Source organism: Aquifex pyrophilus (assembly GCF_054656935.1).
Window position 1 is genome coordinate 56,717 of record NZ_BAAHXJ010000004.1, and the last position, 53,516, is coordinate 110,232.

63 protein-coding genes (2 of these 63 running past the window's edge) are annotated in these 53,516 nt (G+C 44.6%); 31 read left to right on the plus strand and 32 right to left on the minus strand.

The features are described 5' to 3' along the window. Window positions 1–14, plus strand: the final stretch of a protein-coding gene (locus tag ACYQZ0_RS03040; RefSeq protein ID WP_459775064.1) for a family 8 glycosyl hydrolase. The gene continues 973 nt to the left of window position 1, outside the view; 14 of the gene's 987 nt are visible here — the last part of the coding sequence; its start codon lies off the left edge, out of view; its stop codon occupies window positions 12–14. Here ACYQZ0_RS03040 and ACYQZ0_RS03045 read toward each other — a convergent pair. The 3 genes from ACYQZ0_RS03045 to rpmB are packed head-to-tail and all read right to left on the minus strand — an operon-like array spanning window position 11 to window position 2,010. After that, complete coding sequence (locus ACYQZ0_RS03045) at window positions 11–604, minus strand: tRNA threonylcarbamoyladenosine biosynthesis protein TsaB (RefSeq protein WP_459775066.1); 594 nt, start codon at window positions 602–604, stop codon at window positions 11–13. The two genes, ACYQZ0_RS03040 and ACYQZ0_RS03045, sit on opposite strands and share 4 nt — an antisense overlap. Before the next feature lies 1 nt (window position 605). Then, complete coding sequence (gene aroC, locus ACYQZ0_RS03050; RefSeq protein ID WP_459775068.1) at window positions 606–1,799, minus strand: chorismate synthase; 1,194 nt, start codon at window positions 1,797–1,799, stop codon at window positions 606–608. Window positions 1,800–1,803: 4 nt separating this feature from the next. Beyond that, complete coding sequence (rpmB, locus tag ACYQZ0_RS03055) at window positions 1,804–2,010, minus strand: 50S ribosomal protein L28 (protein WP_459775070.1); 207 nt, start codon at window positions 2,008–2,010, stop codon at window positions 1,804–1,806. 44 nt (window positions 2,011–2,054) lie between these two features. Here rpmB and coaE point away from each other — a divergent pair, with 44 nt between their 5' ends. Further along, window positions 2,055–2,645, plus strand: a complete 591-nt coding sequence (coaE, locus tag ACYQZ0_RS03060; RefSeq protein ID WP_459775072.1) for a dephospho-CoA kinase — start codon at window positions 2,055–2,057, stop codon at window positions 2,643–2,645. On the opposite strand, the gene ACYQZ0_RS03065 is transcribed toward coaE, so the two are convergent. The 8 genes from ACYQZ0_RS03065 to ACYQZ0_RS03100 form a co-directional block, all read right to left on the minus strand. Beyond that, entirely contained in the window at window positions 2,629–3,204 is a 576-nt protein-coding gene (locus tag ACYQZ0_RS03065) for a YdcF family protein (RefSeq protein ID WP_459775074.1), read from the minus strand. The genes coaE and ACYQZ0_RS03065 overlap by 17 nt on opposite strands. 146 nt (window positions 3,205–3,350) lie before the next feature. Further along, entirely contained in the window at window positions 3,351–3,752 is a 402-nt protein-coding gene (locus ACYQZ0_RS03070; RefSeq protein ID WP_459775076.1) for an ExbD/TolR family protein, read from the minus strand. 3 nt (window positions 3,753–3,755) lie between these two features. Continuing rightward, entirely contained in the window at window positions 3,756–4,370 is a 615-nt protein-coding gene (locus tag ACYQZ0_RS03075; protein ID WP_459775078.1) for a MotA/TolQ/ExbB proton channel family protein, read from the minus strand. Between the two features lie 3 nt (window positions 4,371–4,373). Continuing rightward, window positions 4,374–6,941, minus strand: a complete 2,568-nt coding sequence (locus ACYQZ0_RS03080; RefSeq protein ID WP_459775079.1) for a tetratricopeptide repeat protein — start codon at window positions 6,939–6,941, stop codon at window positions 4,374–4,376. Continuing rightward, window positions 6,916–7,554 (minus strand): phosphoserine phosphatase PspA, encoded by a 639-nt coding sequence (pspA, locus tag ACYQZ0_RS03085; RefSeq protein ID WP_459775080.1) that lies wholly within the window; start codon window positions 7,552–7,554, stop codon window positions 6,916–6,918. Before pspA ends, ACYQZ0_RS03080 begins: the two co-directional genes overlap by 26 nt. An 8-nt stretch (window positions 7,555–7,562) precedes the next feature. Continuing rightward, window positions 7,563–8,444, minus strand: coding sequence for a zinc metalloprotease HtpX (locus tag ACYQZ0_RS03090; protein WP_459775081.1), 882 nt, complete (start codon window positions 8,442–8,444; stop codon window positions 7,563–7,565). A 28-nt stretch (window positions 8,445–8,472) separates the two neighbouring features. Then, window positions 8,473–9,378 carry a GTPase Era gene (gene era, locus ACYQZ0_RS03095; RefSeq protein ID WP_459775083.1) on the minus strand — a complete coding sequence of 302 codons (906 nt, stop codon included), beginning with the start codon at window positions 9,376–9,378 and terminating at the stop codon, window positions 8,473–8,475. Between the two features lie 51 nt (window positions 9,379–9,429). Beyond that, complete coding sequence (locus ACYQZ0_RS03100) at window positions 9,430–10,206, minus strand: IclR family transcriptional regulator (protein ID WP_459775084.1); 777 nt, start codon at window positions 10,204–10,206, stop codon at window positions 9,430–9,432. Between the two features lie 32 nt (window positions 10,207–10,238). Here ACYQZ0_RS03100 and ACYQZ0_RS03105 point away from each other — a divergent pair, with 32 nt between their 5' ends. Then, a complete protein-coding gene (locus ACYQZ0_RS03105) occupies window positions 10,239–11,525 on the plus strand; it encodes a serine hydroxymethyltransferase (RefSeq protein WP_459775085.1) in 1,287 nt (428 codons plus the stop codon). Then, entirely contained in the window at window positions 11,491–12,726 is a 1,236-nt protein-coding gene (locus ACYQZ0_RS03110) for an EAL and HDOD domain-containing protein (RefSeq protein WP_459775086.1), read from the plus strand. Before ACYQZ0_RS03105 ends, ACYQZ0_RS03110 begins: the two co-directional genes overlap by 35 nt. On the opposite strand, the gene ACYQZ0_RS03115 is transcribed toward ACYQZ0_RS03110, so the two are convergent. After that, entirely contained in the window at window positions 12,716–13,048 is a 333-nt protein-coding gene (locus tag ACYQZ0_RS03115; protein WP_459775087.1) for a rhodanese-like domain-containing protein, read from the minus strand. The two genes, ACYQZ0_RS03110 and ACYQZ0_RS03115, sit on opposite strands and share 11 nt — an antisense overlap. Before the next feature lies 1 nt (window position 13,049). After that, complete coding sequence (gene panD, locus ACYQZ0_RS03120; protein ID WP_459775088.1) at window positions 13,050–13,424, minus strand: aspartate 1-decarboxylase; 375 nt, start codon at window positions 13,422–13,424, stop codon at window positions 13,050–13,052. 66 nt (window positions 13,425–13,490) lie between these two features. On the opposite strand from panD, the gene ACYQZ0_RS03125 reads away from it, so the two are divergent. After that, window positions 13,491–14,390 carry a TIGR00269 family protein gene (locus tag ACYQZ0_RS03125; protein ID WP_459775090.1) on the plus strand — a complete coding sequence of 300 codons (900 nt, stop codon included), beginning with the start codon at window positions 13,491–13,493 and terminating at the stop codon, window positions 14,388–14,390. Here ACYQZ0_RS03125 and ACYQZ0_RS03130 read toward each other — a convergent pair. The 3 genes from ACYQZ0_RS03130 to ACYQZ0_RS03140 are packed head-to-tail and all read right to left on the minus strand — an operon-like array spanning window position 14,380 to window position 17,807. Next, a complete protein-coding gene (locus tag ACYQZ0_RS03130) occupies window positions 14,380–15,606 on the minus strand; it encodes a TolC family protein (RefSeq protein WP_459775091.1) in 1,227 nt (408 codons plus the stop codon). The genes ACYQZ0_RS03125 and ACYQZ0_RS03130 overlap by 11 nt on opposite strands. Window positions 15,607–15,608: 2 nt before the next feature. Further along, the gene (locus tag ACYQZ0_RS03135; protein WP_459775092.1) at window positions 15,609–16,637 is read right to left on the minus strand and encodes an efflux RND transporter periplasmic adaptor subunit; all 1,029 of its coding nucleotides are present in this window, start codon (window positions 16,635–16,637) and stop codon (window positions 15,609–15,611) included. Then, window positions 16,638–17,807, minus strand: a complete 1,170-nt coding sequence (locus tag ACYQZ0_RS03140; protein WP_459775093.1) for an NAD(P)/FAD-dependent oxidoreductase — start codon at window positions 17,805–17,807, stop codon at window positions 16,638–16,640. Window positions 17,808–17,875: 68 nt separating this feature from the next. On the opposite strand from ACYQZ0_RS03140, the gene ACYQZ0_RS03145 reads away from it, so the two are divergent. Continuing rightward, window positions 17,876–20,881 (plus strand): efflux RND transporter permease subunit, encoded by a 3,006-nt coding sequence (locus tag ACYQZ0_RS03145; RefSeq protein ID WP_459775094.1) that lies wholly within the window; start codon window positions 17,876–17,878, stop codon window positions 20,879–20,881. Between the two features lie 4 nt (window positions 20,882–20,885). Here ACYQZ0_RS03145 and rpsB read toward each other — a convergent pair whose 3' ends face one another. Further along, window positions 20,886–21,710, minus strand: coding sequence for a 30S ribosomal protein S2 (gene rpsB / locus ACYQZ0_RS03150; protein ID WP_459775095.1), 825 nt, complete (start codon window positions 21,708–21,710; stop codon window positions 20,886–20,888). A 92-nt stretch (window positions 21,711–21,802) separates the two neighbouring features. Then, window positions 21,803–22,765: an Hsp33 family molecular chaperone HslO gene (hslO, locus tag ACYQZ0_RS03155; protein ID WP_459775096.1), complete on the minus strand. Its 963-nt coding sequence runs from the start codon at window positions 22,763–22,765 to the stop codon at window positions 21,803–21,805. Between the two features lie 88 nt (window positions 22,766–22,853). Here hslO and ACYQZ0_RS03160 point away from each other — a divergent pair, with 88 nt between their 5' ends. Further along, window positions 22,854–23,525 carry a coiled-coil domain-containing protein gene (locus ACYQZ0_RS03160; protein ID WP_459775097.1) on the plus strand — a complete coding sequence of 224 codons (672 nt, stop codon included), beginning with the start codon at window positions 22,854–22,856 and terminating at the stop codon, window positions 23,523–23,525. Continuing rightward, window positions 23,506–24,783, plus strand: coding sequence for a FliI/YscN family ATPase (locus ACYQZ0_RS03165; RefSeq protein WP_459775099.1), 1,278 nt, complete (start codon window positions 23,506–23,508; stop codon window positions 24,781–24,783). The genes ACYQZ0_RS03160 and ACYQZ0_RS03165 overlap by 20 nt, the downstream gene beginning before the upstream one ends. Here the strand turns inward: ACYQZ0_RS03165 and ACYQZ0_RS03170 are convergent. Both ACYQZ0_RS03170 and ACYQZ0_RS03175 read right to left on the minus strand, forming a co-directional pair. Further along, window positions 24,772–25,083, minus strand: a complete 312-nt coding sequence (locus tag ACYQZ0_RS03170; RefSeq protein WP_459775101.1) for a hypothetical protein — start codon at window positions 25,081–25,083, stop codon at window positions 24,772–24,774. The two genes, ACYQZ0_RS03165 and ACYQZ0_RS03170, sit on opposite strands and share 12 nt — an antisense overlap. 48 nt (window positions 25,084–25,131) lie before the next feature. Then, window positions 25,132–25,317 carry a hypothetical protein gene (locus ACYQZ0_RS03175; protein WP_459775102.1) on the minus strand — a complete coding sequence of 62 codons (186 nt, stop codon included), beginning with the start codon at window positions 25,315–25,317 and terminating at the stop codon, window positions 25,132–25,134. Between the two features lie 95 nt (window positions 25,318–25,412). Here ACYQZ0_RS03175 and ACYQZ0_RS03180 point away from each other — a divergent pair, with 95 nt between their 5' ends. Continuing rightward, a complete protein-coding gene (locus tag ACYQZ0_RS03180) occupies window positions 25,413–26,018 on the plus strand; it encodes an Nmad2 family putative nucleotide modification protein (RefSeq protein WP_487247135.1) in 606 nt (201 codons plus the stop codon). Window position 26,019: 1 nt separating this feature from the next. On the opposite strand, the gene acpS is transcribed toward ACYQZ0_RS03180, so the two are convergent. Genes acpS through coaBC form a run of 3 tightly spaced genes read right to left on the minus strand, consistent with a single transcriptional unit; the run spans window position 26,020 to window position 28,410 of the window. Then, window positions 26,020–26,379, minus strand: coding sequence for a holo-ACP synthase (acpS, locus tag ACYQZ0_RS03185; protein WP_459775104.1), 360 nt, complete (start codon window positions 26,377–26,379; stop codon window positions 26,020–26,022). Continuing rightward, window positions 26,376–27,242: an SDH family Clp fold serine proteinase gene (locus tag ACYQZ0_RS03190; protein ID WP_459775106.1), complete on the minus strand. Its 867-nt coding sequence runs from the start codon at window positions 27,240–27,242 to the stop codon at window positions 26,376–26,378. The genes acpS and ACYQZ0_RS03190 overlap by 4 nt, the downstream gene beginning before the upstream one ends. A 1-nt stretch (window position 27,243) precedes the next feature. After that, the gene (gene coaBC / locus ACYQZ0_RS03195; RefSeq protein ID WP_459775108.1) at window positions 27,244–28,410 is read right to left on the minus strand and encodes a bifunctional phosphopantothenoylcysteine decarboxylase/phosphopantothenate--cysteine ligase CoaBC; all 1,167 of its coding nucleotides are present in this window, start codon (window positions 28,408–28,410) and stop codon (window positions 27,244–27,246) included. Between the two features lie 53 nt (window positions 28,411–28,463). Here coaBC and ACYQZ0_RS03200 point away from each other — a divergent pair, with 53 nt between their 5' ends. Genes ACYQZ0_RS03200 through der form a run of 8 tightly spaced genes read left to right on the plus strand, consistent with a single transcriptional unit; the run spans window position 28,464 to window position 35,404 of the window. Continuing rightward, complete coding sequence (locus tag ACYQZ0_RS03200; protein ID WP_459775109.1) at window positions 28,464–29,339, plus strand: hypothetical protein; 876 nt, start codon at window positions 28,464–28,466, stop codon at window positions 29,337–29,339. Next, window positions 29,252–29,458, plus strand: a complete 207-nt coding sequence (locus tag ACYQZ0_RS03205) for a hypothetical protein (protein ID WP_459775110.1) — start codon at window positions 29,252–29,254, stop codon at window positions 29,456–29,458. Before ACYQZ0_RS03200 ends, ACYQZ0_RS03205 begins: the two co-directional genes overlap by 88 nt. Beyond that, the gene (locus ACYQZ0_RS03210; RefSeq protein WP_459775111.1) at window positions 29,458–30,570 is read left to right on the plus strand and encodes an HD domain-containing protein; all 1,113 of its coding nucleotides are present in this window, start codon (window positions 29,458–29,460) and stop codon (window positions 30,568–30,570) included. Before ACYQZ0_RS03205 ends, ACYQZ0_RS03210 begins: the two co-directional genes overlap by 1 nt. After that, window positions 30,534–32,390 (plus strand): transglutaminase TgpA family protein, encoded by a 1,857-nt coding sequence (locus ACYQZ0_RS03215; RefSeq protein WP_459775113.1) that lies wholly within the window; start codon window positions 30,534–30,536, stop codon window positions 32,388–32,390. Before ACYQZ0_RS03210 ends, ACYQZ0_RS03215 begins: the two co-directional genes overlap by 37 nt. A gap of 48 nt (window positions 32,391–32,438) precedes the next feature. After that, window positions 32,439–32,744 carry an ArsR/SmtB family transcription factor gene (locus tag ACYQZ0_RS03220; RefSeq protein ID WP_459775114.1) on the plus strand — a complete coding sequence of 102 codons (306 nt, stop codon included), beginning with the start codon at window positions 32,439–32,441 and terminating at the stop codon, window positions 32,742–32,744. Next, window positions 32,734–33,060, plus strand: coding sequence for a thioredoxin (gene trxA, locus ACYQZ0_RS03225; RefSeq protein ID WP_459775116.1), 327 nt, complete (start codon window positions 32,734–32,736; stop codon window positions 33,058–33,060). The genes ACYQZ0_RS03220 and trxA overlap by 11 nt, the downstream gene beginning before the upstream one ends. Window positions 33,061–33,065: 5 nt before the next feature. Beyond that, window positions 33,066–34,103 (plus strand): flagellar brake protein, encoded by a 1,038-nt coding sequence (locus ACYQZ0_RS03230; protein ID WP_459775118.1) that lies wholly within the window; start codon window positions 33,066–33,068, stop codon window positions 34,101–34,103. Further along, window positions 34,103–35,404 carry a ribosome biogenesis GTPase Der gene (der, locus tag ACYQZ0_RS03235; protein WP_459775120.1) on the plus strand — a complete coding sequence of 434 codons (1,302 nt, stop codon included), beginning with the start codon at window positions 34,103–34,105 and terminating at the stop codon, window positions 35,402–35,404. Before ACYQZ0_RS03230 ends, der begins: the two co-directional genes overlap by 1 nt. Here der and pgsA read toward each other — a convergent pair. Then, window positions 35,401–35,895, minus strand: a complete 495-nt coding sequence (gene pgsA / locus ACYQZ0_RS03240) for a CDP-diacylglycerol--glycerol-3-phosphate 3-phosphatidyltransferase (protein ID WP_459775122.1) — start codon at window positions 35,893–35,895, stop codon at window positions 35,401–35,403. The genes der and pgsA overlap by 4 nt on opposite strands. 2 nt (window positions 35,896–35,897) lie before the next feature. Beyond that, complete coding sequence (locus ACYQZ0_RS03245) at window positions 35,898–36,434, minus strand: NTPase (RefSeq protein WP_459775124.1); 537 nt, start codon at window positions 36,432–36,434, stop codon at window positions 35,898–35,900. A 32-nt stretch (window positions 36,435–36,466) separates the two neighbouring features. Here ACYQZ0_RS03245 and tpiA point away from each other — a divergent pair, with 32 nt between their 5' ends. Continuing rightward, window positions 36,467–37,210: a triose-phosphate isomerase gene (tpiA, locus tag ACYQZ0_RS03250; RefSeq protein WP_459775126.1), complete on the plus strand. Its 744-nt coding sequence runs from the start codon at window positions 36,467–36,469 to the stop codon at window positions 37,208–37,210. Here tpiA and ACYQZ0_RS03255 read toward each other — a convergent pair. The 3 genes from ACYQZ0_RS03255 to ACYQZ0_RS03265 are packed head-to-tail and all read right to left on the minus strand — an operon-like array spanning window position 37,169 to window position 39,572. Beyond that, window positions 37,169–38,236 (minus strand): LptF/LptG family permease, encoded by a 1,068-nt coding sequence (locus ACYQZ0_RS03255; RefSeq protein WP_459775128.1) that lies wholly within the window; start codon window positions 38,234–38,236, stop codon window positions 37,169–37,171. The two genes, tpiA and ACYQZ0_RS03255, sit on opposite strands and share 42 nt — an antisense overlap. Continuing rightward, complete coding sequence (locus ACYQZ0_RS03260; RefSeq protein ID WP_459775130.1) at window positions 38,236–38,820, minus strand: SCO family protein; 585 nt, start codon at window positions 38,818–38,820, stop codon at window positions 38,236–38,238. The genes ACYQZ0_RS03255 and ACYQZ0_RS03260 overlap by 1 nt, the downstream gene beginning before the upstream one ends. Further along, complete coding sequence (locus tag ACYQZ0_RS03265; RefSeq protein ID WP_459775131.1) at window positions 38,817–39,572, minus strand: oxygen-binding di-iron domain-containing protein; 756 nt, start codon at window positions 39,570–39,572, stop codon at window positions 38,817–38,819. The genes ACYQZ0_RS03260 and ACYQZ0_RS03265 overlap by 4 nt, the downstream gene beginning before the upstream one ends. Window positions 39,573–39,611: 39 nt before the next feature. On the opposite strand from ACYQZ0_RS03265, the gene trpS reads away from it, so the two are divergent. The 13 genes from trpS to erpA all read left to right on the plus strand — a co-directional run bounded on the left by trpS (window position 39,612) and on the right by erpA (window position 49,277). Then, window positions 39,612–40,799, plus strand: coding sequence for a tryptophan--tRNA ligase (trpS, locus tag ACYQZ0_RS03270; RefSeq protein ID WP_459775132.1), 1,188 nt, complete (start codon window positions 39,612–39,614; stop codon window positions 40,797–40,799). A 1-nt stretch (window position 40,800) separates the two neighbouring features. Further along, entirely contained in the window at window positions 40,801–41,826 is a 1,026-nt protein-coding gene (locus ACYQZ0_RS03275; protein ID WP_459775134.1) for a hypothetical protein, read from the plus strand. Window positions 41,827–41,832: 6 nt separating this feature from the next. After that, window positions 41,833–42,504 (plus strand): PilZ domain-containing protein, encoded by a 672-nt coding sequence (locus ACYQZ0_RS03280; protein WP_459775136.1) that lies wholly within the window; start codon window positions 41,833–41,835, stop codon window positions 42,502–42,504. After that, window positions 42,501–43,685 carry an FtsX-like permease family protein gene (locus tag ACYQZ0_RS03285; RefSeq protein WP_459775138.1) on the plus strand — a complete coding sequence of 395 codons (1,185 nt, stop codon included), beginning with the start codon at window positions 42,501–42,503 and terminating at the stop codon, window positions 43,683–43,685. The genes ACYQZ0_RS03280 and ACYQZ0_RS03285 overlap by 4 nt, the downstream gene beginning before the upstream one ends. Window positions 43,686–43,716: 31 nt before the next feature. Then, window positions 43,717–44,151, plus strand: a complete 435-nt coding sequence (gene atpF, locus ACYQZ0_RS03290) for a F0F1 ATP synthase subunit B (protein WP_459775140.1) — start codon at window positions 43,717–43,719, stop codon at window positions 44,149–44,151. Further along, window positions 44,151–44,708, plus strand: a complete 558-nt coding sequence (locus ACYQZ0_RS03295; protein ID WP_459775142.1) for a F0F1 ATP synthase subunit B — start codon at window positions 44,151–44,153, stop codon at window positions 44,706–44,708. Before atpF ends, ACYQZ0_RS03295 begins: the two co-directional genes overlap by 1 nt. Next, window positions 44,701–45,246: an ATP synthase F1 subunit delta gene (atpH, locus tag ACYQZ0_RS03300; protein ID WP_459775144.1), complete on the plus strand. Its 546-nt coding sequence runs from the start codon at window positions 44,701–44,703 to the stop codon at window positions 45,244–45,246. Before ACYQZ0_RS03295 ends, atpH begins: the two co-directional genes overlap by 8 nt. Before the next feature lie 6 nt (window positions 45,247–45,252). After that, entirely contained in the window at window positions 45,253–45,675 is a 423-nt protein-coding gene (gene ndk, locus ACYQZ0_RS03305; RefSeq protein WP_459775223.1) for a nucleoside-diphosphate kinase, read from the plus strand. Next, window positions 45,672–46,805, plus strand: coding sequence for a pyridoxal-phosphate-dependent aminotransferase family protein (locus tag ACYQZ0_RS03310; protein ID WP_459775146.1), 1,134 nt, complete (start codon window positions 45,672–45,674; stop codon window positions 46,803–46,805). The genes ndk and ACYQZ0_RS03310 overlap by 4 nt, the downstream gene beginning before the upstream one ends. A gap of 65 nt (window positions 46,806–46,870) precedes the next feature. Continuing rightward, entirely contained in the window at window positions 46,871–47,554 is a 684-nt protein-coding gene (locus ACYQZ0_RS03315; RefSeq protein WP_459775224.1) for a ChaN family lipoprotein, read from the plus strand. Then, on the plus strand, window positions 47,555–47,899 hold the full coding sequence (locus tag ACYQZ0_RS03320) for a 6-pyruvoyl trahydropterin synthase family protein (protein ID WP_459775148.1): 345 nt from the start codon (window positions 47,555–47,557) through the stop codon (window positions 47,897–47,899). Continuing rightward, complete coding sequence (gene pdxA / locus ACYQZ0_RS03325; protein WP_459775150.1) at window positions 47,899–48,876, plus strand: 4-hydroxythreonine-4-phosphate dehydrogenase PdxA; 978 nt, start codon at window positions 47,899–47,901, stop codon at window positions 48,874–48,876. The genes ACYQZ0_RS03320 and pdxA overlap by 1 nt, the downstream gene beginning before the upstream one ends. A gap of 50 nt (window positions 48,877–48,926) precedes the next feature. Beyond that, on the plus strand, window positions 48,927–49,277 hold the full coding sequence (erpA, locus tag ACYQZ0_RS03330) for an iron-sulfur cluster insertion protein ErpA (RefSeq protein WP_459775152.1): 351 nt from the start codon (window positions 48,927–48,929) through the stop codon (window positions 49,275–49,277). Between the two features lie 28 nt (window positions 49,278–49,305). On the opposite strand, the gene ACYQZ0_RS03335 is transcribed toward erpA, so the two are convergent. The 4 genes in view from ACYQZ0_RS03335 to ACYQZ0_RS03350 are tightly spaced (each overlapping or abutting the next) and all read right to left on the minus strand, a layout consistent with a single transcriptional unit that may run on beyond the window. Beyond that, window positions 49,306–50,238 (minus strand): MJ1477/TM1410 family putative glycoside hydrolase, encoded by a 933-nt coding sequence (locus ACYQZ0_RS03335; RefSeq protein ID WP_459775153.1) that lies wholly within the window; start codon window positions 50,236–50,238, stop codon window positions 49,306–49,308. Further along, window positions 50,235–51,476 (minus strand): UDP-N-acetylmuramoyl-L-alanine--D-glutamate ligase, encoded by a 1,242-nt coding sequence (gene murD, locus ACYQZ0_RS03340; RefSeq protein ID WP_459775155.1) that lies wholly within the window; start codon window positions 51,474–51,476, stop codon window positions 50,235–50,237. The genes ACYQZ0_RS03335 and murD overlap by 4 nt, the downstream gene beginning before the upstream one ends. Further along, complete coding sequence (locus ACYQZ0_RS03345) at window positions 51,473–52,630, minus strand: cation diffusion facilitator family transporter (protein ID WP_459775157.1); 1,158 nt, start codon at window positions 52,628–52,630, stop codon at window positions 51,473–51,475. The genes murD and ACYQZ0_RS03345 overlap by 4 nt, the downstream gene beginning before the upstream one ends. Then, a protein-coding gene (locus ACYQZ0_RS03350; protein WP_459775159.1) for a class I SAM-dependent rRNA methyltransferase crosses the window boundary here: on the minus strand, window positions 52,627–53,516 show its 3' portion. 286 nt of this gene lie beyond the right edge of the window; 890 of the gene's 1,176 nt are visible here — the last part of the coding sequence; its start codon lies beyond the right edge, outside the window — the gene reads right to left on this strand; its stop codon occupies window positions 52,627–52,629. The genes ACYQZ0_RS03345 and ACYQZ0_RS03350 overlap by 4 nt, the downstream gene beginning before the upstream one ends.

The following is a 53,516-nucleotide window of genomic DNA, read 5'->3' on the forward strand; positions in this document are numbered from 1 at the left end:
ACCTAAGAAATTAACCAACGGGTGGCTTAACGTATATAGGTTCTATGCTAAATACATTTTCCCCTTCGGGATTTTTCTCAAGAAACCTGTAGGCGTATATTCCTCCATATGCGGAAAAGGGAAAGAAGGGATAAAAAAACTGCTTATCCCCGAGTTTAACTTCTTTGAAGATTTCCAGGGATATACCGGTTCCCTTAAGACTTTCCCCTTTGTATATCTTTATTTCACTTTTTTTATTCTCTTCAACAATCTGGTAAAAAACGTTATTGCTTACCTTCAGATAGGGAATTTTGGGGTATTCAACGTGTGTGAACGCCGAAAGAAGCTCAAGATTCCTAAAGGAGACTATAGGTTTTTTAAGCGTATAAGCCCACGTTTTTACAAAGGTGACTCCTATTCTCAAAGAGGTAAGATATCCGACTCCGACGGAAACCGCAAAGGCGTCAAAATCCTCGGGTCTTATACATAAATCGTTCAAAACTTTCGGCATGTTTTCAAGGGTTTTCTTATCGCTATCTATGTAGTGGAGAAACTTAACCTTTCCCTCTTCGATTATTGAGAGGTTAAGAAAGGAGTAAGAAGTGTCTATTGATAGTATTCTCATCTTAGAAGCTCTTTACGTGTTTCATATAGGATTTATACCTTTCCTTTATCTCCTCAAGGAAGTCACCGCCGAACTTCTCAAGGAAAGCGTCCGCGATAATTATAGCGAGCATTGCCTCACCCACCACCGAAGCCGCGGGGACCGCCACAACGTCCGTTCTCTCCTTTCCCGCCTTTAGCTCCTCCTTCGTATTTATATCAACGCTTCTGAGGGGGTTCTTAAGCGTAGGTATGGGCTTCATGGCAACCCTTACAACGAGGGGCATCCCGTTCGTCATTCCCCCTTCCGTTCCACCGAGCCTGTTTGTGAACCTGAAAAATCCCCTCTCTTTACTCCATCCTATCTCGTCGTGAACCTCTGAGCCGAATTTCCTTGCGGCCTCAAAGCCTATTCCTATCTCAACGCCCTTTATAGCCTGTATGCTCATCATCGCCTGGGCTATCCTTCCGTCTATACGTTTATCCCACTGGATATGGGAACCGAGTCCCGGCGGAACACCCACCGCGAAAACCTCAAAAACGCCCCCGAGGCTCTCTCCCTTTTCCTTCGCCTCGTCTATGAGAGCTTTAAACTCCTCATCCTTTTCGGGAAAGGGAATGCGAAGCTCCGATTTTTCTGCCTTTTCGTGAAACTCAAGGAGCTTTTCGGGCTCCGCAAAGTAAGATTTATCCTTCAGCTCCTCAACTTCCTTTTTCCCTATGCTTACAACAAAGCTACCCACTTTTATACCGAACTCGGAAAGGAGTTTTTTGCATACCGCACCGACCGCAACCCTTGCCGCTGTCTCCCTAGCGGATGAACGCTCAAGTATGTTCCTCAGGTCCCTTTGGTTATACTTTATTCCTCCCGCCAAATCCGCGTGCCCGGGCCTCGGCCTCGTAAATGGAACTACGGAATCCGGAGGTTCTCCCTCAACTGCCATCTTCTCTTTCCAGTTCTCCCAGTCCCTGTTTTTTATGAAGAGCGTTATGGGAGAGCCCAATGTTTTTCCGAACCTTACCCCCGAGAGTATCTCAACGCTGTCCTTTTCTATCTTCATCCTTCCACCGCGTCCGTATCCCCTCTGTCTTCTTCTCAAATCAAGGTTAATGTCTTCTTCCGAAAGGGGAAGGTTTGCTGGGATGCCTTCAAGAATGGCGGTGAGCCCCTTCCCGTGGGACTCCCCGGCGGTAAGGAATCTAATAAACCGTGTCATAAAATCACTCTTTCGGAATTCTTGGAGCCTTAATAACCTTTCCCGCCTTTAGGCACTTCGTGCATACGTAAATCCTCTTAACGGTTCCGTCGGGAAGTCTTACCCTCATCTTGTGAACGTTAGGTTTAAATATTCTTCTGTTCCTTTCCCCTGAAAAGGTTACGCTTCTTCCAACAACCGCCCTCTTTCCGCATATTTCACATGCCGCCATTACATTACCTCCTCTGAGAGGGAAATATTATACTAAATCCTGTCGTGAAGAAGGTCGGTCTTACGGGAAACATTGGATGCGGAAAATCAACTGTCGCGGATATGTTCCGCTCCCTCGGGGCTTACGTGATGGACGCGGACAAGGTAATACACTCCTTCTACAGGAAGGGACACCCCGTTTACGAGAAGGTCGTCTCCCTATTCGGAAGGGAAATACTTGACGAAAAAGGGAATATAGACAGGAAAAAATTAGCGGATATTGTTTTCAAGGATAAGGAAAAACTAAAAAAGCTTGAAGAGATTACCCATAAAGCCCTTTACGAGGAAATAGAAAAGGTCTTAAAGAATCTTTCCGAAGATACCATTTTCATACTTGAGGCCTCACTTCTCGTTGAGAAGGGTAGTTATAAGAACTACGATAAACTCATAGTCGTTTACGCTCCCTACGAGGTATGTAAGGAAAGGGCTTTGAGAAGAGGAATGAGCGAGGAGGACTTTGAGAGAAGGTGGAAAAACCAGATGCCCATAGAGGAGAAGGTGAAGTTTGCGGACTACGTTATAGATAACTCGGGAAGCCTTGAAGAAACTTTTAAACAAGTCAAAGAGGTTTTTGAGAAGCTCAAATCCGACCCGTGAGCTTGTAAAAGAGGAGACCTATATACTCCCTTATCGCTATTGCGGAGTCGTAAAAAACGCTGTATTTGGGGAAAAAGCTGTATACGTTATACCTCCCCTCATACTTAAAGTCCGTTGGATAGGGAACAATCTCAAAGCCCGCTTTTTCAAAAAGTTTGACTGACCGAATCATGTGAAAGGCTGATGTTACGAGAATAACCTTTTTACAACCGAGTTTTTTACAGATTTCTTTAACGTATCTTGCATTCTCTCCGGTGTCCCTGCTTCTCAGCTCCCCTATTACCTTATTCTCTTCAACGCCGAAGCTTTTTAAGAGTTCCTTCATAATTTTCGCTTCCGGAATTGTGCTTATAGATGCACCTCCCGAGAGTATAATGGGAAGCCCCGTTTTCTTATGAAGAAGAAATCCCGTTATGAGCCTTTTGTAAGAAGAAGCCTTCAATCTTCCGCTGTTGTAAACACCTCCCCCAAGGACGACTATTGCATCCCCCTCTATACTTTTGGGGGTTTTGTAAGCGGTCTCAAGGGGGTAAAAGAGGGCATCTTTAACCGGTTCCATGGATATAAGATAAAGGGAAAGGGCGGAGAGAAAGGATAAAACCTTGATAAGTTTTCTCCCCGATAGAAGAGATATTAATAAAAAAGAGATTATATATATACCGGGCGGAAGTATGAAGTAAGAGATAAATTTCTTCAGAAAAAAGCTCATCTTATCTTTCTTACAGCTATTATAACATCTTCAATGCCGTTTTTCCGGGCCAAATCCATAACGTTTACAACGAACTTATGCTTGGTTTCCTGGTCAGCCTCTACTATTATGTATTCAGGTTTCTCCTTTTTTATTAACTTCTCAATATCTTTTAACGTTGTTTTTTTTCCGTTAATTATGTAATTCCCTTCCTTATCTATCTGAACCTTTAGGGCGGTTACAGCCTTCTTCTCCCCCGTTTCCGCAAAGGGAAGTCTAATTGCTATAAAGGTTTCGGGTGATTGGAAGGCGAGGATTGCGAGAAAAAGGAATACAGCAAGCAGGGTATCAACGAGTGGAACTACGTCTATGTAAGCCTTTTCCTCCTCCGAAAGCCTTTTTCTTCTCCTCAGGTTCATACCTTACTCTAAGGCGTTAATGATTTCCTTTGCTTCCCTCTCAATCTTTTCAAGAATCACGTTTCCCGCAACCTTATATATCCAGTAAAAGATAAGGGCGGGGATTGCAACACCAAGCCCCGTGGCTGCGGCAACGAGAACCTCACTTATTCCCTTTGCAAGGAGGTTAATGGCCTCCTCGTGTGAGGCAAGAGAGTAAGCCTGAAACACCTTTATGAGTCCTGTTATAGTTCCGAAGAGTCCCAGAAGGGGGGCAACGGATGCGGTCGTAGAAAGAATTGGAAGGTTTCTCTCAACCTTCGGAACCATATCCGAAAGCTCCGCTTCCATAAGCTGAATGAGGTATCCCTTCTCCCTCCTTCCCTTCAGGTATTCTTCTAATACAATGGAAACCGCCTTCGTAAAGGGATGGTCCGTAACGCTTGCGACTTTGTGGGCACTTTCGTAGTCCCCTTTTTGTATCAACATCTTAAGCTCGTTGATGTTTTGGGGAATGAGATTTTTAAACCTTAAGTTGAGTGCCCTCTCAATAATTACATACCACGAAAGTATTGAGAGGAGTATTAGGGGATACATTACTATCCCACCTTTCTCAATCCAAGAAAAAACAAAATCCATAAGTTAACCTCCGCACTCGGGAAGTCCTTTCTTTAATTCTAATAACTTCTCCCTTTCCCAGCTTTCAAGTTCCACGCCCTTTAGCCTTTCAAGAATACAGGAGGCATCCTTGTAAGCTCCCATCTTTCTGAGTATTTCCGCACTCATAAATACCGCTCGCTTGTAAAAGGGAAGTTCCTTTTTATCCGAGAGAACCACTTCGAGAAGGTAATCGAGAGCCTTTCTTCTGTCCTTTTTATAGTAATAGTTTCCGAGGTAGTAAGAGGCTTTTAAGAATACCTCTTCCTTCGCACTTCTGTAAGCTATATCGAGATAATGTCTCTTTCCGGTTTTTTCGTAAAGTTTTAAAGCAACTTCCTTCAACTCCTCAAGTTCTGGATACTTCTTATACATCTCCCTAAAAAGCCTCTCAGCATCTTTTACCCTGTCTAACTTCAGGTAAAGGGATATGGCTTTTATCTTTCCTTCATCACCCCTTTTCTCAAGAAGTCTCGCAAGCTTAAGTAGGTTATTCTCCTTTTCGTAGAGTTTTTTAAGTTCGTTAAATGCTTTTTCGCTTATCAATTTATCTTTTGAGCTTACGAGGTCGAGGAGTATCTTTTCCCTTTCTTCGGGGTCCTCGGTTACCCTTGCAAGCTCAAGCAGTGCCCTTTCTCTGTATTCGGGATTGTTTATTAACTTCCTTAGTATAAACTGGGCTTCTATTTTTCTTCCTTCCTTTGCGTAATACCTTGCAAGCTGGAGTTTCAGCTCGGGTAGAAGTGGGCTTTCTGGAAACTTTTTCTCAAACTCCTCAACGATTTTTTCTATTTCTTTAGAGGGATTTTCGCTCTCAATCTGGGCAAGACCTATAAGGGCACTCTTTACCTCTTCTCTTTCTTTATACTTACTAAGTATTAACCTGTAAACCGCTTTTGCCTCCTCCTTTCTTCCCATGTTGTAGTATGAATCCGCAAGTTTCACCAAGGCTTTTACCTCGTAATTTTTATCCTTAGCGGCTTTGTTAAAGTAGGGAATTGCTTTCTCGTAATTCCCCTCTATGAAGTAGCTGAGTCCAGTAAGGTAAAGCTCCTCCGGAGTTTCGTTGAAAAGAAACTTCCTCGCGAGAACCCCCTTCCCGAGGGCTATTGCAGCTTTTGCCTTTAAAATCCTCGATTTGTAATCGTTTTTATCTCTAAGTATTTCAAGAACCTTCTCGTAATCGCCCGCATTAAAGTAAGCTATGGCTTTATAGTAGGGATTTTCAAAGTATTTTGAGGCTTCCAGCCAATCACCCTTTTTGAATAAATACCACCCGTAATACTCCCTGTAAAGCTCGGGGAACCTTTCTTTTATATCCTCAAGGGTTTTTTGAAGCTTCTCCTCTTTATCGAGTCTGTAAAGCACCTCGAGGAAAGCTCTGTAGTAAAGTTGGGTGTCCCTTTTCTTCCTTTTGAGGTATTCGTAAGCTTTTTCGTAGTTCCCGAGCTGTAGGTATGCAAGGGCTGCGTAGAAGTAATCCCCGGATTTTTCAAAGTAGTGTATCGCCTTCTTATACTCACCGCGGTTGTATGCCTTTATTCCCGCATACCTTAATATTTCCTTTGCCTTCGTCTTTTCATAAACGAAATCCGCAAGCTCCGGATTTTTTAACGCAAGTAAGAGGTATACCTCCTTCGCAAGCTCTTCGTTTAGTGTTTCAAGTAAGAGAACTCTGTCAAGGGCTTTATCGTAATCCCCCTTTTTCAGGGCTATTAAGCTGAGATAGTAAAGGATTACATCCCTATGGGGTATTAACTTGCGGGAGAATTTCTCCAGAATTTTTTCCGCTTTTTCAAGCTCTCCCTTTTCGTAAAGGACAACGGCCCTTCTCAGAAACGTGCTTTCCCTATATTCTTCGTTCACCCTTCCCCTTATAAAGTCGTTCACATATCTACAGTACTCCTTGAAAGTGTATCTTCCACAATTTTTCAACGGGCTTTCGGGTATCTTCCCCTTTCCCCCTATGAGGTAAACGTAGTTCCAGAGAAGGGGCTCTTGGGTTTCGTATGGCTCTCCCTTTATTTTGTAGTAAAGGGCATAAAAGCTCTCACAGGATGCACTCCTGTACGTGTGGAGGGTATTACATCCTTCCTTGAAATACCTTAGAGCTTCTTCATCATACCCCCTTTTATACTCTATTAATCCGAGAATGTAGTATCCCGCATTCCTGAAGGGAGAGGTCGGAAGGGAAAGAAGTTTCTTTGCCTCCTCTCCCGCACCTATAAGATTTCCTCTTTTGTATTCCCTTATAGCTTTTTTATATAGAACCTGGTCCTTAGGTGCTCCGCATCCCTCTGTCTTCGGTTCGTATAACTCAACCTCTTCAAGTCTTTTGGGAGGCTCAAAGAAAAGGTAGGAGAGGTCCTTACCTTTATAAAGGAAAACCGGAACTTTATAAGAAAGCTTATCGGGAATGCTTATCTCGGGCTTTTCAACCTTTAGAATTTCCTGAACCTTAACCTTAAGGGTAAGCTCCTTCTTAAGCTCTTGTGAAAAAAGAGGAAATATGAAGAGCAGTAAGAGGCTAAAGAGCTTTATGGGCTTCAACATAAAGTTCCCCCAGGTGGCAGGTAATATTAAGCTTTTGAATCACATTCCTGCCCTCTGCGTCTAAGTATACCACAGAATAGGATGCGTTATCACACCCGAAACTCCAGAACTTTGAAAGGTCTATCTCAAGAACCGCACAGTAAAGACATCGTATTGGAACAGTGTGGGAGACTATAGCAACGGTTTTTTCGTTATACTTCTCCAGTATATCCTCAAGGAAGTCTCTGACTCTGTTGTAAACGTCTTGAAGGGTTTCCCCTTCGGGAAACTTTACCCTGTGGGGTTCTTTAAGCCAGAGCTTAAAATCCTCCGGATAAAGCTTTTTCACCTCTTCAACGAGCTTCCCCGACCAAATACCGTGGTCTATCTCTATAATCCTTTCTTCTTTTATAGGCTCAATTCCGAGCTTTTTTCCTATTATCTGGGCTGTTCTAAAAGTTCTTTTAAGGGGGGAGGCAAAGAGGACGTCTATCTTTTCTTTCTTTAGAGCTTCTGCGAGCCTCTCCGCCTGCATAACCCCCCTTTCCGTGAGGTCGGGGTCAAGGAGTCCCTGATACCTTCCTATGGGGTTCCATTCGCTCTCCGCGTGCCTTATTACTATGAGCTTTAGCATCCATTAAATTATATACACTCCTGTCCCATCTTCCTCGCAAGCTCGCAGAGTCTTTGAATTCTCTTCTCCGTTGAAGGGTGCGTTGAGAGAAGCTCCATAATTCCACCACCTTTCAGGGGGTTCTCAATAAATAAGTGTGCCGTTCCGGGATTTACGTTTTCGGGAATCTGCATAATGTATTCCTCTATCTTTTTGAGCGCCCTCGCAAGGGCTACGGGACAACCACATATCTTAGCACCCGTCTCGTCAGCCATGTATTCCCTCGTTCTGGAAACCGCAAGCTGTATGAGCGTAGCTATTATCGGAACGATGATTATCATCACAAGTGAAGCGAGCATTTCTCCTATACCGCCTCCTTCTTCTTCCTCGTTGTTATTCTGGAATGCTCCGAAGAATAATGCCCACTGGGCCATATTTGCGAGAAATCCTATAGCTCCCGCTATCGTTGCGGCTATCGTCGCTACGAGAACGTCCCTGTTCTTTATGTGGGCGAGTTCGTGAGCGAGAACCCCTTTAAGTTCTTCGGGTTCAAGTATCTCAAGGATTCCCCTCGTTACCGCTACCGCTGCGTGTCCCGGACCTCTTCCCGTTGCGAAGGCGTTCGGCTGTTCCATGGGAACGAGGTATATCTTGGGCTTGGGCATGTTTGCCCTTCTTGCGAGCTCCTCAACCATCTCGTGGAGCCAGGGGGCTTCCTCGTAGGGTATTTCTCTCGCTCCATACATAGTTAAGACTATCTTGTCGGAGAACCAGTAGCTCATAAAGTTCATAAATCCCGCAATAATGAGGGCTATAAGCATTCCCGCGGTTCCGCCTATAATCCCGCCTATAGCCATGAGGAGTCCCGTAAGAAGTCCCAGGAAGATTACCGTTCTAAGCATCCAACCCATCATTTCACCTCCTGATAAAGATTATTAATTAAAAACTATAACCGAAGAGTCTTACATATTCGGGTCTTCTCCTCCAGTCGGGTATGACCTTGACCCATAACTCAAGGTAAACAGGTCTTCCCAGGATAAGCTCAAGCTCCTCCCTTGCCCTTTTCCCTATTTCCTTGAGCCTCTGCCCTTTCTTCCCTATTATTATGGGCTTCAGGTTTTCCCTGTCCACTATGATTTCCCCCCTTATTACAAGCATATTGGGATTGGCGTCCCCGGGCTTTATCTCGTCTATCTTTACAGCTATGGACGTTGGAACCTCTTCCCTCGTCAGCATCATAGCCTTTTCCCTTACTATCTCCGCGGCAAGGAGCCTTAAGGGGAGATCCGTTATCATATCCTCGGGAAAGAGAGGCTCACCCTCGGGAAGGTATTTGATAATGGTCTTTATAAGCTCGTCTATGTTTGCCCCTTTTAACGCGCTTATGGGAACTATTTCGGTGAGCTCGGGGTGCTTTTTGTGTATCTCGTCTATCAGGGGAAGAACGTTTTTGGCGGGACCTATCTTGTCAATCTTGTTTATAACGACTATCACGGGCTTTCCGAGGGGCTTTATGAAGTTCTGGTAAATCTCCTCATCCCTTCTTCTCCATCCTTCCGATGCATCTATCATAAAGAGAATTACGTCCGCCTCCTCAAGGGACTGCTTTGCGGTCTCTACCATTGAACGTCCCAGAACGTCCGACTTCTTGGGTTCGTATATGCCAGGAGTGTCAAGGAATATTATCTGGGCTTCATTCGGTATATTCTTCACCCCCAGTATCCTCATCCTAGTCGTTCCCGCCTTCGGGGTAATTATTGATACCTTCGTTCCGAGTATGTTGTTGAGGAGCGTTGACTTTCCCACGTTCGGCTTTCCCACTATGGCCACGTAACCTACCTTCATTATAACCTCCGCTTATTCCGCTTAGATTTCTTTATATGAATAATATAAACCTTAACGGGATATGCGTCCCAGCTTCTCGGAGAGCTTCCTCGCCCCCTCTTTTAGAATTTCCTTCACCCAGGTGAGGAGGTCTTCCTCCTTCATTCTGTAAGAGGGAGCGACGACGGTTATCGTGTATTTAACGTTCCCCGCGTAGTCGTAAACTGGCACCGCGGAGCTGACAACTTCTTCCTCATACTCTTCAAGGTTCGTTGCGTATCCCTCCTCCCTAATCTTCGGAAGCTCCTTTATGAGTTCCTCGGGCGTTTTTGTGTTCCTGGTGTGCTTTATCCACTTTACGCTCTTGAAATAATCCTCTATCTCCCTTTTGTCAAAGTGGGAGAGGTAAATCTTTCCCGAGGCTGATGCGTAAAGGGGTAGAACCCTTCCGTATCTTGAGAGAATTTTAACCTCCCTATCTACTTCGCTTCTTTCTATATACAGAACCTCGTAGGCGACCCGCGTTGTGAGATACACGTTTTCCTTTACCTTATACGCTATATCGTTCAGAATGGGCTTTGCGGCCTTTTTTATATCGAGATGGTTCAGGTATGCCATTCCGAGCTCAAAGTTCTTTATGCCGAGCCTGTAGAGCTTGTTTTCCTCATCGTAAGAGACCCACTCATTCTCTATAAGGAAGTTAAGGATTTTATTTAACTTCTGCTTGCTCACCCTAAGCTCTTCCTGAAGCCTATCAAAGGTATATGGTTTTTTCTCAAGGAGGAATAGAACATCAAGGGCTATATGGACGTTCTGGATTACGTATATATCCTTATGGGCGTGTTCCATAGATTGTTATATTAGCAGTATAATCTTAAGTTATGGAACATCTCCTGAAAACGGACCCCGAGGTTTTTGACGCGGTAGTAAAGGAATACGAGAGGCAGTTTTACAACCTTGAGATGATAGCCTCGGAGAACTTCACATCCCTCGCGGTTATGGAGGCTACGGGAAGCGTCCTCACGAATAAGTATGCGGAGGGGCTTCCCGGAAAGAGGTATTACGGGGGATGTGAATATGTTGATATAGTTGAGAACCTCGCTATAGAGAGGGCTAAGAAGCTCTTCGGAGCTGAGCACGCAAACGTTCAGCCCCACTCGGGCTCTCAGGCAAACATGGCGGTTTACTTTGCAGTTTTAAATCCCGGGGATACGATAATGGGCATGGACCTCGCCCACGGGGGACACCTCACCCACGGTTCTAAGGTGAACTTCAGCGGAAAGCTTTACAACGTTGTCCATTACGGAGTGAACCCGGAAACGGAGCTCATAGACTACGACCAGCTCTACAAACTCGCAAAGGAACACAAACCGAAACTCATAGTGGGAGGAGCTTCCGCATATCCCAGAACCTTTGACTGGGCTAAGATGAGGGAGATAGCGGACGAGGTTGGGGCCCTCTTCATGGTTGATATGGCCCATTACGCGGGGCTTATAGCGGGAGGCGTTTATCCGAGCCCCGTTCCCTACGCCCAGTTTGTAACATCAACAACCCACAAAACGCTAAGGGGACCCAGAAGCGGTTTTATCCTTACGACTAAGGAGTTCGCAAAGGCGATAGACAAAAGCGTCTTTCCCGGCATACAGGGCGGACCCCTTATGCACGTTATAGCGGCAAAGGCTGTTGCTTTCAAGGAAGCCATGAGCGAGGAGTTCAAGGAATACGCAAAACAGGTCGTTGTTAACGCAAAAGTTCTTGCGGAAGAGCTCCAGAGGGAAGGTTTTAAGATTGTGACGGGCGGAACGGACTCTCACATAGTCCTTGTTGACCTTAGGAATAAGAACATAATCGGAAGGGATGCGGAAAAAGCCCTTGAGAGGGCGGGGATAACGGTTAATAAGAATGCTGTTCCCTTTGACCCCCTTCCCCCCACAAAGACGAGCGGAATAAGGATAGGAACCGCTGCCCTCACAACGAGGGGAATGAAGGAAGAGGAGATGAGAAAGATAGCAAAATGGATTTCACAGGTTCTCCACAATATGGACGATGAGCGTCTGATAAACAGAATTAGGGAAGAGGTAAGGGAGCTGTGTGAAGCCTTTCCCCTTTATCCGGAGCTGAAGAGGAAGATAGATGAGCTTCGCAATAGCAAGGCAACCAATATATGACAGGGAAGGAAACCTCTTTGCATACGAGGTTTACCTGAGAAAGAGCGATGAGCCCGATAAGTATCCCTCCGAGGTTCCCTTTTCCCGTGCCACCTATATAATCACGAACATACTCCTTGAACACGGATTTGATAAGGTTAGCGGTGGGAAGAAGCTCGTTATAAACGTATCCTTTGAGTCCCTCCTTAATAAATCCCTTGAGCTTTTACCCCTTGATAAGGTCATTTTTGATATAAATCCTCCTGATGTTCCCATAGGAGAAACGGTTTATAAAAAGGTTCTTGAAAAAGTGAAGGATTTCAAAAGAAGCGGAGTTCTATTTATACTACACCCTAAGCTATACACCTCAAACTATAAAGACTTAATAGCACTCGTTCACATAATAGAGTTCTTTAAAGACGATGTAAGCAAGGAGAAGATATCGGGAGCCAAGAGGAACGGGAAGAAGGTTCTCGTTTCCATGATAGAAAACGAGGAGGAGTATAAGAGCTTTTACGAGTGGGGAGCGGATTACTTTGAGGGATATTACCTCGGAAAGCCCGAGGTTATTCTGAACGTTGAGCTCGCACCGTTCCTGAAGGTTACCCTCTTCAGGCTTATGAATGCCCTAACTCACGCAAAGAGCTTAAAGGAGATAGCTGACGTAATTGGCTCGGACGTGGGAATGGCTGTAAAGTTCCTGAAGTTCGTTAACTCCGCATACTTCGCGAGAAGGAAGAAGATTGAGGACCTTCAGCACGCGGTCGCGTACGTCGGGCTTGAGAACGTTAAGAAGTTCGTCCTTCTCATAGCCCTCAACGAGTATATGAAGCTTGAACATCCCGAGCTGTGGAAGAGGTCCCTTATAAGGGCTCACATAGCGGAAGAGCTTATGAATAAGTCCTCCCCCCAAATGGCCGAAAAGGCCTTCTTGGTTGGCTTGTTCTCGCTTCTTGATAAGATTCTCGGGGTTGATATACCTTCCTTCCTTGAGGAGTTAAACGTTGACGAGGAAGTGGTAAATGCCTTCAGGGATGAGAACGCTCCACTTAGAAAGGTTCTTGATATAGCCACAAGGCTTGAAGAGGCATTAAACAAAGGGCCCGAGGAGCTTGACAGAGTTGCCTCGGAACTCTCTCTGGAAATGGGAATTCCCGAGATAGACCTTATCCTTCTTACAAAGGATGCGGAAGAGAAGGCGAGAAACCTTCTCAAGATTTAGCGGGAACGCCGCTTTCCGTTTCGTAGGGCCACGTGAGTATTCCGCCGGCCAGGTTGTATGCCTCGTATCCCATCTGTCTCAGGAAGTAAGTTGCAAAGGCGCTTCTCTCTCCGCTTCTGCAGTAAACGATATACTTCTTATCCTTGGGAAGGTTCTGGAATGCGTATCTCAGCTCGTCAAGGGGAATGAGTGTTGAGTTGGGAATTCTAACCTGGACGTGCTCCTGAGGCGTCCTAACATCTAAAAGAACAACTTTATCCTTTTCCTCCTCAAGCATCTTCTTAGCTTCTTGGGGTCCTACTTCCGGAACGTTCATAAACATCTCACTTCACCTCCATTCCTTCTTTAACTTCAACGGGGTTGTTCTTTGCATCAACAAATATGAGCTTTGGGCTGTAGCTCTCCAGCTCCTCTTCGGAGTAATAGGCATAGGAAGCTATGATTATGAGGTCTCCCTTATGCCCGAGCCTTGCGGCCGCACCGTTTAACTTAACTTCTCCCGAGTAACGGGGTGCTGGTATGACGTAAGTCTGAAATCGCGCACCGTTGTTAATGTTGTAAACGTCTATTCTCTCAAAGGGTTTCAGGTCCGCAAGCTCCATTAAATACTCGTCAAGGGAGAGGCTTCCCTCGTAATGAAGGTCCGCATCTGTAACCGTAAGCCTGTGTATCTTTGACTTTAACATCGGTCTCAGCATCTCCTCCTCCGCAATATATTAAGAATATGCTAATAAGAATATAAAACAAGCCTATCTTAATTTTCTATGAAGAAATGCAGGATATGCGGAAAGAGAGCGATAATTTACATGCCCCACCACAGGCTTGCCCTGTGCAGGGAACACTTCGTTGAGTGGTTTGAGAAGTATACCGAAAAGACAATAAAAGAGTTTAAGATGTTCACAAAGAAGGATAAAATTCTCGTTGCCATATCGGGAGGGAAGGATAGCTTAGCCCTCTGGCACGTTCTCAGAAAGCTCGGTTATGAGGCGGACGGGCTTTATATACACCTGGGCATAGGTGAGTATTCGGAGCGTTCAAAGGAGAAGGTTATGAAGTTTGCGGAAAGAATTGGGGGAAAGGCCATTATAGTTGACCTGAAAGAAGAGCTTGCAACCATTCCCGAACTTGTTGAGGTAAGCTCAAGGGAGGCCTGCTCCGTTTGCGGACTCGTAAAGAGGTATAACTTTAATAAGGTTGCGAAGGAAAGGGGTTACAGCGTTGTTGCTACGGGGCACAACCTTGACGATGAAGCGAGTGCCTTGCTCTCAAACGTTCTTAACTGGAACGAGAAGTATCTCGGGAGGAAGTATCCGGTCCTTGAGGAGGAAGGGGGTTTTGTCAGGAAGGTAAAGCCCTTTTGTAAGTTCACCGAAAAAGAGACAGCCCTTTACGCACTTCTGAACGGGATAGACTTCATAGAGGAGGAGTGTCCCTTTTCGGAAGACGCAAGTTCGGTTTTTTACAAGGAAATCCTGAACAGGATTGATGAGCGTTCACCGGGAACAAAACTTAGGTTTTACCTTGATTACCTCAGGAAGGTTTATCCCAAGTTTAAGAAGGAGGAAAAGAAAGAGCTTCAGCGGTGCAAGGTGTGCGGTGAGCCCACGATGGGGGAAATATGTCCGGTTTGCAGGCTGAAAGAGAAAGTGAAAGTTAGCGGGTGAGCCTTTCTATTAATGCCAATGTCGTTGCATACCTGTAAAGTAGGAAGTGAAGGGAGTCAAGGGTGTCGTTGTAATTTTTTCTCGCATCAAGAACCTCAAGCTGGCTTCCGACGCCCTCTTTATACCTCTCGGTTGATAGTTTCAGGCTCTCCCTTGCGGCCTGAAGGGATAGCTTAACCGCCTTTATCCTCTCTTTGAGGGATTTAAGGGTGAGGAGAGCGTTCATCAAGGCTTTTCTTTGATTGAAGACTTCTCCCTTTAGCCTCTCCTTTTCCTTTATAACTTCAAGCCTGCTTTGGGCAACGTTTGCCTCCCTTCTGAATCCGTCAAAAAACCTGTAGTTTAGGCTTATTCCGAAGGTGTATCCCCTCACCCACTCCCTTCCTCCGAACAGGGTCTTTCTCGTCGTAAATCCCTGATAAGATAGGTATGCCTCAAGGGTGGGGTAGTATTCGGACCTCGCAAGGTCGTGAGACTCCTTTAAGGCCTCAATTCTCGCCCTGTAAACCTTCAGGGTTGAGTTGTTTTCAAGGAGTTTTTTCAAAAGCTCCTCTTTTGAGGGAATCCTGTCGTTAAATTCAAACCTTCCCTTAATCTCAATCTTTTCCTCTATCCTGAGGAAGGCTTTGAACTCCTCAAGACTTTTCTCGTAGTCTGTTTTAGCCTCTATGAGCTCGGCCCTCGCCATCTCATACTGGGCTTTAGCCCTCATATACTCAACCTTCGGCAGGATACCGGCCCTGTATTTCTCCTCAACGGTTTTTAGGTTCTCCTCCCAGTACTTCAGCGTGTCTTCCTTGAGCTCTATAACGAGCTTCTTGTAAAGGAGTGCGTAATACATCTCCTTAACTCTGTAAATTACCTCTCTTTTTATGTCCTCAAGGATTAATTTCTGAAGCTTTCTCTGTTTCTTTGCGAGGGATATGGAGTCAAAAACCGCCTTGTTGAAAATTGTTTGGGAGAGCGTTATGGAGTATTCCTGTCTGTCCCTGAGACCGAAACCGTAAACGAGGGAGTCGTCAAGCCTTGTGTAGGAGTAGCTTCCCGTAATCGTGGGGAGTATTCCTGAACGGGCTTTTCTTATTTCTTCCTCAAGTTTTTTTAGTTCTATCCTTGATACCCTTATATCGGTTGCGTTCTTGAGGGCTATTTTTATTGCTTCCTCAAGGGTGAGGGGAAAGAGGAAAGATACACAGAGTAGAAAGATAGCAAACATTCTCATTTTACCGACACCCTTGCTCCTTCCCTCAGGAGGTTTGCGTTCTCAACCACGATTTTATCACCTTCCTTCAGGTCTCCTAAAACGTAAAGGTATCCCTCTACTCCCTTTACAATCTCAACCTTTACGGGGTAAGCCCTTACCCCTTCAACCTTCCAAACAACCTTCTCGCTTCCCCTCAGTATTACCGCATCTTCAGGAACCTTAAAGGCTTTTAAGCTTTTCAGGGGAACGTATGCGTAACCGAAGGTTCCCGGAGAAACCTTTTCATTTATGCGGAGCTTAACGGTGAGCAGTCTGTTTTCATCAAGGTGGGGGGAGATGTATGAAATAAAGCCTTTTATGAGCCTTCCTTCAATCTCAACCTCCAGCTCCTGACCTTTCCTGAGGCTTGCCTTTCCCTCGGGCATCTTAAAGACGAACTCAAGGGGCTCGTAGGAGATTATCCTGAACAAGGGCTTCTGGGGTGATACATAATCACCGACGTTCACGTATCTCTCACCGATTATACCTTTAAAGGGAGCCTTTATAAAGTGCTTTCTGTAGAGGATTTTCTTTGCTTCAAGTTCTCTCTTCAGGGCTTCTATTTTGTGCTTTATCTCGTTGAGCTTTGTCTGTGCCCTTTCGTAGTCCTCAAGGGATATCAGCTCCCTTTCGTAGAGTCTCTTTCTCCTCTCGGTTATCTTTCTCTGGAGCTTATAGCTTTCCTCCAGCTCCCTTATACTTTCTTTTATCCTTTCTATCTCCTTTCTTATTGCGCTCGTGTCTATTACCGCAAGGGCTTCCCCTTTCTTTACCCTTTCTCCCTCAAGCTTCAAAAGCTTCACAATTTTCCCCGAAACTTCCGAGAATAGTTTTATATCTCTCTGTGCGGATACGAAACCTTTATAGGGAAGTGTTATATCCACATTTTCCTCTCTAACCTCCCAGAGACTTACCTTTACAACCCTTTCCCCTTTTTCGGTCTTCTTTGTTTCGGTTTTGCAGGAGATTAGGAGAAGGAGAAAAAGGAAAAGAAAGCGAGCCATTTAAATAATTTTAGGAATCCTTCCCAGTTTGTAGAGCTTGAAGTAAACGCCCCAAAGTTTCTTCATTATGTGGCCGAGAACAGGTATGGGAATAAGCATCGCCCTTTTATCGCTCCTGTATGCGAGCCCTCCTCCTCTCCATCCCATATCCATTAAACAAAGAATGTTTATATGTTCCTTGTAGCTTTTGAGTTCCCCTTTCTTTCTTCCCTCCCTTACCGCTATGTTGTGGGCAACAATCTCTCCCATGACCTCTGCAAGGTGTCCCTGTTTTGCGGTCCAGGGCGGGCCCTCTATTGCGGCACAATCCCCGACAGCGTAGATGTTTTCAAATCCTTCAACCCTACAGGTCTCGTCAATCTTAACAAATCCCGCCTCATTTGTAGGTAGTCCCGATTCCGCTATAACAGGGTGTCCCCAGCCAGCGGGGGTGTAAAGTATGAGGTCCGCCTCGAGGAAGGTGTCGTCCTCAAATAGAACGCCGTTCTCCTTAAACTCTTTTATCTTCTTACCGGTAATCTTGTTTATGTTGTACTTCCTGAATAGCTCATCAAGCATCTTGAGGGCTTTTTCCCCTAATCTCTCACCGGGTTTCGGCATGGGCGCAAAGAATGTAAGCTCAGACCTCTCCCTTATGCCCAGCTTCCTGAGGTAGTAATCAACGTTAAAGAGAAGCTCAAAAACGGGACCACCCCTTACCGCGGTTTTATCCTTAGGATTTCCCCCGAAGCCGAAGGCTATCCTACCCTCTCCTTTCTTTATCAGCTCCTGAAGTCTCTCCCTTATCTTTATGGCTTCCTCGGGCGTTCCGCATATGGATAAGGTGTTCTCTATTCCCTTTTCCTTTCTCTTTACCTGTCCAAGAGCGAGAACTATGTAATCGTATCCGCCAATTTCCCCTTTTTCCTTTAGATGAACTTTTCCCGTTTCGGGCTCTATCCTCACAACCTCGTCCTGTATGAACTCAATGTTCCAGCTTTTTGAGAACTCATCAAGGGGAATCCTTACGTCTTCTGGGCTTATCTCCCCCGTGGGTATCCATATGGATATGGGGTATGCGTATATATAAGGTCTGTTGCTAACGAGAGTAACGTTATATCCCTCTCTTCTTAAAGCTATCGCAGCCTGAGAGCCTCCTATTCCTCCTCCGAGGACGAGAGCTTTCTTCATTTCCTTACCTCCTGGTTAGTTAATTCTAACCTACATTAGATAAATTTAAGTTCTTCTAAAATTAAATCATGCACAGATTCTTCATAAGAAGACCCGTAACCGCCTGGATGTTTATCCTCTCCTTCATACTCCTCGGATTATACTCGGTGAGGTTCGTTCCCGTTGACAGGCTTCCGGACGTTGAATTTCCCGTCGTTTCCGTCACGACGGATTATCCGGGCGCTGACCCTTTCGTCGTTGACTCAAGCGTTACGAAGGTTCTTGAGGAGGAGATATCAACGATAAACGGAATAGAGAGCATAGCTTCAAGGAGCTACCCCGGCTTTTCCCGCATAGTCATAACTTTCAACCTTGATAAGGATATAGAGGTAGCATACCAGGAGGTGAGGGATGCGGTTCAGAGAGCTGTAAAGAGACTCCCAAGGGAGGCGGAAATTCCTTTTGTGAGGAAGCTTGACACCTCAATGGCTCCCGTTCTCGTCGTGGTTCTCTTTTCCGATAACGGGGATTACGACAGGCTTGCCTACTATGCGGACAAGGTTGTGAAGAGGGAGCTTGAGAGACTTTACGGGGTGGGTTCGGTAAGTCTGGGGGGCTTCAGGGATAAGGTTCTCTGGGTAAGGCTGAAAACCTCGGAGCTCTACGGCTTTGAACTCACACCCCTTGACATTCTGAGGGTAATTGAGAAGAACCACGAGGATATTCCCGCGGGAAACATTTACGGAAAGAGGAGGGAATACATAATAAGGCTTTACGGGAAGTTCATAAATCCCGAGGAGCTATCCAACCTTTACATAAAGGAAAATATCCGATTGGGGGATGTTGCGAGGGTTTACTTCGGAAAGGACGAGGAGAGGAGCTTTACCCACTTCAACGGAAGAAGTGCGATAGCATTACTCATTTACAAGCAAACGAAGGTTAACGCTGTTAAGGTCGTTGAGGGCGTAAAGGAAAAACTAAAAGAGCTTGAAAGAGTTCTTCCGGAAGATATAAAGATTACTTACACCTTTGACACGAGCAAGTATATAAAGGAGAGTGCAAAAGCGGCATACGAAGAGATAATTCTCGGCTCGCTTCTCACCGCTATCACGGTTTACCTGTTTCTCGGAAACCTCAGGCTAACATTCGTTCCCGTTGTCGCGATACCCGTCACACTTCTGGGAACGGTATTTTTTCTTTACCTTCTGGGCTACTCCCTTAACATGATTACCCTTCTCGCTATGGCGGTTGCGGTAGGCCTCGTTATAGACGATGCCATAGTCGTTATGGAGAGCATTCACAGAAGGTATGAGGAAGGTTTTTCCCCTTTTGAAGCGGGAGATAGGGGAACCCTCATAGTTATGTTTGCCCTACTTTCCTCAACAGCCTCAATAATCGTCGTGTTTACTCCTATACTCTTCCTGAAAGGCGTTCTCGGAACCTTTCTTAAAAACTTTGCCCTAACTCTCATAATAGCCCTCGCACTCTCTTATCTCGTAGCCATAACCTTCACTCCTATGGCAAGCGTGAGACTCCTCGGAAAGAGAAGGGAAAACCTTTTTATGAAGATTTACGGAAGGTTTGAAAGAAGTTTTGACGTTGTGCTCCGATTTCTCCTTGATAGAAAGTATTTAATCCTTACCTTTTCACTCCTTAACGTCCTTTTGGGATTTTACCTTTTCGGAAAGGTTAAGAAGGAGTTCACACCGAGGGTTGATGAGGGGAGATTTCTGGTTAGGTTCAGAGCTCCCGCGGGAACGTCTTTTGAGGTTATTAAGAAGAAGGCCCTTGAGATAGAAAAGATAATTCTTTCTGAACCGGCGGTTGAGAAGGTGGGCATAATAGCAGGGGAAGGTATGGGAGGGGCGGGCGTTCACACAGGTATGGCTTTCGTTTATTTGAAAGACCGCTCCCAAAGACCCCACCAAATCGTCATTATGAACAGATTGAGGGAGAAGCTTTCCCGCATAAGGGGGGTAAGGGTTAGCGTTGAGTTTCCCCACGGCGTTGGTGCAATGGCGGGAAGAACAACGGACATCCAGTATATAGTTAAGGGCTGGGATTTGGAAAGGCTAAAGGAGATATCTAAGGAGATGGAGGAGTATTTCTCAAAGAAAAAGGGTTTTAGGGACGTTGATGCAGAGATGGAGGAGAGTTTTCCCTACATAAAGGTGAAGGTAAAGAGGGATAAGCTCTCGGATTACAGCATATCGGTGGAGGATGTAGGGCTTACTTTATCCCTTCTCTTCGGAAAGTACAGGGTGGGAACCTATGAGCTTGGAGCGGAAAGCTACGACTTTTACATAAAGGCTGAGGAGAACTTTTTAAAGAACTTTGAGAACATTAAGAAGGTTTATATACGTGCTAAGAACGGGGAACTAATACCGATAACGGAGGTCGTTGACCTATCCCTTGAGAGCGGTCCCTTCAGGCTGATGAGGTATAACAGGCAGTATGCCTTCGTTTTTTACGCAAACCTCAGCGGTATAGACCTCGCAACCGCAAGGGAAGAGGTTGAAAGATGGCTCAGAGAAAACCTTCCTTTCGGATACACATACGAGGCAACAGGGCAGGTAAAGGAGTTTAAAAAGGCTTTTACAGGCTTTCTCATCTCGCTCGTTCTTGCACTCGTGGGAGTTTATATGATTTTGGCTTCCCTATTTGAGAGCCTAAAGCACCCCTTTACCGTTCTCCTTATGGTTCCCCTCACCGTTCCGGGCATCTTCGGCCTTATGTATATAACGAACACCTCTTTAAACATCTCCTCTTACTTCGGGATAATTCTCCTGATAGGTATCATCGTGAGGGATGCTGTTCTCTTCATAGAGAGGATAATCCAGCTTAGGAAGGAGGGTTATAAAACGAGGGAGGCTATACTTGAGGCAAGAAAGGAAAGGCTGAGACCCATACTCATGACGACCGTAACAATAGTTTCCGCCTTAATTCCCGTTGCCCTCGGTCTCACAGCAGGTTCGGAACAGAGGAAGCCCCTTGCGATAGCGGTCATAGGAGGGATAATCTCGGGACTTCCCCTGAGTCTGTTTCTTCTTCCCGCCCTCTACGAGATGTTTGAAGGGAGAAAGGAGAAAAGCTGAGGGATTACTCGTATTCGGTTGAGTCCTTGTCAAGCTCCGCGTATTTTTCGCTCATCTCAACAGCCTGTTCAAAGAGCTGTCTTTCCCTTTCAGTAATCTCAACAGGCTTCCTTTCTTTTTCGGGAACGACCTCTTCAGCGCTTTCCCTTCTCTGTTTACCTTCAAGAACAGCATCCGCTATCTTTGATGTGAGAAGCTTTATGGACTTTATGGCATCGTCATTTCCGGGAACGGGGTAGTCTATAACGGTCGGGTCGCAGTTAGAGTCTGCAATTGCAACTATGGGGATTCCGAGCTTCCTCGCCTCGGATACAGCTATCTTCTCCCTTACGGTATCAACTATCCATATAACGTCGGGGAGTTTCTTCATATCCCTTATACCGTTGTAGAGCTTTCTCAGTTTTTCCATCTTCCTCCTTAAGGTTCTCACTTCCTTCTTGGGAAGGACGTCAAATATTCCCTCCTCTTCCATTCTCTCAAGGGTCTGGAGCTTAAGGAGGCTCTTTCTCACAGTTTCAAAGTTGGTGAGAAGTCCTCCAACCCATCTCTCGTTTACGTAAAAGGCTCCGCACCTTTCCGCCTCTTCCTTAATAATGTCCTTTGCCTGCTTCTTCGTTCCCACGAAGAGTATCTCACCGCCCTGTGCTATTACGTCAGAAACGAAGTGATAGGCTTCCTCAAGCATTACTATGGTTTTGTTGAGGTCAATTATGTGAATTCCGTGCCTTACCCCGTAGATGTAGGGGGCCATCTTGGGATTCCACCTTGACTTTGAGTGTCCGAAATGAACACCAGCCTCAAGAAGCTCCTTCATAGATACAACTGCCATAACTTCACCTCCTTGGGTTTTGCCACCCTTCCCCGAGACCCCTTAGGGGGCAACCCAAGCGGGGAAGGTGCGGTTTAATCAGAATAATTCTATCAATTTTCTTCCCTTTTTTCCTTTTCTCTCTTTTCCTCAAGAACGCTTTTATCAAACCTGTAAACCCTTCCGCAGAAGTTGCAGGTAACCTCCGCAAGCTCGTTTTCCTCAAACAGCTCTTCCAGTTCTCCCGTTTCCATGAGAAAGAGAGATGCCTTTGCGGTTTCCTCATTACAGGGGCAGTAATACTCAATTTCCTTAAGCCCTACGAGCTGGGGCTCCATATCCTTAAGTATTTCGGTTGCTATATCCTCCGGCCTCATGCCCTTTTCCATCATTTCCGTAACCGAGGGAAGCTCAAGAACTCTCTTTTCAAGGAGCTCCTTAACCTTTTCCGAGGTTCCCCCGAGCGTCTGGACGAGATAACCGCCCGCATGTCTTACACTTCCGTCTTCGTTCAGCTTAACACCTACGGCAACCGCGGAAGGTATCTGTTCCGATTGGTAAAGGTAGTAAGCTATATCCTGACCTATCTCCCCCGAAACGAGGGGAACAACGCTCGTGTAGGGCTTCCCCGTTCCGAGCTCCTTCACAACGGTGAGGGTTCCGTTCTTTCCAACAACCTTTGAAACGTCAAACTTCCTCTTCCCCCCTTCTTCCTTAAGATATGTATCAACCTGAGGGTTTCCAACAAAACCCCTTACCCTTCCCTTTGCATCAGCCTCAACGACTATAACACCTATTGGTCCGTCTCCCTCTATCTTTAGGAGAAGTTTCTGGTTTGTAGCGTGCTTCAGGAGGGAGGTCAAAAGGAGTGCTCCCACTATAGCCCTTCCCATGGCAACGGTTGCGGAAGGGCTAAGGTTGTGTATCCTCCTTGCGGTTTCAACGGTATTTGTAGCTTTTACGACGTAAACCCTTATGGGTTCCTTTTTGGGAACTGCTATTACCATATAATCCCTGTCTTGGAAGTAATCTTTTAGGTCCTTCTTTACTTCCTGCGATAGCTCTTTTATCAGCATAATCTTATATTTATATTCCTTCCGGGAGCTTTTGAAAGGGATAGCTTAAGGAAAATAAGCGGGAGAAAAACCGATATTATTTTATACAGTGAGTGAGGAGGAGTTCAAGCCTCTTAGAGAGATAACCGAGAAGAAGGAAGAAAGGAGGGAAGAGAGTTTTAACAACGTCCTCAAGCTCCTAACGGACGAGAACAGAAAGTTAAAAAAGCAAGTGGAAGAGCTAAAAAAGTTAAAGGAAAGGCTTGAGGAGGAACTTTCGAAGAAGGATGAAAGCCTGAGGGAAAGGGAGGGGAGAATTACTGAACTTGAAAGGGAAATTGAAAGGTTAAGGGAAAAAAGCGTTCTTGAGATAAGTCTTAAGGAGAGGATTGAGAACTATCTGGAAGGTATACTTCAGGATACCGCGGAGCGTCTATACAGATTCCTCGAAGAGGCATTAAAGGAGTTTTTAATGGAACTTCCTCAGGATAAGGTAAACAGGGAAACCCTTAAAAAGATTCTTGAGGAGCTCGTAAGATTCAGGGAAGAGGTTAAGGTGTATCTAAATCCCGAGGATTATGAGATTATGAAGGAGGAGCTTGAAAATTTAAGGTATTCCCTTTCCTCAGAAGGAGTTCCCCTATCCTTTTTTCCCGACAAAGAGGTGGAGAAGGGAAGCTTCAGGATAAAAGGTCTTCACTTTACCGTTGAGAGGAGTCCCGAAGAGTTTGCAAAAGAAGTTTTCAGGAAGGTTTTCGGAGATGTTTTCAAGGAGCGTTAAGGTAATAGGAGAAGTTATAACCGCTAAGGGCATATTCCTTGAAGCGGTTCTTCCCTTTGCAAACGTAGGAAACGAGGTTGAGATAAGAAACAGTTCAAGGAGCATAAAGGGAGAGGTTATTGGCTTCAGCGGAAAGAACGTCCTAATAATGCCCTACGAGAATATAGGAGGTGTTAAAAAAGGAGATAAGGTAGTTCTTCTCAGGGAGAGGGTGTCAACCTATGTGGGAGAGGAGCTAATAGGAAAGGTTGTTGACCCGTTTGGAAATCCCCTTGATGGCTCAAAAGTTGAGTATTTAGAGGAAATGGGTGTTGAGATTCCCTCAATAAATCCTCTTAAAAGGGGGAGGATTAGAGAAGTTTTTGATACGGGAGTGAGAAGCATAAATGCACTATTTACCCTCGGTGTAGGGCAGAAAATAGGCATATTCGCGGGTGCGGGAGTGGGAAAGAGCACTCTTTTGGGTATGATAATGAAGCATTCCAATGCGGACGTTGTGGTTTTAGCCCTTATCGGTGAGAGGGGAAGGGAGGTAAGAGAGTTCGTTGAGGACGTTCTCGGTGAGGAAGGACTAAAGAGAAGTATTGTTGTTGTCTCAACTGCGGACCAGTCTCCCATACTTAAGGTGAAGGGTGCCATAAGTGCAATAGTCCACGCCCATTACTTTGCTAAAAGGGGAAAGAGAGTTCTCCTTTTGATGGATTCCATAACGAGACTTGCTTTAGCCCAGAGGGAGATAGGTTTAGCGGTGGGAGAACCTCCTACCCTTAAAGGATTTACACCCTCCGTATTCCAACTGATGACCAGCATAGTGGAGAGCTGTGGAGTATTTGAAAAAGGTAGCATAACGGGCATATTCAGTGTTCTCGTTGAAGGAGACGATATCTCCCTTGACCCGGTAGCGGACGCTCTTATGGGAGTCCTTGATGGCCATCTCATACTTTCGAGGGCAAGGGCTGGAAGGGGAATATACCCCGCAATTGACCCGATTAAAAGCCTCTCAAGGCTCATGCCCAAACTCGTAGATGAAAAACACCTAAATATGGCAAACTACGTCAGGGAGGTTTTAAGTAAATTTGAGGACGTTGAAGAGCTCGTTCGGATAGGGCTTTACAAGGAAGGTTCAAATCCGCTCGTTGATAAAGTTATAAAGAACCTCCCAAAGGTTGAGGGATTCTTCAAACAAAAACCCGAGGAAAAAGTTAGCTTCCAAAAAAGCATTAGGGCACTTGAGGAGCTTTATAACCTACTCAAGTAATGTCTCAAATATGTTTATTATCTTCAGCTTACAGGGAACTGGAGCTTTTATGAAGGAACTTAAGGCCTGATTTATCTTCTCAACATCTTCCTCATTTTCCCTGTATATCTCGTACAGCCTCTCGTAAAAGTCTTCTAATCCCTGTATCAACTTGCTATCTTTCAGGTCCTCAGGCTTTTTTCCCTCTTTATACTTTCTCAGAACCTTTATACTTTTTGAAATGAGGTCCTCTCTTACCTCACCCCACCTCTCGTCGGTAAATCGGGATACTATCTCAAGAAAAGCCCCAAACCGATTCATAAGGAAGATTTTAACGCTATAGTGTTCATTAAAGAAATCTTTCATTTTTCATATGTCCTTGTGCTTACCGAAAAACTCAATGAGGTCTTTGTCCAAACAAGCAAATCCCTTTGAATCATCAGGTGTTAGCATTGCTATCCAAGTAAACCTTTTCCAAGAGAGACATTTGAGCAGTTTTAAAGAAATACCGAACTTAAACATATCCTTTTTATCCCCGAAGTATTGGTTTTTCATTTTTCAACTTCCTTCTGTTAAGATTATACTTGCCAGGTTTTTATGAAAAACTATATTCCATATACAGAATGGGAATTGTTATAAGAACGTATAAAATGACGAATGATAAGGGTTTTGCTCCTAATCCATTTCATGGTTATTTAATTCTGGCAACGTGCAAACCTGGAATACGTCGTAAAGCTGAAGTGGGGGAGTGGATATGCGGATTTGATTCTAAAAAATTAAGTGGTAGTCCTTCGGGAAAAGAAAGACTAGTTTACGTTATGAAGGTTGAGGAAAAACTCAGTTTTGATGAATATTATGAAGACCCTAGATTTCAAATTAAAAAACCAAGTGCAGGAGAAGAATCAATTTACATATTAGGTGATAACATCTACTACAGAGGGAAAAAAGTAGAAAAGAGTCCTTTTCATCGTGACGAACCAGACCAAAGGGAAGACCTGAGCGGTGAATACGTCTTAATTTCCAGTCAGTTCTGGTATTTTGGGCGTTGTTCTGTAGAGGTGCCAGAAGAAGTTAGGCCCATAGTTCCAAAATACAGCACATATTATGGAGCTATAACAACAGGGGATAGGGCAAAAAAATTCTTGGATTGGCTTTTTAAAACCTTTCCGAAACCAGGTATATACGGACCGCCCCACAAATCAAAAAATATACCTTGGGAGAAGGATAAAAACTTCGTAACGGCGTTATGCGAATAAATCACCTTATCAACGCAACAGCAACCGAATAATCCCTTTCGTGGGAAAGGGAAAGGAAAATGCGTCTGTCTTTTAAAAGCTCCTGGGCTTCCTTTCTGTGTATTACTACAGTCGGAGGCCTTCCCCTGTTTCCGAGAACCTCAATCTCTTTAAACCTCAGGAGAACTCCGAACTCCGTGTAAAAGGCTTTAAGTATTGCCTCTTTTGACGCCCACCTTGCGGCGAGGCAGGGAAAGGGAAAACGCTGGGAAAAGCAGTAATCGAGCTCCCTTTCCGTATAAACCCTTTTTAAAAATTTTTCCCCGAACCTCTTTACCGCTTCCTCTATTCTTTCGTTCTTCACTATGTCCACGCCTATCATTTCGCATTTTGTTGTTGCTGGGGAGACTTGTAGGGAACGGGTATATACTGAACCGAAGGCGGTTGTGAACCCATAGGTTGTTCGTAGAGTTCCATCAGCTCGTAAACCTCTTTGGGAACTTCCGTATTAACGGGAAGTCCGAGCTTTTTTAGGTGTTCGGCGGTTATCGGATAGTCGTGGGTGTACTTCCCCGTTGCGAGCTCCTCAGCTATCTTCCTCGCTTTTTCCTCTTCCATTCCGTTTTTTGTAAGAAGATCTACGAGGTAATCAACCATCTGTTTTATGGCCTTTTCCGATACGTCCGCAAGGATGAGTGTCTGGTCGTCAATGTCTTTGGGCTCCTTTTTCTCAAGAACTTTCAGTATTGATGCGGCGGGCATGTTTCCTATCTGGGGGTCAACAGGCCCCAGAACCGCGTTTTCGTCCATGATTATTTCGTCCGCGGCGAGGGCTATCAGTGTTCCCCCGCTCATGGCGTAGTGGGGGATTATTACCCTTACGGGTGCTTTGTGCTTTACGAGGGCGTTTGCTATCTGCGTAGCCGCAAGGGCGAGACCACCCGGCGTGTGGATTATAAAGTCTATGGGCATATCGTCGGGCGTCATTCTTATAGCCCTGAGAACCCTTTCGCTGTCCTCAATCGTTATAAACCTGAAGACGGGAATGCCCAGAAATCCTATCTGTTCCTGTCTGTGAATCATCGTTATTACCCTGCTCTTTCTCTTTTCCTCAATTCTCCTTATAACGTCCTCCCTCGCCTTTATGAGGGCCATTCTCTTATACCAAGGGGAAAGGAGTATGAATACAAAAAGCAGGAACCAGAGAAGACTGAATAAATAGGAAAATGGGTCGTAGTAAGGCATCTCAACCACCTCCCTTAATTAACCTACTTATGTATTCTACTATGAACTTGGCACTTTCCAGCTTTGTGGGGAAGGAGAACTCCCTTACCTCCTCACGGGTTATCAGGTAGCCCTTGTGGTGTTTCTCTCCCATAACTTCTGAAGGATTTGCCACTATAAGGTCAAGGTTTTTCTCAAGGAGCTTTTTCCTTGCGTAATCAATTATGTTGTCCGTCTCAAGGGCAAAGCCAACAAGGATTTGTTTATCCTTCTTCTCTCCGAGCTCCTTCAGTATATCCGGGTTCTTAAAAAGTTCAAGTGTCAATTTTTCCCTCTTCTTTATCTTACTTTCCTTAAACTCCTTCGGTCTGAAGTCGGAGACAGCGGCGTTCATTATGACTATATCCGAACTTCCGAAGCTCTCAAGAACCTCCTTTCTCATCTCTTCTGCGGTTCTTACTCTTTTTATCTCCACCTCGGGGGGTTCTTTTGCTGTAGTGAATCCCGCGATAACTTTAACCTCCGCACCCTTCCACCTGCAAACCCTCGCGAGGGAAAATCCCATCTCACCGCTTGACTCGTTGGATATAAACCTCACCGGGTCTATATACTCCCTCGTTGCACCGCAGGTTATTAAAACTCTTTTGCCTTTTAGACTTTTCTCCTCAAGGGCGTAATTCACCCAGTCCTTTAGCCTCTCAACGTTTGCGAGCTTTCCCTCTCCTACCTCCTCACAGGCAAGAATACCGAACTCGGGCTCTATTATTATGTGTCCCCACTTCCTTAATTTCTCTAAGTTCTCCCTCACGGGCTCGGACCTATACATAACCGTGTTCATGGCAGGGGCTATCAGCAATTTCTTTTTGTATGCGAGAACCGTTGTCGTTAAAAGGTTGTCGGAAATCCCGTTCGCTATCTTTGAAATGGTGTTTGCGGTTGAGGGGGCTATTAAAAAGACGTCCGCCCACCTTGCGAGGTTTATGTGTGCCAGAGGCTCCTCTTCCCAGACCTTTTCGGTGTAAACTTTTTCACCGCTCAAGGTGTGAAAGGTGAGGGGAGAGATGAACTTTTCCGCGAAAGGTGTCATTAAAACTTTTATCCTGTGGCCTTCTCTCTTTAGCTCCCTTATGAGCTCACAGACTTTGTAGGAGGCTATTCCCCCGCATACGCCTATTAAGACGTTAGCCATAGAGGAAAAATTTAACGCTTGAATGAGGCTTTTTCTAAATCTAAATTAAGTTTATGCTCCGTATATGGGAAGAGCTTGACAGGCTTGAGAACCTCTTTCTTGAGCTCCTTGACGACCCGTATAAAAAGGAAGTTCTCCTCTATCCCATATGCTACTGCCAGCAGGTAAGGAGGAGCGGTGAGTTTGAGATTCCCCTTGAGAGAGTCCTTTACTGCGCGGAAAAACCCTACAAGCTCGTGGGAGGGGACTGGAGGGATATATTCCTGGAACTCGGTGTTTTTTACATAAAAGCCCCCAACGGAGAAATCTTGCAGGGGAAGGATATCCTCAGGATAAAGGATAAAGAGAGGCTGAAGGTCGGACTTCTCCAGAACTACAGAGAAGACTTTTATGGCTTTTATACGAGGCTCTTAAAATACTGGTCCGTCCTCAGCTCAAAATCCTTTTACGGAAACAATCCAAATCCTGAAGCATCAACGAGAATGCTCGTCTTGACCTTTAATGAGAAACTTTACAAGGAAAGCAGGTATTACGCGGAGCTACTCTGCGGAAGGTATCCCCGTGAGAAGGGTTTCTTTGAAGCTGTTAAACTCCTCTCGGAGTTTTATTCAGAACACAACGGACAGGACTCAAAGGAAAAGCTGAAAAAAGCCCTAAAACTCTTAAAACAATTTGAAAGCTTTTACTCGGTTGATGTGGTAAAGCTGAGGAAGGACATTGAGAAGCTTATAAACGGAAACGTAAAACCTATAACTATATCCTTTATCAGGGAGAGAAGGAGGAAGAAGAGGGGTTTGCTATCAAGGATTTGGAGCTTTATAAAATCTTTAGGAGGTAGGAGATGGAGTTCAGCCAGCTCAGAAGCGGACTATTACTATTTCATAGAAACCTTGTTGAGAAAGCCCAAACGGCAACCGATGACGAACTGAAAGAGCTTTACACAGAGGCTGCAAAATACCTCTGGGAGGTTATAAAGAACCTTGAGGAGTTTGACAGAACGATGAAAGAGATAAAAAAGAGGGAGAGCGGTTCGCTGAATCCTAACTGATGAAGGAATTTTCAGACCCCCTTTACGGGTTCGTTAAGCTCAACCCCCTTGAGCTTTCCCTCGTTGACTCCCTTCCCTTCCAGAGACTCAGATACATAAAACAGCTCGGGGTGGCTTACCTCGTTTTCCCCTCCGCCCAACACACCCGTTTTGAGCACTCCCTCGGAGTTCTTTACACAACGGACCGGATAGCCAAAAACTTAGGTTTAAAAGAGATAAAACTCTTAAGACTTGCGGGACTTCTTCACGACGTAGGACATCCCCCTTTTTCCCACACCACAGAAGTTCTCCTTCCCGATGAAAAAACCCACGAGGACTTCACTGAAAGGGTGATAAGGGAAACGGAGATTTACGATATCTTAAGAAAAGAGCTTTCCTCGGAGGATATAGATAGACTCATAAGAATAACCCTCGGAAAGCCGAAGGACGAAGGAGAGAGACTTCTCTCGGACATAATTACGGGGGAGTTCGGCTCGGACAGGCTCGATTACCTGAGGAGGGACGCATACTTCTGCGGTGTATCCTATGGATTTTTTGATTACGAGAGGCTAATAAACACCCTTTCTTATGAAGGAAATACCCTTGTGGTTGACGAAAGCGGGCTAAGAGCTCTTGAGAACTTCCTAATTTCCCGTTACTTTATGTATGTCCAGGTTTACTTTCACAAGGTTGTAAGAATTCTGAGCATACACCTGATTGAGTTCATAAAAAAGCTATTTAAAAGAGAGGATTTCAAAGATATTAGAAATTATCTGAGGATAAACGACGCAAACGTTATAGCAAAGATTTTTGAAAAAGAGGAATACAGGGAGGATTTTTATAGGATTTTCGGAAGAAAGCATTTCAAAACATTCCTCTCAACCTCGGACAAGGGGATTTACGAAGAAGTAAAGAAGGAAATTTTAAAAAGTATCCCCCACGATAAAGTTAGATTTGATGAGGTAAAAAAAGATGTTTATTCGGGGAACATTTACGTTAGAACCGGGAAAGGAATTGTTAAGGCTCACGAGGTCTCCTCTCTTATAGCTTCCTTAAAACCCATAGAAGTTTATAGAATTTATGTGGACAGGTCGGTATGGAAGGATTTAGAGTACATGCAAAAAACCTTATAATTGTCCTGTTATACACCGAGGTAATACTCTCCTTCCTTTCCCTTTACGAGATTTCTGATAATTTAGTTCTTCTCTTTGCCTTCTTCTCATTTATTCTCGGAATTCTGAACGACTTCAAAAACTTCATAAACCTTCCGAGAGTTATACTTAACGCAATTGCGATTATCGGAACCGTATTCTTCCTCAGTCCCATATCCCTTGATAACCTTATAGAGCCCCTATCAAACACTTTACTGTTTCTTACCGCCATAAAGCTCCTTGAGAGTAAGGATATTAGGGACTTTTACCAGATTCTTCTCCTTTCCTTCTTCGGTGTTTCCCTTGGAACAGCTGTTTTCCAGGAAATTCTGAACTTTTTAATTTTTGTCATTTTTGTTTTCCTAGGAATAAGTACGTTAATACTCATAAACTTTTACAGAAATGACAGGAATGTGGTCATTAACGTTAAAGCTATGAAGTTCCTTTTCCTAAGCTCTTTTCTCTTTATCGTGTTAACATCCCTTAGCTCTTGGTTTTTCTTTCTCATACTTCCGAGGGTTGATAAACCTTTGTTTGATATAGCAGGAGGAAGGGTAGGGCTTATCAGCGGTTTTACCGATGAGGTTGAGCTCGGGAAGGTAGGGGAGATACAGCTTGATAGGAGGGTAGTTTTTAGGGTTTTCGGACTTGAGTTTAAAGAATCCCCTTACTGGAGATTATCGGTTCTTGATACATTCAAAAACAATAGGTGGTTCAGAACATTGAAAAAAGAAGAACAGGAGCTGAAGGGAATCGGAAAAAGCTACACTATAATTCTTGAACCTACATATGAGAGATTTATACCTACCCTTGATTATCCGCTTTATGTGATAAGCGTTGAGGGAACGGATGAAAAACCTAAGAGGATAAAGGGAGGCTTTTACGTCCTTAATAAGCCTATAACAAAACCTCTGAGGGTTAGAGCTGTATCATCGGATACATTCCCCGAGGATAAACCTCTATCCCTTTACCTGAAGGTTCCCGAAGATATATCCCCACGCATAAAAAAGCTGGCGGAAAATTTATCAAGGGGGACAAAAACAAATCGGGAGAAGATAGAGAAGGTAAGGGAGTTTTTCAAAGATTTTAAGTACTCTCTCAGGATTTATCACGATGGGGACCCCCTTGAATACTTCCTCTTTGTCTCAAGAGAGGGAAACTGCGAGTTCTTCGCTTCCGCTACCGCTCTTCTTCTGAGGCTGATGGGTGTTCCCACAAGAGTTGTGAGCGGATACCACGGGGCTATGAAGAACGAATACGGGAATTACTACATGGTTCTGAGTGCTATGGCTCACGTCTGGGTTGAAGCCTTTGACGGAAAAAGGTGGGTAAGGGTTGACACAACGCCCCCTTACGTTCCCGAAGGTGTGAGAGGAGTTTCAAAGCTTTCCCTTATTTACGATGCCCTTTTAACCTTCTGGTATAAGAATGTTGTAAACTTCACCGCGGAAAAGCAGAGGGAAACCCTAAGATTGGGAATAAAATCTCTCAGGGAAATACCGAGAAAACTCTTAGAAAACCTCCATTACATACTTTTCCCCCTACTCTTAGCCATCGGCTTATTTGTATACTTAAGGGAGATAAGAAAGACTCCAGAAAACCTTTACAGGAAGCTTTTGAGGAAGCTGAAAAAATACGGCATAAATGAGCGTTCTCCCGAAAAAATTCTTGAACAACTGAAGGGAACCTATATATACGACAAGGTTGAGTTCGTAGTCAGAGCCTACCAGAGGTGGAAATACTCTCCCGTTAAGGATAAAGAAGAACTCAGGGAAGCTTATAGAGTCCTTAAGGAAATCTAATATCCTTATATTAGATAATAAGAATTTTTTTGGTAAATTATTAGTAGGATGCTGAGGGAAGATATTCTAAGCGATGAAAAGCTTGAAGAATACGCTGAGTTTTTTAAGGCCCTTTCCCACCCCGTAAGGTTAAAGATAATAAGCATCCTCATGGAAGGAAAGCAGTGCGTTAAGAACCTCGGGGAGATTTTAAACCTCTCCCAGCCCAGCGTTTCCCAGCATCTCTCAATTCTCAGGGCCCGCGGGATAGTAGGTTGGAGAAGGGAAGGCTCAATAATATGTTACTATATTAAGGACGAACGCGTTAAGAAGCTTTACAACTTACTCATTAAGGAGGAGGAAAATGGCAGGTAGAGTGATTGAGCTTAACGAACAAAACTGGGACCAAGAGGTTCTCCAGTCCGATAAACCCGTTCTCGTTGACTTTTGGGCACCCTGGTGCGGGCCCTGTAGGATAATAGCTCCCATAATTGAGGAGCTTGCGGAAGAGTTCGGAGACCAGATTAAGGTGGGGAAACTAAACACCGACGAGAACCCCAATATAGCGATGAGATACGGAATAAGGGCAATTCCCACGATAATCCTCTTCAAGAACGGGGAGGTGGTAGACACGAGAATAGGAGTCCAACCCAAAGAAGCGTTAAAACAGATGATTCTTGAGCATGTATAAAGTTTATGGACGCTCAAGCGGGATTTGACACCTTTATTGAAGCCACCCGTTACCTCTTTCGGGGGCCTTCCCCCCAAGAAATCCTTTTATTTATCATCGTCTTTTCCGCATTCCTCGGAATAGTTTCGGTTCCCGTAATCTATCTGAGAATAAAGGAAAGACAGAGGCTAAAGGAGGTTTTTTTTTCAAGGGCGAAAGATTACGACCTCACGGAAGAAGAAACTGAGCTTCTCTGGAAATACGTAAGGCAGTTTCCCGTAAATCCCACTTTGGTTTTTGAAAATAAGGCGTTATTTGAGAAGATTGTTGACAGGATAGTAAGAAACGGAAATCCCGAGGAGATAAAGCTCATATCTACCATAAGGATGAAACTGAGGTTCAGCTCAATACCCTGGTTCATTCCCCTCTCAACCACAAGGGATATAGAGGTTTACCAAACCGGAAGGCTGGTGGTTGGAAACCAGGAGGTTGACGCGTACGTTTACGACAAGGACGAGGAGTTTTTATACATAGCCTTGCTCCAACCCATTAGCGTTAAGGTGGGAGACAGGATAAAGTTTTACTTTCTAAGGGAAAACGACGCGAGATACTCCTTTGAGGCAAACGTTGAAAAGATTTTTATGGAGATGGGAAGAATGATTTTAGCGGTGAGGCACACGGATAAGCTTAACAGAATACAGTTCAGGGAGACCGTAAGGTGGAAGGTAAAAATTCCCGTGAAGTTTACGATTCTCAAAAAGGAGGGCGAGGAAACCTACGAAGGAATAATTGAGGACATAAGCGTTAGGGGAGCAAGGGTTTGCTACGAGGGTACTATAGATGTAAAGGAGGGGGAGAATGTCCTTCTTGACTTTACCCTTAAGGGCTATAGATTTATGAATTTGCTCGGAAGGATAGTTCACAAAAGCGTTTATGAGAAGAAGGTTTGTATGGGCATAAAATTTGAAGAGGTTTCAAGAAAGGAGGAACAGATTATAGAGAGCTTTATCCTTGAGGAACAGAGAAAACTGCTTAGGGCCTATAAGATGGGAGAGATTGAGTGATGGGAAACAGGGTCGTTATTATCGGAAGACCTAACGTAGGGAAATCAACGCTTTTTAACAGACTCATAGGAAAAAGGTATGCGATAGTTGAGGATTTCCCCGGAATAACGAGGGATATTATTGAGGGAAAGGCTTCATGGGGGGGGAAAGAGTTCATAGTAGTTGATACGGGCGGTCTTGTGCCCGAGACTAAGGACGAGATTATAAGGGAAGTAAGGAAGTTCGTTGAGAAAGAGATACCCAGGGCGGACGTTATACTCTTTGTTGTTGACGGTAAAGAGGGGATAAATCCCCTTGATGAGGAGATAGCAAAGCTTCTCTACCCCTACAAGGATAAGGTGATACTCGTTGTGAACAAGGTGGACAACAAAAGGATTGAGAAAAACGTTCCAGAGTTTTACTCCCTGGGCTTTGAAAAGGTTTTTCCCATATCCGCCCAGCACGGGAGGGGAACGGGCGAGCTACTGGATGAGGTTATCAAATACCTAAAAGATGAGAAGGTTGAAACCGTTGAGGAGGGCATAAAGGTTGCGTTCGTCGGAAGGCCTAACGTAGGGAAGTCCTCACTCATCAACGCCATACTCAAGGACGAGAGGGTAATCGTTTCACCTATCGCGGGGACCACACGGGATGCAGTAGAAATTTCCTTCAGGTGGAAGGACAAGAACTTCATACTAATAGACACCGCGGGTGTAAGGAGACCTTCAAAGGTTGAGTACGGAGTTGAGTTTTACTCGGTCGGAAGGAGCATAAAGGCAATAGAGCTTTCTGACGTTTCCTGTCTCGTTATAGACGCATCGGAGGGACCGACGAGGCAGGACAAACGGCTCGGGGGACTCATAGAGAGGAGGTATAAGGGGTGTGTGATAGTTACCAATAAGATGGATATATCCCCCTGGAGCAAGGAAGAGCTTGAGGCAATAATAAGGAAGGAACTATTCTTCCTTGATTTTGCACCTATCGTTTTCACCGTTGCAACGAAGGGAGAAGGTGTTGAAGAACTTCTGAACTGGATAGACATAGTTTACAAGGACTACACAAAACAGCACAAAACTTCTTTCATCAACAGGGCTGTTCACAAAATACTCAGCGAAAAACCCCCTCCGAGGTATAAAGGAAAGGAGGTAAAGGTTTATTACGCCTTCCAGGAGAGCACCAAACCCCCGACGATAGTCCTAATAACCAACTATCCAGACGCCTGGAAGGAGAACTATAAAAGGTTCTTCATAAAGAAGCTGAGGGAGTATCTCAACATAAAATACGCTCCCATAAAGCTGGTAATAAAGGGAAGGGAGGATTAAGCGGTTAATCTTTTAAAGCTTTTTATATACTCAAAGGCGGAAAGGTATGCGAGAATTACGGAAAGGATTAAAAGCTCGTTGCCAAGCTCAACACCGGCGAGTATGAGAATGACGGATACGAACTCAAAAAAAGCTTTCAGCTTCCCCAAAAGGGAAGCCTCCATATAAACTCCCTTTTCTACAGCTAAGCTTCTCAGGAAGGATATACTCAGCTCCCTGAAGGTAAGTAGGATTACCCATATAGCCTTTACCTTTCCCGTTTCAACGAGAGCTATAAGAGGGAGGAGAACGAAAACCTTATCCGCATAGGGGTCAAGCAGTTTCCCTATATTTGAAACCTTTTTGTTTTTCCTCGCGAGATTTCCGTCAAACCAGTCGGTAAGTGCTCCGAGAATGTAAAAAGTAAGAGCTAACTCGTAATTTTCCGAGAGAATTAGGAAAACGACAGGAAATGTAAGAAGTATTCTTGAGAAAGTAAGAAGGTTTTCCATACTCACTTTCCGAGTAGATTTAATATATCCTCAAGGATTATATCCCTGTTTTGTTTATTCAGCTCAATGAGAACCGCCCCGGGAAGCCTCCTTATCTCCCTCACGAGGGGGTGAACGTCCCTTATGGGAATTGTTGCAACAACGTTAACCGTCGGGTCATACATAATCTTTCTCACCAAATCCCTGAACTTCTTTGAGAATAGCTCCATCTTTCCTATCTCGTCTATAACTATAACCTTGCTTTTATCCCTTTTAGCCTCCCTGTAAGCCTTCTCAAGAATGGGAATTGCCAACTCTTCAAAATACTGAACGTTAACTCCGTAAGAGCCCACGAGCTTCTTTGAAGTGAAGAACTTAGAAGAAAAAATCTTTTTCTTACCTTCGGTCGTAATTATCCTGAATCCTGTTCTCCTGTTCGTTTCGGGGTCCCTCACCTCCTCGGTCCAGAACCCTATCGCCCTGTCTCCGAGTCTCTGGATTAGCTTCTTTACCAGCGTCGTTTTTCCTACACCGGGTTCACCGGTAATGAGTATTTTCATAACAAGAAATTTTAAAGGTAGAATGAAAACTTATGAGAAGGTTGATAGCCGCAAACTGGAAGATGAACAAAACACCAAAGGAAACAGAAGAATACCTTAAAAAGTTCTTGAGGTTTGTTGAACATCCCGAAAGCAGGGAGATACTCATATGCCCCCCTTTCACTTCCCTATGCGTCGCCTCAGAAATGCTTAAGGGAACGGGTGTCAAGCTTGGTGCTCAAAACTGCCATTACGAGAAGAAAGGAGCGTTCACCGGAGAGGTTTCCATTCCTATGCTTAAGGAACTCGGGTGTGAATACGTAATAGTGGGTCACTCCGAGAGAAGGCATATATTCGGAGAATCCGACGAATTAATTCATAAGAAGGTCGTTGCGTGCCTTGAGGAGGGTATAAGGCCAATCCTTTGTGTAGGGGAAAAGAAGGAGGAAAGGGAAGCGGGAATGACTTTCAAGGTCGTTGAAACCCAGATAAAGCTCGCCCTTAACGGCATTGAGGAGCACGTTGATAAAATAGATATAGCCTACGAGCCCGTGTGGGCAATAGGGACCGGCATTCCCGCAACTCCCGAGGATGCGGTTGAAGTTCACATTTTCATAAGGAACCTCCTAAAAGAGATGAATCCGAAAAACGAAGGGAAGACCAGGATACTTTACGGGGGAAGCGTGAAGCCAGAAAACGCCAAAGAGTTTATGAAGCACGAGGAGATAAACGGACTGCTTGTGGGAACCGCAAGCCTAGACCCTGAATCCTTTGCGAAGATTGTGTATTCCTTTTAAAGAAAGGATTACAAGGATACCCACGGGAAGAAGGGAGAAGTAGAGGGGCTGGTTTGCCTTCTGGGTTATTAACTTCGGTGAGAGAACGATACCCCATAAAAGGAAAAGTCCTATAACCATTCCTCCACTTACCTTTCTTATATCCCTCCATCTGAAGAAGAGGTAAAAAGCTAAAAGAGAAACAAAGGAAGGAAGGAAGGAAAAGAGAACTCTAAATGTTAGCTCCCCTCCGTAGGTGTCCGCATTGAGACCAACCGCTTTGCTTTTCGCGTAAAGTATGAACAAATCCTTCAAGGTTAGGAAATCTATCTTCGTTGAAAATAGCTCAACCTCTTTTAGATGTATCCCTATCCTCACCCTTTCAAAACTCAGGATTTTCCTTTCCCCTTTTATTAGGTTGTAAACTTCACCCGAGTATACGATTATCTCATCCCCCTTCCAAAGTCCCGTAAAAACTTTTATCTCTTCAACGGGTGTCAAGCTTCTCCTTTCCACCTTTATAGCAACTGAATCTATGAGAACTCCGTCGGATAGATTAAGGCTACCTATGTAGTAGTAAGTTCTGTATTCTCCCTCTTTTAAGAACCAGAAATCCTTTATAACACCCGCGATTCTCTGCTTCTTCTTGTAATGCTTCTCTATATACCATAGATTTCCGAGAAGCTTGGGGAAGAGGTACTGATTTCCCAACAAAAAAATGGAAGATAAGAAAAGAAAAAAGAGAAGAACCGAAAGGGAAAACCTGAGAGGTGAAATACCGAAGCTCTGAACGGTAAGGTCTATCTTTTTCTCAACAATCCTTTTCAAGAATACGACCGAAGATATACCGCTCGTTATAAAGGAAAGGTAATAAAATCCGAGGGGCAGAAGGTTAAAAAAATACTGGAGTGCTACGTTTATACTTTTTTCTTTAAAGCCGAGAATAAACTCAAGGAGTCCGTAAAGGGACACGAGAAGAACGCTGACGAGGTTTACCGAAAGGAAAACGAGAAAAAAGTTCCTAAAAAGGTATAAATCAAATAGCATTAAAGAAGGTTCTTTATATCCTCTGCTATGAGTTCGGGCTTTTGTCTGCTCGTTGAGTATATGAGCTTTATTTTTCCGTCCTTGGTTATCAGGTAAATGAGTGCGGTATGGTCAACGAGGTAGTTCTTCTCATCCTTCTGTTGAACCTTCTTATAGAAGACCTTGTAATGCTTGGCAACCTCCTTTATCTCTTCGGGGGTTCCCGTGAGTCCTAAGAAGCTCTTGTCAAAATACTTCGCATACCTTGAAGCGAGCTCGGGTGTATCCCTTTCGGGGTCAACGCTTATGAAAACAACCTGAACCCTCTTTTTCTCATCTTCGTCAAGCTTTTCCATAGTTTTCTTTAGTGTGTACATAGCAGCTGGGCAGACATCGGGGCAGTGGGTATAACCGAAAAAGACGAGGACTATATCCTTTTCCTTGAGGATATCTTTGAGGCATACCTCTTTAACCTTTCCCTCTTCCTCCGTCTTCAGACAGAAGTTATAGGCGGGCTTATCGTAAAGAACGCCGTTAAATTCCTTCTTATTCTTACAACCTATCAGTAAAAGAATGGTTATGAGAAGTAAGCTTAAAGCCCTCATGGTATTGAGTATATATCCTCGTTCATTAAATCCACACCGCATTTCAGGTTTTCCGCCCACTCTATAAACTTATTTACGAGCTCCTTTCCCTTGAAAATAGCCCCGTGCTGGGGTGCCATAATCTCTATGTCAAGCTTTCTCACCATGTTTGCCCAGAGTTTCAAGACCTTATTTGAAGCCATATACCTTTTGTGGAATCCCTCCATATACTTTATATGTTCCTCAAAGTTCTCAACGAAAAAGTAAGGCTGGTTAAGGGATGCTCCAAGGTCTCCGCTGAAGAGTATCTTTGAGCAGGTGTCGTAAACCTGGAAGTTCCCCGGAGAGTGGAGGAAGTGAGCGGGAAGTATAAGAAGCTCACAACCGTTGAGGTCAAGCCTCGTTCCCTTATCCTCTATCGGTTTTACCCTTTCCTCAAAGTTCTTCTCAAGCCCGAAGTGAGGAAGAAACCTGAGCCAAAGCTTTGATATGTAGGCTTCCGCATTCGTTGTGAGAAGCCACCCGTTCAATGCGGCAACTATATCGGGGTCCTGGTGGGATAGGAATATATACCTGAGCTTATTGGGGGGAAGGTGAGCGGATATATCCCTCTTTAGCTGGGAAAATACCTTATGCCCTCCCGGGTCAAGGAGCATTCCCTCACCGTTGTGAATTATGAGATACTGGTTTGCCTGAACCGCACTTGCGGGAGTTAACTCTTCAAAGAGGACAACTTTATGATTTTCGCTTTCAAAAATTACCTGACCGCTCATAAAATTTAAGTTTAAACCTTCCGTTTAAAATAATCTCCTATGCGTGTAGTAAGCGGTATGAGACCTACCGGAAAGCTCCACCTAGGCCACTACTTCGGAGTTATAAGAAACTGGGTAAAGCTACAGGAAGAACACGAGTGCTACTTCTTCATAGCGGACTGGCACGCACTCACAACCGCATACAAAAATACCAAGGAACTCAGGAAGAATATAAGGGAGGTTATGATAGATTGGCTCGCCCTCGGGCTAGACCCCAACAAGAGCGTTCTCTTTATCCAGTCCCTCGTAAAGGAACACGCGGAGCTCTGCCTCCTTTTCGGTATGCTAACGCCAAAGAGCTGGCTTGAGCTGAACCCAACCTACAAGGACCTAAAGTATAACCTCCTCAGGCTTTCTGACCTTGAGAAGAATTTCAAGGAAAAGCTTGAAAGCAATATTGAGGAGTTCATAAAGCTCGTTCCCTTTGAAATAAGCAATCCCGAAAAGTTCAGGGAACACCTTCTTGAGAACCTCACCCAGACGATGATTGAAGCCCTCTTTGAAGGGGAGATTGAACCCGAAATCCTGAAGAAGCTTAATGTATCAAAGAGGGATTTTTACGAGACGGACACTTTTGGCTTTCTCGGATACCCCGTTCTCCAGACCGCGGACATACTCGTTTATAAGGGCGAGGCGGTTCCCGTGGGGGAGGACCAGCTTCCCCACATAGAGTTATCCAGGGAGATAGCGAGACGCTTTAACAGGCTATACGGAAAGGTTTTCCCCGAACCCAAGGCACTCCTTACCGAAACCCCAAAGATACCTGGAACGGACGGAAGGAAGATGTCAAAATCCTACGGAAACGCTGTCTTCTTTGCGGATACAAAAGAGGAGGTTGAGAAGAAGGTAATGAAGATGTTCACAGACCCCCAGAAGATAAGGAAGAACGACCCCGGAAGACCCGAGATATGTCCGGTCTTTTCCTGGCACAAACTCTTCACTCAGGACAGGGAGCTCGTTGAGAGGATAGAAAGGGACTGCAGGACGGGAAAGCTGGGTTGCGTTGAGTGCAAGAGAATACTACTGAAGCACCTTGAGGAGTTCCTTGAGCCCATAAGGGAACGGAGAAAGGAGCTTGAAAAGAGGATAGAGGAGATAGAGGAGGTATTTTACGAAAACTCAAAGAAGGCGAGAGGGGAAGCCCAAAAAACTATGGAAGAAGTAAGAAAGGCAATGAATCTTCCCTGAGATGGAGTTCTTTTTCCTTCTTCCCTTAATCTTTCTTCCCTATATAATCTTTTTCCTCTATCCGATTGCCTTTGTTAAAAATCCCGTGAGGAGGGAAAATCTAATAAATCCCCCGAAGCTCTTTCTTTACTCCTACGTTTTTCACATACACACCCAGTTTTCTTACGATAGCCTCGGAAAGCCTGAAGATGTAAAGAGAGCCCTTCTTGAGAACGACCTTGATTTCGCGGTTATTACGGACCACGAGGTTGACCACTTTAAGCACTTTCAGGACGAGAAGATAATCGTAGGAGTTGAGAAAAAACTCAACGACGAAAGGGGAAAACTCTTGGGAGACCTCATAGAACTCGGGGAGTTAAAGATAATATCCCACCACTTCAGGAAGTACAGGTGGAAGCTTGAGAGAAAAAAGGAGTACTTATTTGAGCTTATAAACTTAAAAGACGCTCTCGTTGAAAACAGAAGGGGATTAATTTTTTACCTCCTTCTTGCACCCTTTATATATCCATTTATGAAAAATTCTTATCTTAGAAACTTCGTTAAGGTTATTGACGCTGAAAAGTATATAAGAAAATACCTGAAAGAAGGCTGGGAAAACAAAGTAATAGGCGGGCTTGACCACCATGTCAAGATTTACGTGAGGGAAGTAGGGATAAGGTTTTTATTTCCCTCTTACAGTTTCTCCTTCAGGCTTCTCAGGAACTTTCTTCTTAGCTCCAAACCTATAAAGAATAAAGAGGAGTTCATAAAAGCCCTGAGAAATGAAATAAACTTAATCTCCTTTTCGGAAAAGCCCTCTCTCGTATGGAACGATGGGAAAAAACTCTTCGTTTACGCCCCCTATCCTAACGTTCTCGTTAAGGTCTTCTCAAAGAATGGGATTAAAACTTTTGAAAGCTCCTCCTTAGAGCTTGAGCTTCCCCAAGGGAGTTATATCGTATGCGGATACAGGTATGCCTTCAGATTTTGGAAGTTTTACTTTGGCTTAAAACCCCTCTTCGTTTCTGACCTTATAAACGTAAACTAATAATGTATGAAAACAAAGCTTTCCGAAATATTTAAAGAAGGGGAGAAATACGATATATCAACGAAGTTCAAAGAGCTTCCCGTAAAGACTAAGTTAAGGCTCTCTTGGATAGATGACTCCTCAAAACTTCTCGGATTTTCATGGGGAAAGTGCATTTTCAAAGGAGCCTTTCAACCTAAAACGGAGGTTTATATAAACGTAAACGATAAGTATGCCTACGGAAAGGTCGTGAGTAACGCAAACGAGCTCGTCATTGAGTTTGAAGAGTTCAGGGAAAAACCCGCATTTATAGACAGAAAGGCGGTAAGGGTTGAACCCGACCCCTCAAATCCAGTAATCGTTGAGCTAAGCGTAAACAGCTATAACTTAAAAGTTCCCGCAAAAGACATAAGCGAGACGGGAGTAGGAGTAATCCTTGAGAAAAACACACCCAAAGCCGACGAGGTTATAGAGCTTCTCCAGAATAACCCCTCCGCATGGTTTAACCTGTATGTTCACCTCCCGAAGCACGGAACCGCACACGCAAAGGGAAGGGTTAGAAACCTGAACGTTTCCGAGGAAGGCGTTTACATAAGGATAGGCTTTGAAGCGGAATACTCACCGAAAGACAAGGATAAGGTGAGAAAATACGTTTTTGAGAGACAACAGGAGATAATAAAATCCCTTAAGATGCTATGAGAACATACCTGAAGATAGCCTTAAGATACCTTCTCAGTTCAAGGGGAGCGTCCCTAATAATCTCCCTCATAGCCTTTTTCGGGATATTCCTGAGCGTATCCGCAATACTTCTAACGATAGGTGTGTTTACGGGCTTTCAGGACGAGCTGAAGAACAAAATCCTTTCAAAAACTCCCCACATAGTGATAACCCTTTACACCGATGAAGAGGAGAAAGAGATTAGAGAAACGCTCTCAAAGATAAAAGAAGTTAAAAACTTTTTAAGCTTCAAGCTTTACAACGCCTTTCTCTCAAGCGGGAGAGTTGTGCAGAGTGTAAGCGTAAAGGCTATAGACTTTTCCGATAAAAACTTCAGAAGCTTTATAGAAAAAAGCCTTGTTGAAGGAGAACTCAAAGGGCTCGTAATAGGAAAGGGCATAGCGGAAATACTGGGTGTTAGCGTTGGGGAGAAGGTGAGCCTCGTTTCCCCTTTCGGGATAAGGACTCCCACGGGAGTTATCCCTAAGGTAAAGAGCTACAGGATAGGTGGAATATTCTACACGGGCTCATACGACAAGGACTTTGCCTTCGTCTTTATGGACCTAAAGGAAGCTATGGATTTCTTCAAGAGGGATGTCGGCATTAACCTCACCGAGGTTTACCTAAAGGAGCCCTATAACGCAAACAGAGTTAAGGAAAGAATTCTGAAAGAGCTCGGAAATACCGTTATCGTTCGCTCGTGGATAGACCTGAACAAGCCTCTCTTTAACGCCCTTGAGCTTGAAAAACTCGGACTCTTCTTCATCCTCCTCCTTATGGTTCTCGTTGCCTCTTTTAACATAACGAGCCTTCTCTTCGTTAAAGTAAAGGAGAGATTAAGGGATATAGCGGTTTTCAAGACCTTCGGTATGAAGAAAAAGGGGATAGTTTTCATATTCCTATCGGTAGGTATGAGCCTCGGGATACTGGGAGCCCTTCTCGGGATAATAAACGCTTACGTCCTTGCCTACTTCATAAACGAGTATAAGCTCATAAGGGTTTCCGAGGAGGTCTATATGATGAGCTACATACCCGTTCACATAAAGCTAAAGGACGTGATAGCGACATTTACGGGGACTGTTGTACTTTCCTTCCTCTCCTCACTCCTTCCTTCCCTAAGGGCTTCCTCAGAAAGGGTTATTGAGGTTTTGAGAAAGGAGTGAGTTTTGTTATAATGTTGTGCGGAGGGCAAGAATGGACATAGGTGTAATGCCGAACGCAACCCTACTCGTTCAACTCGTCATATTCGTTATATTCATGCTCATACTTAACAACATCTACGTTAAGCCTTATATGGACATCATTGAGTCAAGGGAGAACCTAATAAGGAAGAACCTCTCGGAAGCGGAAAAGCTGAGGAATGAGGCAAAGTCCTACCTGGGAGAGGCCACACGCATACTGGAAGAGGCCAAGAAGGAAGCGGACGCCATAATTGAGAACTCTCGTAAGGAAGCAGAGCAGGAAGCCCGTTCAATAATTGAGAAGGCGGAAAGGGAAACGGAAGAGGAAATCAAGAAGGCTGTTGAGGAGATAAGGAAGAGCCTTGAGGAAGAAAAGAAGAAGCTTGAGAAGTCCGTTGTTGATATAGCCAAGACGATAGTTAAGAAAATTCTCAGAGAGGCGGCGTGATGGGTAGGTTGTTCTTTTTAACTGCTTTAATTACGGCTTACTCCTTTGGGGCTGAAGGGCACGGCGATATGCACTCCCCCGGTGCCCTCATCTGGAAGGGGCTCAACATTCTTGCATTCCTCGGAATCGTTTACTACTTTGGAAGGAAACCCATAAGCGAAGCCTTTGAGAAGTTTTACAACTCCATAATCAGCAGTCTTGTAAATGCGGAAAGGGAGCTCATAAGTGCGAAGGAGGAACTTATAAAGGCGAAAGAAGAGCTTGAGAAGGCGAAGAAGAAGGCGGAAGAGTATAAAACCCTTGCCCAGGAAACCGCTCAAACCGAGAGGAACAGGATAATAGAACACGCAAAGGAGGTTTCCGAAAGGATTAAGGAAAAGGCAAAGGAAACGATAGAGATAGAACTGAACAGGGCCAAGAAGGAACTCGCCCTTTACGGCATTCAGAAGGCTGAAGAGGTGGCAAGGGAGATGCTCTCAAAAGAGTTCAAGAAGGCGGAAGTTCAGAAGAAGTATATAGAAGCACAGCTCAAACTCCTGGAGGAGAAGAATGCTTAAGAGAAAGGAGCTTGCGAGAAAGGCTGTAAGACTGATAGTTAAAAAGATTCCAAAGGAAAAGGAAACAATACTTAACGTTGACGCTTTCCTCGGAGCTCTTGCGAATGCTTACAAGAAAGACAGAACCCTCAGAAACTTCTTCCTCTCTCCCCAGATAGATAAGGAAAAGAAGATGAAGGCCCTTGAGGAGCTCTCAAAGAAGTTCAACGCTCCCAAGGAAGTCCTTGAGGTTCTTGAGTATCTCGTTGATATAAACGCAATGGCCTTAATTCCCGAAATGAAAAGGCTTTACGAGATTGAACTTGAAAAGTTAATGAGAATGCTCAAAGGGGAGCTCATACTTCCGAGAAAGCTTGATAAGAAAACCCTTGAGAAGATTAGGAAGACAATAAACAAGCTCCTGAACAGGGAGATAGAGATAGAGATAAAGGAGGACCCCGCGATAATAGGGGGATTTGTTTTTAAGACGCAGGCTTACGTTCTTGACACTTCGGTAAAGACCCAGCTTGAAAAGCTCGCGAGAATCGGAGGTGTTTAAATGGCTATTGAGAGAACCCTGATAATAGTAAAGCCCGACGCTATGGAAAAGGGAGCGGTAGGGAAGATACTTGACAGGTTCATACAGGAAGGTTTTAAGATAAGGGCTTTAAAGATGTTCAAGTTCACCCCCGAAAAGGCAGGGGAGTTTTACTACGTTCACAGGGAAAGGCCCTTCTTTCAGGAGCTTGTTGAGTTCATGTCCTCGGGACCTGTGGTCGCCGCAGTTCTTGAGGGTGAAGATGCTATAAAGAGGGTAAGGGAGATAATAGGACCCACGGACAGCGAAGAGGCAAGAAAAGTAGCTCCAAACTCTATAAGGGCTCAGTTCGGAACAGATAAGGGAAAGAACGCGATACATGCATCGGACTCCCCCGAAAGTGCAAAATACGAGATTAGCTTTATATTCTCGGGTCTTGAGATAGTATGAAGTTTTACAACTTCAAAGGGGAAAGGGTTTTCACACCCGGCCCCGTTGAGATTCCAGACAGAATAAGGGAAGTTTTAGGAAGGCAGATTATACACCACAGAACTAAAGAGTTTACAGATGCCTTCCTTGAGACAAGAGAGCTCTTTAAAAAGATTCTGAACAACAGCTCTGATAACTTCGTTTTCTTTGCATCCTCGGGAACAGGCTCTATGGAGGCTTCGGTCCAGAACTTCTTTAGCCCCGGTGATAAGGTGGTTGCGGTAGTAGGGGGAAAGTTCGGGGAGAGGTGGGCGGAGCTCGGAAAGAAGTGGGGTCTTGAGGTAATAGAGCTCCGGGTTGAGTGGGGAAAAAGTGTAGACCCCGAGAGGGTTGAGGAGATAGTAAAAAAAGAGAATATAAAGGGTGTTCTCGTCCAGATGTCCGAAAGCTCAACGGGAGCTTACCACGACGTTAAGGCATTGGGAGAGATAACGAAGGAGAGGGATACCCTTCTCGTGGTTGACGCCATAACAGCCCTCGGTGTTTATAACTTCAACCCCGATGAGTGGGGAATTGACGTAGTTGTGGGAGGCTCCCAGAAGGCCTTTATGCTACCCCCCGGTCTTTCAATGCTTTGGTTTTCCGAAAAAGCGAAAGAAAGACTGAACGATAGGGCTTACTACTTCTCGGTAAAGAGCGAGCTAAAGAAACAGGTTGAAGGGCAGACCGCTTTCACCCCCGCTATAAGTCTAATACTCGGTCTCAGGGAATCCTTAAAAATCCTGAACGAAGTAGGTATGGAGAACGTTGAGAAGAAGTATGAGAGGATGGCAAGGGGAACGAGGGAAGCGTTAAAAGAACTCGGGTGTAAAATCTTTCCCGAAAACCCCGTAATATCCCTCACAGCTGTTCTTCCCCCGCAGGGCATAGATGCGGACAGGCTCAGGAAAGTTATGCTTGAGATGGGCGTTAGGGTTGCGGGCGGACAGGGAAAGCTGAAAGGGAAAATCTTCCGTATATCCCATATGGGAATGGACCTTCTTGATATGGTTCATGTCCTTTCCGCGGTTGAACTTGCCCTCAAGGAGCTCGGCTCAAAGGTAGAACTCGGTAAGGGGGTTGGAACTTACTTAGAGGTTATATCCTCTTAATTCTTTTCGGGCTGGTTTTTCCATCGGAATGGAAGTTCTTTAAAGAAATAAATTTTGATAAACTCCTGAATGAGCTTCTCAAATACAGAGTAATATACATAGGTGAGGTTCACAACAACAGGGAAATTCACGAAATCCAGTTAAAGATAATAAGGGAGTTTTACAAAAGGGAGAAAAAACTGGTAATAGCCATGGAGATGTTCCAGCAACCCTTCCAGGAATACCTGGACGCATACACGGAAGGAGAGATAAGCGAAAGGGAAATGCTTGAAAAGACCGAGTATAAAAAGAGGTGGGGATTTGATGAGGAGCTATACAGGGATATATGGAGATTTGCCAATAAATACGGAATAAAATTAATAGCCCTTAACATACCCTCGGAACTCTTGAAGGAGATAAGAGAGAAGGGGCTTGAGAACGTAAGGAGCGTTTACCTTCCACCAAAAATAGTTTATCCGCCGGAGGAGTATAAAAACTTCCTCCTTGAGAATATGAAAAGACACTCAAAAAAATTTAACGAGAAAAGATTTATAGATATCCAGACAGCGTGGGACAACGGCATGGCTTATAAAATTCTTAAGCTTCTCGTTCTTTATCCGGAGCACAGGATTATCGTTACAGTGGGAAAGGGACACCTGTATAAAGGTTATGGCATCCCATACGTTCTTAAAAAACTCTTTGGAGTTAAACAGGCGGTTATGTATCCCCTTGAGGATGAAAGGTTCTTCCTTTTGCTTAAAATAAACTAAATGCCTTGGATTGTTAGGGTAAAGAGGAAGTTTAATGCGGCACACTATCTTACGGACTACCACGGAAAACCCGAACCTCTTCACGGACACACGTGGACCGTTGAGGTTTTCCTGAAGGCGGATAGCCTTGATAAGGGGGGAATGGGAATAGACTTCGTTGAGATAGACAACTATCTCAAGGAGATTCTCCCCGATTACAAGCTCTTGAACGAGGTCTTTGAGTTCTCTCCCAGTGCGGAAAACGTTGCGAAATGGCTTTACGATAAGGTAAAGGAGAGGTATCCCTCGGTTATTAAGGTTGTTGTATGGGAAACGGAAAACTGCGGAGCGGAGTATTACGAGTGATGAAGATAGGCATAACCCTCGGGGACCCCGCAGGCGTCGGACCCGAGCTTATACTCAAGCTATCAAGACACTTTAAAAAGGATTTCGCTTACGTGATATACGGGGAGGAAAAGACATTAATTGAGGCCCAAAAGCTTACGGGAATAAAGCTCTCATACAAGAAGGTTGAAAGCGTAAAAGAAATAAACGAAAGCGGTGTTTATCTCGTTGACCTAAACCTTTTGAAGTTTCCCGTTCCCGAGCCTTCCGTCGTATCGGGAAGGGTTGCGGTTGCATACCTTGCAAGGGCAACCGCGGACACTGTAAGCGGAAGCATAAGGGGAATTTTAACGATGCCTATAAACAAGTTCTGGGCAAAAAGGGCGGGCTTTGACTTCCCGGGACAGACCGAGTATTTAGCCCGTGCGAGCAACACAAAAGAGTTTGCCATGATGATGTACTCGGAAGAAATAAAGGTCGTTCTTTTGACCACACATATGCCCCTCAAGGATGTTCACAGGTTCGTGAAAAAGGAAAGCATAAAGGAAAAGGTTTACCTCATAAACAGGGAGTATAAAAAACTCTTCAAGAGAGAGCCCTTCGTGAAGGTTCTGGGCCTTAACCCCCACGCGGGAGAAGAAGGGGAGTTCGGAAGGGAAGAGATAGAGGAAATAAAGCCGGCGGTTGAGGAGCTGAAAGAGGAAGGCCTGAGGGTTGAAGGCCCCCTCGTCCCCGATACCGCCTTTATAAACAGGGGAAAGGATGACGTCTTTCTCGCCATGTATCACGACCAGGGACTTATACCTTTTAAGCTTCTTGCTTTCCACAAAGGTGTCAACCTTACGCTCGGGCTTCCCTTTGTGAGAACCTCTCCCGACCACGGAACTGCTTACGATATAGCTTGGAAGAATAACGCGGATGTGGGGGCTTCCCTTGAGGCTTTAAGGGTTATAGAGAAAGTCCTTTCTTATGAAGAAGGTCATAATAACCTCGGTTAAAATAGATATCTTAATACTCAGATTAAACTAATTTGGAGGAGGTAAGAGCTATGCAAGAGCAAGCACAACAGTTTGTTTTTAAGGTTACGGACAAGGCTGTAGAAGAGATTAAGAAGGTTGCTAAGGAGAACAACATTGAGAACCCCATTCTCAGGATTAGGGTTGTTCCCGGAGGGTGTTCTGGATTCCAGTACGCTATGGGATTTGACGACACAATAGAGGAAGGAGACCACGTTTTTGAATACGACGGCGTTAAGGTTGTGATAGACCCCTTCTCAATGCCTTACGTGAACAACGCTGAGCTTGACTACGTCGTTGACTTCATGGGCGGAGGATTCACGATAAGAAACCCCAACGCTACCGGAAGCTGTGGATGCGGAAGCTCATTCTCCTGCGGTTAAGCCGCTTTTCTCCTTTTCTTTACTCTTCTTAGGGCTGTATTCCTTCTATTACGTTTATCTCATCAAGCTCCCTGTCGTAAATTGCTATATACGGGATAAAGTTGTGTAATTTCGCTTTTTCTAAGTATTCATCTATTCTTTCCTTATTTTTTCCTCTGTATCCTGTTCCATCATCTATATACTCAACGCTCAAAACTATTTTACCCTTATCAACAAGCCTCTTGAGGTAGGGTATTCTTTTCTTTTTTATGTATTCTTGTTCTTCCTCGTTCCAGGATGTTAACCCGTTAAAAAATACGTCTTCACTTCCCCAGCCTGAAACCTCATTTTCAAGACTTCCATCGTCATACTTGAGTATTCTCTCCCCGTTCTGAGGTATAACAATAAAATCCTTTCCCGCTTTCCTTCTCGCATAATTTATTATTTCCAAAATGAACCTTATCATTCTCCTTGCGGTTTCTTCCTCGGTAATGTTTTTATCTTTGGAAGCCCAATACTCAAACTCGTCAACCTTATCAAGGTAAATTCCTGAAAAACCCTGCTGTATTACCTTATCAACGTATCTATAGATAATATTTTTCCACTCATCATACCAGTATTTAACCGCATAATTTCCTTCCCACTCGGGATTTTCCTCGCTGAGCCATTCTGGGGGATTGTTTTCCCATTCTTCCTTCCAGTAAAACCTGTAATCTTCAGCTTCTCCTATGCTTATGTAAGCCAGGGGTATTATTCCATTTTTCTTTATAAGGTTAAGCTCTTCTTTCGTTAACTCCCCTTCAGGAGTTCCGTCCCTTGAGTAATCAATAACCGCTATCTTAAATCCGGAGTTTGCAACTTCATAGGGATTTATATTCTGAAGTTGATAAAGCCACTTAATTTTTTCTTTATTTTCCCCGTTATTTCCACTCCCTCCACCGCACGAGATTAAAAACAGAATGAAGAAAATAATTACCCTCATAATTTCATTTTAAATACAATCTCTTTAAATCTTTCCCCTCTTTCTTCATAGTTTCTGAACATATCAAAGGAAGAGCAGGCGGGCGAAAATAGTATAGTATCCCCTTTCTTTGAGAGTTTGAAAGCTTTGCTTACCGCTTCCTCAAGATTGTCCGCGGTTATAACTTCTGTAAAATCTTTCCAGGCTTCTTTTATCTTAAATCTCGCTTCCCCTATCGCTATAACGAACTTCGTTTTTTTTCCAACAACCTCCGAGACTTCGTAGAAATCCGTTCCCTTGTCTTTCCCTCCCGCTATGAGAATGACCGATTTATCAGGAAAGGTTAAGAGCGCTGCCTTTAGTGAGTGGGGAGTGGTTGATTTTGAATCGTTGTAAATATCAACGCCTTTTAATCTTCCCACATACTCAAGCCTGTGGGGAAGTCCTTGAAAGCTGTATAAAACATCTTCAAACTCTTCGGGCTTTAGGCCCATATTCAGGGCTATAAGCGAGGCGGTTGCTGTGTTATATATGTTGTGAGTTCCCCTTATCTTTAAAAAGGTGGGATTAAAGAGCTTTAACTCTCCGAAATAAACACCATCCTTTTCAAGTTTAAGGGAAGAGTAGTAAATTTTTTTCGCCCGTGAAGAGGTTTCCCTTATTTCCCTTATAAAATCGTTCAGGATTAATATGTCTTCTTCCTTCTGGTTTTTAAAAATGTTGTATTTGCTGAGGAGGTAGTCCCTCTCATCGGGATGCCAGTCAAGGTGGTCAACTGAGAAGCTTATAAAGGCTCCCACGTTTGGCCTGAAGGTTTTTAAGGTTTTCCCTTGAAAGGAGGAGACCTCAAGAACCGCAATCCCCTCTTCGCTTTCAAGTATTATCTCCGAGAATGGCTTTCCTATGTTTCCCCCCTCGTAAACCTTATCAAATTTTTTCTTAAGTATTAGGTAGGTTAACCTCGTCGTAGTTGATTTCCCGTCGGTTCCCGTTATTGCTATCACCTTTCCCTTAAAAAACCTGTATGCGAGCTCAAGCTCCCCTATAACCTCCTTTTCTCTCTTTATAGCTTCCCTCCAGAGGGGGTGTCTTGGGGGAATGCCCGGGGAGAGAACAATAGTATCAACCTCGTTTAAAACTTCCCTCCAGAGGTTAGGGTTTTCTTTGTCGTCTCCCGCGTAAACCTTATAACCTTTCTTTTTTAAAAGTTTTACACAGGCCTTTCCGCTCCTTCCCAGTCCCCATACGAGGTAGCTCATTTCACGCTTTCCTTTATCTGGGAAACCTCTGCAAGGGCTTCGTAGGGGTTTTCCTTTTCAGTTTCCCAGACAAATACCTTATTCCTGTGGAGAATCCATTTCGCTTTATTGCTTTTCGGGTGATAACCGCTTATCACGAGGTCAACCCCTTTCCTTGTGAGCTCCTTTGCTATGCATTCCTCGCTCATTCCCTTTGTTTCTATTACCTCCGGCTCTCCTTCCTTTTCCTTGAAAAGTATTATCTTCTCCGTTTTCTCAAAGGAAGGTGCAACCTTTCCGTCCGTTGTGAGAACCGCAACTCTCGTTCCCTTTCTCTCACAGCAGGGCTCATAATGTATAAAGACCATATCAACGTTTGGTATTTCTTCCGTTATCTTTCTCTCTATCTCATCCGCTATCATATGGCTCTTATAAAAGTCGTCTGTGTTTATCGTTATCACCGCATCTATGAAGAGCCTTCCCCCCGCACTCCTCACGAGAAGCCTCTTTATCTCGCTCACCTCCGGGAAGGAGAGGATTATCCTTTTAATCTTCTCAACGGTTTCCTTATCCGCGGATATATCAAGTATCTCCCCGACCTGTTCCTTGAGGAGTTCTAAAGCGGTATAAACGATAACAAGGGATATTGCTATCGCTACATACCTTTCAATGTTTACACCGAGGTAGTAGGAAACGAGGCTCGTGAGAACTAAGAGTGAGGCAAAAGCGTCCGTGAGTGTGTGGTAAGAGTCCGCCACGAGTGTGGGGGAGTTAAGTTTCTTTCCCGCTCTTCTCTCAAAGTAGGAGAGTGTTATTGATGCGACCATAGATACGACGGTAACCCCTATACCGAAGGGCAGGTTTTCCTTGTTTATGCTTATCTCCCCCTTCAGTGCCCTGTGAGCTATCTCCCAAGCGGTAAAGAGAAGAAAGAAAGATATGACTATCGCACCTATATTCTCAAGCTTATAGAGTCCGTAGGGAAACCGCTCGTTCTTCACCTCGGAAAACTTTATGGATAGGAAGGCTATGAGTGAGGCGGTAGCGTCTGAGAGGGAGTGTATGGCATCACCTATTAGGGAGAGGGAGCCCGTCAGGAGTCCCCCTATGAGCTTTATGAGGGACTGAAATATGTTAAGCCCCAGCGATACGAGAGCCCAGTGTTCCTTTCTCATATCACCTCAACCCAGACTCCTTTTAAGTATAACGTGTTGGGCATCTGGAGTATCCAGGGATGGTCTAGGTCCTGGAAGGTTTTAGCTATAACCCTCACCTGTCTCCTCACGTCGTAAGAGGCCTGAAGGAGAACGTCAAGGAGATGTTGCTCGGTTATGTGGAAGGAACAGGAAAATATGGCGAGATAACCTCCGCTCTTTGCGAGTTTTAGTCCCCTCACGCATAGCTCCTTATAACCCCTTAACGCGTTTGGGACCGCGGCCTTGTTCTTTGCAAAGGAAGGGGGGTCTATGATTATCACGTCAAACTTCTCCCCCTTCTTGCTCATCTCCCTGAGGAAATCAAAGGCGTTAGCCTTCACCCATTTTATTCCCGTAAGTCCATTAAGTTCCGCGTTCTTCTGGGCCTCTTTCAGCGCGAGCTCGGAGATATCAACACCTATGACCTCGCCTGCTCCCGCCCTTTTCATATTCAGGGCAAACCCTCCCGTGTGACAGAACACGTCAAGGCATCTGTCCCCGGGCTCCACGAGACTCCTTACGAACTTCCTCGCGTTTCTCTGGTCAAGGAAGAAGCCCGTTTTTTGACCTTGGGGTATGTTTATGTAATACTTGAGGTCGTGCTCCCAGATAATTACCTCCTCGGGAACCTCGCCGTATATTGTCCCCTCCTCAACCTCAAGACCTTCAACCCTCTTTGCTATCTCGTTCACCTTTTCGTAAATACCCTTCGGCTTTAAAAGCTCAACGAGGGTTTCTATAATCGTTTCCCTGAACTGGTTCATACCGTAGGTTGTGAATTCAACCGCGAGGTAGTTTCCGTAAACGTCAACGATTAGACCGGGGAGTAGGTCTCCCTCCGAGTGAACGAGTCTGTAGGCGTTGC

Excerpts from the sequence above, each read along its gene's own strand:
- ACYQZ0_RS03310 (WP_459775146.1), top strand. The coding sequence starts at position 45,672 with ATGAAGTTTTACAACTTCAAAGGGGAAAGGGTTTTCACACCCGGCCCC.
- ACYQZ0_RS03110 (WP_459775086.1), top strand. The coding sequence starts at position 11,491 with ATGAGCTTCGCAATAGCAAGGCAACCAATATATGACAGGGAAGGAAAC.
- ACYQZ0_RS03175 (WP_459775102.1), bottom strand. The coding sequence starts at position 25,317 with ATGAAAAACCAATACTTCGGGGATAAAAAGGATATGTTTAAGTTCGGT.
- acpS (WP_459775104.1), bottom strand. The coding sequence starts at position 26,379 with ATGATAGGCGTGGACATAGTGAAGAACGAAAGAATAGAGGAAGCGGTA.
- ACYQZ0_RS03090 (WP_459775081.1), bottom strand. The coding sequence starts at position 8,444 with ATGGGTTGGATGCTTAGAACGGTAATCTTCCTGGGACTTCTTACGGGA.
- pdxA (WP_459775150.1), top strand. The coding sequence starts at position 47,899 with ATGAAGATAGGCATAACCCTCGGGGACCCCGCAGGCGTCGGACCCGAG.
- ACYQZ0_RS03065 (WP_459775074.1), bottom strand. The coding sequence starts at position 3,204 with ATGGAACCGGTTAAAGATGCCCTCTTTTACCCCCTTGAGACCGCTTAC.
- ACYQZ0_RS03170 (WP_459775101.1), bottom strand. The coding sequence starts at position 25,083 with ATGAATCGGTTTGGGGCTTTTCTTGAGATAGTATCCCGATTTACCGAC.
- ACYQZ0_RS03080 (WP_459775079.1), bottom strand. The coding sequence starts at position 6,941 with ATGTTGAAGCCCATAAAGCTCTTTAGCCTCTTACTGCTCTTCATATTT.
- ACYQZ0_RS03075 (WP_459775078.1), bottom strand. The coding sequence starts at position 4,370 with ATGGATTTTGTTTTTTCTTGGATTGAGAAAGGTGGGATAGTAATGTAT.
- ACYQZ0_RS03200 (WP_459775109.1), top strand. The coding sequence starts at position 28,464 with ATGCTCCGTATATGGGAAGAGCTTGACAGGCTTGAGAACCTCTTTCTT.
- panD (WP_459775088.1), bottom strand. The coding sequence starts at position 13,424 with ATGCTGAGACCGATGTTAAAGTCAAAGATACACAGGCTTACGGTTACA.
- atpF (WP_459775140.1), top strand. The coding sequence starts at position 43,717 with ATGGACATAGGTGTAATGCCGAACGCAACCCTACTCGTTCAACTCGTC.
- murD (WP_459775155.1), bottom strand. The coding sequence starts at position 51,476 with ATGAGCTACCTCGTATGGGGACTGGGAAGGAGCGGAAAGGCCTGTGTA.
- ACYQZ0_RS03230 (WP_459775118.1), top strand. The coding sequence starts at position 33,066 with ATGGACGCTCAAGCGGGATTTGACACCTTTATTGAAGCCACCCGTTAC.
- tpiA (WP_459775126.1), top strand. The coding sequence starts at position 36,467 with ATGAGAAGGTTGATAGCCGCAAACTGGAAGATGAACAAAACACCAAAG.
- ACYQZ0_RS03215 (WP_459775113.1), top strand. The coding sequence starts at position 30,534 with ATGGAAGGATTTAGAGTACATGCAAAAAACCTTATAATTGTCCTGTTA.
- pspA (WP_459775080.1), bottom strand. The coding sequence starts at position 7,554 with ATGCTAAAGCTCATAGTAATAAGGCACGCGGAGAGCGAATGGAACCCC.
- ACYQZ0_RS03115 (WP_459775087.1), bottom strand. The coding sequence starts at position 13,048 with ATGTTTATGAACGTTCCGGAAGTAGGACCCCAAGAAGCTAAGAAGATG.
- trpS (WP_459775132.1), top strand. The coding sequence starts at position 39,612 with ATGCGTGTAGTAAGCGGTATGAGACCTACCGGAAAGCTCCACCTAGGC.
- era (WP_459775083.1), bottom strand. The coding sequence starts at position 9,378 with ATGAAGGTAGGTTACGTGGCCATAGTGGGAAAGCCGAACGTGGGAAAG.
- ACYQZ0_RS03335 (WP_459775153.1), bottom strand. The coding sequence starts at position 50,238 with ATGAGGGTAATTATTTTCTTCATTCTGTTTTTAATCTCGTGCGGTGGA.
- ACYQZ0_RS03260 (WP_459775130.1), bottom strand. The coding sequence starts at position 38,820 with ATGAGGGCTTTAAGCTTACTTCTCATAACCATTCTTTTACTGATAGGT.
- ACYQZ0_RS03255 (WP_459775128.1), bottom strand. The coding sequence starts at position 38,236 with ATGCTATTTGATTTATACCTTTTTAGGAACTTTTTTCTCGTTTTCCTT.
- ACYQZ0_RS03190 (WP_459775106.1), bottom strand. The coding sequence starts at position 27,242 with ATGCCTTACTACGACCCATTTTCCTATTTATTCAGTCTTCTCTGGTTC.
- ACYQZ0_RS03210 (WP_459775111.1), top strand. The coding sequence starts at position 29,458 with ATGAAGGAATTTTCAGACCCCCTTTACGGGTTCGTTAAGCTCAACCCC.
- ACYQZ0_RS03105 (WP_459775085.1), top strand. The coding sequence starts at position 10,239 with ATGGAACATCTCCTGAAAACGGACCCCGAGGTTTTTGACGCGGTAGTA.
- ACYQZ0_RS03145 (WP_459775094.1), top strand. The coding sequence starts at position 17,876 with ATGCACAGATTCTTCATAAGAAGACCCGTAACCGCCTGGATGTTTATC.
- ACYQZ0_RS03245 (WP_459775124.1), bottom strand. The coding sequence starts at position 36,434 with ATGAAAATACTCATTACCGGTGAACCCGGTGTAGGAAAAACGACGCTG.
- ACYQZ0_RS03280 (WP_459775136.1), top strand. The coding sequence starts at position 41,833 with ATGAAAACAAAGCTTTCCGAAATATTTAAAGAAGGGGAGAAATACGAT.
- ACYQZ0_RS03125 (WP_459775090.1), top strand. The coding sequence starts at position 13,491 with ATGAAGAAATGCAGGATATGCGGAAAGAGAGCGATAATTTACATGCCC.
- trxA (WP_459775116.1), top strand. The coding sequence starts at position 32,734 with ATGGCAGGTAGAGTGATTGAGCTTAACGAACAAAACTGGGACCAAGAG.
- ACYQZ0_RS03140 (WP_459775093.1), bottom strand. The coding sequence starts at position 17,807 with ATGAAGAAAGCTCTCGTCCTCGGAGGAGGAATAGGAGGCTCTCAGGCT.
- ACYQZ0_RS03130 (WP_459775091.1), bottom strand. The coding sequence starts at position 15,606 with ATGTTTGCTATCTTTCTACTCTGTGTATCTTTCCTCTTTCCCCTCACC.
- ACYQZ0_RS03205 (WP_459775110.1), top strand. The coding sequence starts at position 29,252 with ATGGAGTTCAGCCAGCTCAGAAGCGGACTATTACTATTTCATAGAAAC.
- ACYQZ0_RS03345 (WP_459775157.1), bottom strand. The coding sequence starts at position 52,630 with ATGAGAAAGGAACACTGGGCTCTCGTATCGCTGGGGCTTAACATATTT.
- ACYQZ0_RS03165 (WP_459775099.1), top strand. The coding sequence starts at position 23,506 with ATGTTTTCAAGGAGCGTTAAGGTAATAGGAGAAGTTATAACCGCTAAG.
- ACYQZ0_RS03100 (WP_459775084.1), bottom strand. The coding sequence starts at position 10,206 with ATGGAACACGCCCATAAGGATATATACGTAATCCAGAACGTCCATATA.
- rpsB (WP_459775095.1), bottom strand. The coding sequence starts at position 21,710 with ATGGCAGTTGTATCTATGAAGGAGCTTCTTGAGGCTGGTGTTCATTTC.
- coaBC (WP_459775108.1), bottom strand. The coding sequence starts at position 28,410 with ATGGCTAACGTCTTAATAGGCGTATGCGGGGGAATAGCCTCCTACAAA.
- atpH (WP_459775144.1), top strand. The coding sequence starts at position 44,701 with ATGCTTAAGAGAAAGGAGCTTGCGAGAAAGGCTGTAAGACTGATAGTT.
- ACYQZ0_RS03045 (WP_459775066.1), bottom strand. The coding sequence starts at position 604 with ATGAGAATACTATCAATAGACACTTCTTACTCCTTTCTTAACCTCTCA.
- hslO (WP_459775096.1), bottom strand. The coding sequence starts at position 22,765 with ATGCTGATAAAAGAGCTATCGCAGGAAGTAAAGAAGGACCTAAAAGAT.
- ACYQZ0_RS03220 (WP_459775114.1), top strand. The coding sequence starts at position 32,439 with ATGCTGAGGGAAGATATTCTAAGCGATGAAAAGCTTGAAGAATACGCT.
- aroC (WP_459775068.1), bottom strand. The coding sequence starts at position 1,799 with ATGACACGGTTTATTAGATTCCTTACCGCCGGGGAGTCCCACGGGAAG.
- ACYQZ0_RS03070 (WP_459775076.1), bottom strand. The coding sequence starts at position 3,752 with ATGAACCTGAGGAGAAGAAAAAGGCTTTCGGAGGAGGAAAAGGCTTAC.
- ACYQZ0_RS03285 (WP_459775138.1), top strand. The coding sequence starts at position 42,501 with ATGAGAACATACCTGAAGATAGCCTTAAGATACCTTCTCAGTTCAAGG.
- ACYQZ0_RS03135 (WP_459775092.1), bottom strand. The coding sequence starts at position 16,637 with ATGGCTCGCTTTCTTTTCCTTTTTCTCCTTCTCCTAATCTCCTGCAAA.
- rpmB (WP_459775070.1), bottom strand. The coding sequence starts at position 2,010 with ATGGCGGCATGTGAAATATGCGGAAAGAGGGCGGTTGTTGGAAGAAGC.
- ACYQZ0_RS03180 (WP_487247135.1), top strand. The coding sequence starts at position 25,413 with ATGACGAATGATAAGGGTTTTGCTCCTAATCCATTTCATGGTTATTTA.
- pgsA (WP_459775122.1), bottom strand. The coding sequence starts at position 35,895 with ATGGAAAACCTTCTTACTTTCTCAAGAATACTTCTTACATTTCCTGTC.
- ACYQZ0_RS03275 (WP_459775134.1), top strand. The coding sequence starts at position 40,801 with ATGGAGTTCTTTTTCCTTCTTCCCTTAATCTTTCTTCCCTATATAATC.
- ACYQZ0_RS03265 (WP_459775131.1), bottom strand. The coding sequence starts at position 39,572 with ATGAGCGGTCAGGTAATTTTTGAAAGCGAAAATCATAAAGTTGTCCTC.
- erpA (WP_459775152.1), top strand. The coding sequence starts at position 48,927 with ATGCAAGAGCAAGCACAACAGTTTGTTTTTAAGGTTACGGACAAGGCT.
- ACYQZ0_RS03295 (WP_459775142.1), top strand. The coding sequence starts at position 44,151 with ATGGGTAGGTTGTTCTTTTTAACTGCTTTAATTACGGCTTACTCCTTT.
- ACYQZ0_RS03320 (WP_459775148.1), top strand. The coding sequence starts at position 47,555 with ATGCCTTGGATTGTTAGGGTAAAGAGGAAGTTTAATGCGGCACACTAT.
- der (WP_459775120.1), top strand. The coding sequence starts at position 34,103 with ATGGGAAACAGGGTCGTTATTATCGGAAGACCTAACGTAGGGAAATCA.